The 56412-nt window shown below is 68.7% G+C and carries 53 protein-coding genes (2 of these 53 running past the window's edge); 32 read left to right on the top strand and 21 right to left on the bottom strand.

Features of this window, described 5'->3' with window-relative positions:
- The 5 genes from GZ64_RS0113835 to GZ64_RS0113810 form a co-directional block, all read left to right on the top strand.
- Positions 1–732: the 3' portion of an ABC transporter permease gene (locus tag GZ64_RS0113835; protein WP_029259561.1), read on the top strand. The gene continues 153 nt to the left of window position 1, outside the view; only the last 732 of its 885 coding nucleotides appear in the window; its start codon lies beyond the left edge, outside the window; it ends in the stop codon at positions 730–732.
- Positions 729–1604: an ABC transporter permease gene (locus GZ64_RS0113830; protein WP_021199969.1), complete on the top strand. Its 876-nt coding sequence runs from the start codon at positions 729–731 to the stop codon at positions 1602–1604. Before GZ64_RS0113835 ends, GZ64_RS0113830 begins: the two co-directional genes overlap by 4 nt.
- Before the next feature lie 2 nt (positions 1605–1606).
- Positions 1607–3271 (top strand): amidohydrolase, encoded by a 1665-nt coding sequence (locus GZ64_RS0113825; RefSeq protein ID WP_029267145.1) that lies wholly within the window; start codon positions 1607–1609, stop codon positions 3269–3271.
- 530 nt (positions 3272–3801) lie between these two features.
- On the top strand, positions 3802–4488 hold the full coding sequence (locus tag GZ64_RS0113815) for a hypothetical protein (RefSeq protein WP_051668065.1): 687 nt from the start codon (positions 3802–3804) through the stop codon (positions 4486–4488).
- A gap of 20 nt (positions 4489–4508) precedes the next feature.
- Positions 4509–4742: a hypothetical protein gene (locus GZ64_RS0113810; protein ID WP_029267141.1), complete on the top strand. Its 234-nt coding sequence runs from the start codon at positions 4509–4511 to the stop codon at positions 4740–4742.
- Between the two features lie 163 nt (positions 4743–4905).
- Here the strand turns inward: GZ64_RS0113810 and GZ64_RS0113805 are convergent, their stop codons facing one another.
- Positions 4906–6294: an aspartate aminotransferase family protein gene (locus GZ64_RS0113805; RefSeq protein ID WP_029267140.1), complete on the bottom strand. Its 1389-nt coding sequence runs from the start codon at positions 6292–6294 to the stop codon at positions 4906–4908.
- Between the two features lie 15 nt (positions 6295–6309).
- Positions 6310–7794 carry a CoA-acylating methylmalonate-semialdehyde dehydrogenase gene (locus GZ64_RS0113800; RefSeq protein WP_029267138.1) on the bottom strand — a complete coding sequence of 495 codons (1485 nt, stop codon included), beginning with the start codon at positions 7792–7794 and terminating at the stop codon, positions 6310–6312.
- Between the two features lie 101 nt (positions 7795–7895).
- Between GZ64_RS0113800 and GZ64_RS0113795 the strand changes: the two genes are divergently transcribed.
- The gene (locus GZ64_RS0113795) at positions 7896–9437 is read left to right on the top strand and encodes a PucR family transcriptional regulator (protein ID WP_231479905.1); all 1542 of its coding nucleotides are present in this window, start codon (positions 7896–7898) and stop codon (positions 9435–9437) included.
- Between the two features lie 31 nt (positions 9438–9468).
- Here the strand turns inward: GZ64_RS0113795 and GZ64_RS0113790 are convergent, their stop codons facing one another.
- From GZ64_RS0113790 to GZ64_RS0113765, 6 genes are all read right to left on the bottom strand, one after another.
- Positions 9469–10863, bottom strand: coding sequence for an aspartate aminotransferase family protein (locus GZ64_RS0113790; RefSeq protein WP_021199962.1), 1395 nt, complete (start codon positions 10861–10863; stop codon positions 9469–9471).
- A complete protein-coding gene (locus GZ64_RS0113785; RefSeq protein WP_021199961.1) occupies positions 10860–11327 on the bottom strand; it encodes an Lrp/AsnC family transcriptional regulator in 468 nt (155 codons plus the stop codon). The genes GZ64_RS0113790 and GZ64_RS0113785 overlap by 4 nt, the downstream gene beginning before the upstream one ends.
- Positions 11328–11410: 83 nt before the next feature.
- A complete protein-coding gene (locus GZ64_RS0113780) occupies positions 11411–12568 on the bottom strand; it encodes an acyl-CoA dehydrogenase family protein (RefSeq protein WP_021199960.1) in 1158 nt (385 codons plus the stop codon).
- Positions 12565–13323 carry an alpha/beta fold hydrolase gene (locus tag GZ64_RS0113775; RefSeq protein WP_029267134.1) on the bottom strand — a complete coding sequence of 253 codons (759 nt, stop codon included), beginning with the start codon at positions 13321–13323 and terminating at the stop codon, positions 12565–12567. Before GZ64_RS0113775 ends, GZ64_RS0113780 begins: the two co-directional genes overlap by 4 nt.
- Positions 13324–13376: 53 nt before the next feature.
- Positions 13377–14297 (bottom strand): sugar kinase, encoded by a 921-nt coding sequence (locus GZ64_RS0113770; protein ID WP_029267133.1) that lies wholly within the window; start codon positions 14295–14297, stop codon positions 13377–13379.
- Complete coding sequence (locus GZ64_RS0113765; protein ID WP_051668061.1) at positions 14294–15457, bottom strand: MFS transporter; 1164 nt, start codon at positions 15455–15457, stop codon at positions 14294–14296. The genes GZ64_RS0113770 and GZ64_RS0113765 overlap by 4 nt, the downstream gene beginning before the upstream one ends.
- Before the next feature lie 436 nt (positions 15458–15893).
- Between GZ64_RS0113765 and nrdH the strand changes: the two genes are divergently transcribed.
- From nrdH to nrdF, 4 genes are read left to right on the top strand one after another with little or no spacing between them, the layout of a single operon-like run.
- On the top strand, positions 15894–16127 hold the full coding sequence (gene nrdH / locus GZ64_RS0113760) for a glutaredoxin-like protein NrdH (protein WP_017828869.1): 234 nt from the start codon (positions 15894–15896) through the stop codon (positions 16125–16127).
- 6 nt (positions 16128–16133) lie between these two features.
- A complete protein-coding gene (gene nrdI / locus GZ64_RS0113755; RefSeq protein WP_021199956.1) occupies positions 16134–16568 on the top strand; it encodes a class Ib ribonucleoside-diphosphate reductase assembly flavoprotein NrdI in 435 nt (144 codons plus the stop codon).
- Positions 16565–18709 carry a class 1b ribonucleoside-diphosphate reductase subunit alpha gene (gene nrdE, locus GZ64_RS0113750; RefSeq protein WP_021199955.1) on the top strand — a complete coding sequence of 715 codons (2145 nt, stop codon included), beginning with the start codon at positions 16565–16567 and terminating at the stop codon, positions 18707–18709. The genes nrdI and nrdE overlap by 4 nt, the downstream gene beginning before the upstream one ends.
- 54 nt (positions 18710–18763) lie before the next feature.
- Positions 18764–19741 (top strand): class 1b ribonucleoside-diphosphate reductase subunit beta, encoded by a 978-nt coding sequence (gene nrdF, locus GZ64_RS0113745; RefSeq protein ID WP_017828866.1) that lies wholly within the window; start codon positions 18764–18766, stop codon positions 19739–19741.
- 66 nt (positions 19742–19807) lie between these two features.
- Here the strand turns inward: nrdF and GZ64_RS0113740 are convergent, their stop codons facing one another.
- On the bottom strand, positions 19808–20818 hold the full coding sequence (locus tag GZ64_RS0113740; RefSeq protein ID WP_029267126.1) for a hypothetical protein: 1011 nt from the start codon (positions 20816–20818) through the stop codon (positions 19808–19810).
- Positions 20819–20945: 127 nt separating this feature from the next.
- Between GZ64_RS0113740 and GZ64_RS0113735 the strand changes: the two genes are divergently transcribed.
- From GZ64_RS0113735 to GZ64_RS0113725, 3 genes are read left to right on the top strand one after another with little or no spacing between them, the layout of a single operon-like run.
- A complete protein-coding gene (locus tag GZ64_RS0113735) occupies positions 20946–22688 on the top strand; it encodes a DUF4304 domain-containing protein (protein WP_029267125.1) in 1743 nt (580 codons plus the stop codon).
- Between the two features lie 10 nt (positions 22689–22698).
- Positions 22699–23739, top strand: a complete 1041-nt coding sequence (locus GZ64_RS0113730) for a hypothetical protein (protein WP_029267123.1) — start codon at positions 22699–22701, stop codon at positions 23737–23739.
- Between the two features lie 33 nt (positions 23740–23772).
- Positions 23773–24273: a GNAT family N-acetyltransferase gene (locus tag GZ64_RS0113725; protein ID WP_029267122.1), complete on the top strand. Its 501-nt coding sequence runs from the start codon at positions 23773–23775 to the stop codon at positions 24271–24273.
- Between the two features lie 6 nt (positions 24274–24279).
- On the opposite strand, the gene GZ64_RS0113720 is transcribed toward GZ64_RS0113725, so the two are convergent.
- Complete coding sequence (locus tag GZ64_RS0113720) at positions 24280–24891, bottom strand: flavodoxin family protein (protein WP_029259577.1); 612 nt, start codon at positions 24889–24891, stop codon at positions 24280–24282.
- Positions 24892–24981: 90 nt separating this feature from the next.
- On the opposite strand from GZ64_RS0113720, the gene GZ64_RS0113715 reads away from it, so the two are divergent.
- Complete coding sequence (locus GZ64_RS0113715) at positions 24982–25185, top strand: hypothetical protein (RefSeq protein WP_021199948.1); 204 nt, start codon at positions 24982–24984, stop codon at positions 25183–25185.
- A 56-nt stretch (positions 25186–25241) separates the two neighbouring features.
- Here GZ64_RS0113715 and GZ64_RS0113710 read toward each other — a convergent pair whose 3' ends face one another.
- Genes GZ64_RS0113710 through GZ64_RS0113700 form a run of 3 tightly spaced genes read right to left on the bottom strand, consistent with a single transcriptional unit; the run spans position 25242 to position 26662 of the window.
- Positions 25242–25844 (bottom strand): GNAT family N-acetyltransferase, encoded by a 603-nt coding sequence (locus GZ64_RS0113710; RefSeq protein ID WP_029267121.1) that lies wholly within the window; start codon positions 25842–25844, stop codon positions 25242–25244.
- An 8-nt stretch (positions 25845–25852) separates the two neighbouring features.
- Positions 25853–26263 (bottom strand): zinc metallopeptidase, encoded by a 411-nt coding sequence (locus GZ64_RS0113705; RefSeq protein WP_269320248.1) that lies wholly within the window; start codon positions 26261–26263, stop codon positions 25853–25855.
- 24 nt (positions 26264–26287) lie between these two features.
- Positions 26288–26662: a helix-turn-helix domain-containing protein gene (locus tag GZ64_RS0113700; RefSeq protein WP_231479904.1), complete on the bottom strand. Its 375-nt coding sequence runs from the start codon at positions 26660–26662 to the stop codon at positions 26288–26290.
- A gap of 115 nt (positions 26663–26777) precedes the next feature.
- Here GZ64_RS0113700 and GZ64_RS0113695 point away from each other — a divergent pair, with 115 nt between their 5' ends.
- From GZ64_RS0113695 to GZ64_RS0113685, 3 genes are read left to right on the top strand one after another with little or no spacing between them, the layout of a single operon-like run.
- Positions 26778–26987, top strand: coding sequence for a helix-turn-helix domain-containing protein (locus GZ64_RS0113695; RefSeq protein ID WP_021199944.1), 210 nt, complete (start codon positions 26778–26780; stop codon positions 26985–26987).
- Positions 26988–27019: 32 nt separating this feature from the next.
- Positions 27020–27949, top strand: coding sequence for an aldo/keto reductase (locus tag GZ64_RS0113690; RefSeq protein ID WP_081859765.1), 930 nt, complete (start codon positions 27020–27022; stop codon positions 27947–27949).
- 38 nt (positions 27950–27987) lie between these two features.
- Positions 27988–28377 (top strand): PLDc N-terminal domain-containing protein, encoded by a 390-nt coding sequence (locus tag GZ64_RS0113685; RefSeq protein ID WP_029259580.1) that lies wholly within the window; start codon positions 27988–27990, stop codon positions 28375–28377.
- Here the strand turns inward: GZ64_RS0113685 and GZ64_RS0113680 are convergent.
- From GZ64_RS0113680 to GZ64_RS0113670, 3 genes are read right to left on the bottom strand one after another with little or no spacing between them, the layout of a single operon-like run.
- Positions 28374–29342 carry an epimerase gene (locus GZ64_RS0113680; protein ID WP_029267117.1) on the bottom strand — a complete coding sequence of 323 codons (969 nt, stop codon included), beginning with the start codon at positions 29340–29342 and terminating at the stop codon, positions 28374–28376. The genes GZ64_RS0113685 and GZ64_RS0113680 overlap by 4 nt on opposite strands.
- Positions 29339–29971: a DUF4166 domain-containing protein gene (locus GZ64_RS0113675; RefSeq protein WP_029267115.1), complete on the bottom strand. Its 633-nt coding sequence runs from the start codon at positions 29969–29971 to the stop codon at positions 29339–29341. Before GZ64_RS0113675 ends, GZ64_RS0113680 begins: the two co-directional genes overlap by 4 nt.
- Positions 29972–30021: 50 nt before the next feature.
- The gene (locus tag GZ64_RS0113670) at positions 30022–30639 is read right to left on the bottom strand and encodes a TetR/AcrR family transcriptional regulator (protein WP_021199939.1); all 618 of its coding nucleotides are present in this window, start codon (positions 30637–30639) and stop codon (positions 30022–30024) included.
- 108 nt (positions 30640–30747) lie between these two features.
- Between GZ64_RS0113670 and GZ64_RS0113665 the strand changes: the two genes are divergently transcribed.
- Together GZ64_RS0113665 and GZ64_RS0113660 are read left to right on the top strand one after the other, a co-directional pair.
- Positions 30748–31554: a sugar phosphate isomerase/epimerase family protein gene (locus tag GZ64_RS0113665; RefSeq protein ID WP_021199938.1), complete on the top strand. Its 807-nt coding sequence runs from the start codon at positions 30748–30750 to the stop codon at positions 31552–31554.
- Positions 31554–32708, top strand: coding sequence for a Gfo/Idh/MocA family protein (locus GZ64_RS0113660; RefSeq protein ID WP_029267113.1), 1155 nt, complete (start codon positions 31554–31556; stop codon positions 32706–32708). Before GZ64_RS0113665 ends, GZ64_RS0113660 begins: the two co-directional genes overlap by 1 nt.
- Before the next feature lie 114 nt (positions 32709–32822).
- On the opposite strand, the gene GZ64_RS0113655 is transcribed toward GZ64_RS0113660, so the two are convergent.
- Both GZ64_RS0113655 and GZ64_RS0113650 read right to left on the bottom strand, forming a co-directional pair.
- Positions 32823–33794, bottom strand: a complete 972-nt coding sequence (locus tag GZ64_RS0113655) for an NYN domain-containing protein (RefSeq protein ID WP_029267112.1) — start codon at positions 33792–33794, stop codon at positions 32823–32825.
- Positions 33795–33796: 2 nt separating this feature from the next.
- The gene (locus tag GZ64_RS0113650) at positions 33797–34783 is read right to left on the bottom strand and encodes a Gfo/Idh/MocA family protein (RefSeq protein WP_029267111.1); all 987 of its coding nucleotides are present in this window, start codon (positions 34781–34783) and stop codon (positions 33797–33799) included.
- 105 nt (positions 34784–34888) lie between these two features.
- Between GZ64_RS0113650 and GZ64_RS0113645 the strand changes: the two genes are divergently transcribed.
- The 8 genes from GZ64_RS0113645 to GZ64_RS0113610 all read left to right on the top strand — a co-directional run bounded on the left by GZ64_RS0113645 (position 34889) and on the right by GZ64_RS0113610 (position 43862).
- Complete coding sequence (locus GZ64_RS0113645; RefSeq protein WP_029267109.1) at positions 34889–36301, top strand: NtaA/DmoA family FMN-dependent monooxygenase; 1413 nt, start codon at positions 34889–34891, stop codon at positions 36299–36301.
- A gap of 143 nt (positions 36302–36444) precedes the next feature.
- On the top strand, positions 36445–38079 hold the full coding sequence (locus GZ64_RS0113640; protein ID WP_029267108.1) for a TIGR04028 family ABC transporter substrate-binding protein: 1635 nt from the start codon (positions 36445–36447) through the stop codon (positions 38077–38079).
- A gap of 16 nt (positions 38080–38095) precedes the next feature.
- A complete protein-coding gene (locus tag GZ64_RS0113635) occupies positions 38096–39085 on the top strand; it encodes an ABC transporter permease (RefSeq protein ID WP_029267107.1) in 990 nt (329 codons plus the stop codon).
- The gene (locus GZ64_RS0113630; RefSeq protein ID WP_029267106.1) at positions 39082–39978 is read left to right on the top strand and encodes an ABC transporter permease; all 897 of its coding nucleotides are present in this window, start codon (positions 39082–39084) and stop codon (positions 39976–39978) included. Before GZ64_RS0113635 ends, GZ64_RS0113630 begins: the two co-directional genes overlap by 4 nt.
- Complete coding sequence (locus GZ64_RS0113625; RefSeq protein WP_029267105.1) at positions 39975–41591, top strand: dipeptide ABC transporter ATP-binding protein; 1617 nt, start codon at positions 39975–39977, stop codon at positions 41589–41591. Before GZ64_RS0113630 ends, GZ64_RS0113625 begins: the two co-directional genes overlap by 4 nt.
- Positions 41588–42628 (top strand): putative FMN-dependent luciferase-like monooxygenase, encoded by a 1041-nt coding sequence (locus GZ64_RS0113620; protein WP_029267103.1) that lies wholly within the window; start codon positions 41588–41590, stop codon positions 42626–42628. The genes GZ64_RS0113625 and GZ64_RS0113620 overlap by 4 nt, the downstream gene beginning before the upstream one ends.
- Entirely contained in the window at positions 42625–43257 is a 633-nt protein-coding gene (locus GZ64_RS0113615; RefSeq protein WP_029267101.1) for a CMD domain protein, read from the top strand. Before GZ64_RS0113620 ends, GZ64_RS0113615 begins: the two co-directional genes overlap by 4 nt.
- Complete coding sequence (locus GZ64_RS0113610; RefSeq protein ID WP_029267100.1) at positions 43254–43862, top strand: alkylhydroperoxidase domain protein; 609 nt, start codon at positions 43254–43256, stop codon at positions 43860–43862. The genes GZ64_RS0113615 and GZ64_RS0113610 overlap by 4 nt, the downstream gene beginning before the upstream one ends.
- A gap of 14 nt (positions 43863–43876) precedes the next feature.
- Here GZ64_RS0113610 and GZ64_RS0113605 read toward each other — a convergent pair whose 3' ends face one another.
- Both GZ64_RS0113605 and hrpA read right to left on the bottom strand, forming a co-directional pair.
- Entirely contained in the window at positions 43877–44821 is a 945-nt protein-coding gene (locus GZ64_RS0113605) for a quinone oxidoreductase family protein (RefSeq protein WP_029267098.1), read from the bottom strand.
- A gap of 38 nt (positions 44822–44859) precedes the next feature.
- Positions 44860–48810: an ATP-dependent RNA helicase HrpA gene (gene hrpA / locus GZ64_RS0113600; protein WP_029267096.1), complete on the bottom strand. Its 3951-nt coding sequence runs from the start codon at positions 48808–48810 to the stop codon at positions 44860–44862.
- Positions 48811–48874: 64 nt separating this feature from the next.
- Here hrpA and GZ64_RS0113595 point away from each other — a divergent pair, with 64 nt between their 5' ends.
- Complete coding sequence (locus GZ64_RS0113595; RefSeq protein ID WP_231479903.1) at positions 48875–50077, top strand: heparan-alpha-glucosaminide N-acetyltransferase domain-containing protein; 1203 nt, start codon at positions 48875–48877, stop codon at positions 50075–50077.
- 264 nt (positions 50078–50341) lie between these two features.
- On the top strand, positions 50342–53599 hold the full coding sequence (locus GZ64_RS0113590; RefSeq protein ID WP_231479902.1) for a LamG-like jellyroll fold domain-containing protein: 3258 nt from the start codon (positions 50342–50344) through the stop codon (positions 53597–53599).
- Positions 53600–53656: 57 nt separating this feature from the next.
- On the opposite strand, the gene GZ64_RS0113585 is transcribed toward GZ64_RS0113590, so the two are convergent.
- Positions 53657–54442, bottom strand: a complete 786-nt coding sequence (locus GZ64_RS0113585; protein ID WP_029267090.1) for an SDR family NAD(P)-dependent oxidoreductase — start codon at positions 54440–54442, stop codon at positions 53657–53659.
- Between the two features lie 150 nt (positions 54443–54592).
- Between GZ64_RS0113585 and GZ64_RS0113580 the strand changes: the two genes are divergently transcribed.
- The 3 genes from GZ64_RS0113580 to msuE all read left to right on the top strand — a co-directional run.
- Positions 54593–55201, top strand: a complete 609-nt coding sequence (locus GZ64_RS0113580) for a TetR/AcrR family transcriptional regulator (RefSeq protein ID WP_231479901.1) — start codon at positions 54593–54595, stop codon at positions 55199–55201.
- A gap of 54 nt (positions 55202–55255) precedes the next feature.
- Entirely contained in the window at positions 55256–56092 is an 837-nt protein-coding gene (locus tag GZ64_RS0113575; RefSeq protein ID WP_029267081.1) for an aldo/keto reductase, read from the top strand.
- A 90-nt stretch (positions 56093–56182) separates the two neighbouring features.
- On the top strand, positions 56183–56412 hold the 5' end (the start) of the coding sequence (gene msuE, locus GZ64_RS0113570; RefSeq protein ID WP_029259601.1) for an FMN reductase. The gene runs 340 nt beyond the window's last position; the window shows 230 of its 570 coding nt (coding positions 1–230); it begins with the start codon at positions 56183–56185; the stop codon falls past the right edge of the window.

The raw sequence follows: 56412 nt of genomic DNA, 5'->3' as shown, positions 1-56412 counted from the left end.
TACCTCGAGGCGCTCTCGCCGACCTTCTTCAGCACGTTCCTGAACACGCTGTGGATCGGCATCCTGGGCACGGCCCTGTGCCTCGTGATCGGCGGGCCGGTCGCCTACTGGATCGCGGTGAAGGCACCGCCCTCGAAGCGGGGGTTGCTTCTCGCGCTGGTGATGGTGCCGTTCTGGACCAACTTCCTGGTGCGTACCATCGGCTGGCAGGTGATCCTCGCGCCCGAGGGCTGGCTCTCGCAGCTGCTGCAGGGGATCGGGGTCATCCCCGGTCCGCTCGACCTGCTGTACTCGCGCGGCGCCGTGCTCCTCGGCGTCGTATACAACTACCTGCCGCTGATGATCCTGCCGCTGTTCGTCGCCTTCGACCGGGTGTCGGGACCGCTGCGCGAGGCGAGCAAGGATCTGGGTGCGAACAGCGTGACGACGTTCCTCCGGGTGACGGTGCCGCTGGCCCGACCCGGCATCATCGCCGGCGTGCTCCTGGTGTACATCCCGTTGATGGGCGACTACATCACCGCCACCGTGCTGGGCGGAGCGAAGGGCAACATGATCGGGCAGGTGGTGGCGAGCCAGTTCCAGACCGCGCAGAACTGGGCATTGGGCTCGGCGATGGCCGTGCTGCTGATCATCGTCATCATGCTCTCGATCGCGGTCGCGGCCGGACTCCTCTGGCTCCTGACCCTGCCGCTCAGACAACGCAACCGACTCGTCCTGGGGGAGGGATCATGACCGATACGAAGACCGCCATGACGGCACCGCGCGTGCGCCGGGGAGCCGGACGCTTCGTGCTGCCGATCTGGGCGGCGCTGGTGTTCCTGTTCCTGTTCCTGCCGATTCTCGTGATCATCGCGTACTCGTTCAACGTCGGGCGCCTGCTGGTGTCCTGGGACCACTTCGGCTTCGACTCGTTCCTCGCGATCGTGAACAAGCCCGCGATCCGCGATGCCGTGCTCGTGTCGGTGCGCACCGGTCTGCTCGCGGCTCTGCTCGCCACGGCGCTCGGCACACTGGCGGGCATCGCGATGGCACGCAATCCCGGCAGGTGGGTGTGGTGGTTCCTCGGGCTTCTGCTGCTCGTGTCGGTCACGCCTGAGATCGTCGACGCGGTCGCGCTGCTGCCGTGGCTGGTGTTCCTCGGGCAGGATGCCGGGATAGGCATCTTCAACGACGGCACGATGAGACTCGTGGTGGGGCAGTCGCTGTTCTCGATCGCCATCGTGTCGTACATCGTGCGGGCGCGGCTGGTCGGGCTCGACGCCCGCCTGGAGGAGGCATCGGCCGACCTCTACGCGCCGCCCGTGCGCACGTTCCTCAAGATCACGCTGCCGCTCGCGATGCCGGCCGTGCTCGCCGGGTTCCTGCTCTCGTTCACGCTGAGCCTCGACAACACGGTCGTGTCGGCGTTCGTGCAGGTGTCGGGAACGACGCCGTGGCCCGTCTACGTGCTCAGCGCGCTGCGCAGCGGCTTGCGTCCGGAGATCGCCGCGGTGTCGACGATCATGCTCGTGCTCACGCTGTTGGCGCTCGCGCTGGTGGCCGTGGTTCTGAAGAGGGCGGGGGACTCGGCGACCGAGATCGCCCGCACGATGGCAGGGGGTTGAGCGTGGGATACGCAGATCTGGTCTTCACGGGTGGCGTGCGCGGAGGGCGGGTGTTCCTCGCCGATGCCGCGCGCACCACGGCGCACGCGGTCGCCGTGACGGACGGGTTCATCAGCGCGGTGGGGCACGACGTCGCGGCGCTGATCGGGCCGGAGACCGAGGTGATCGACCTCGCCGGCGGACTGCTGGTGCCCGGTTTCCAGGACGCGCACGTGCACCCGGTGTGGGGCGGGTTGGACATGCTCCGCTGCGATCTGTCCGCTCTGGCCACCCGCGAGGAGTACCTCGACCGGATCGCCCGGTATGCGGCCGCGCACCCGGACGACGAGTGGATCCTCGGGGGCGGATGGCAGATGTCGGCGTTCCCCGGAGGCACACCGACGGCAGAGGACCTCGACTCCGTCGTGCCCGATCGCCCGGCGTTCCTGCCGAACCGTGACGGACACGGTGCCTGGGTCAACTCCCGTGCGCTCGCGCTCGCCGGCATCACCCGCGAGACGGCCGACCCCGCGGACGGGCGGATCGAGCGCGATGCGACTGGTGCCCCCAGCGGCACGCTGCACGAGGGCGCGATGGGCCTGGTCAACCGGCTCCTGCCGACCGAGGCGCCCGAGCGACTCGTCGAGGCGCTCCTGCAGGGGCAGCGCCACCTGCACTCCTACGGGGTGACGGCCTGGCAGGACGCGATCGTCGGCACCGAGTACGGCGATGCGGGCGATCCGCTCCCGGCCTATCGGACCGCCGCCGCATCCGGGGCGCTCACCGGTCGCGTCGTCGGCTCCCTGTGGTGGGATCGATCACGGGGCCTGGAACAGATCGACGACATCGTGCGCCGTCGGGACGAGAGCACGGTCGGCCGCTTCCGGGCGCGCAGCGTGAAGATCATGCAGGACGGCGTCGCCGAGAACTTCACGGCCGCGATGCTGGAACCGTACTGCGACGGCCACGGGCACCCGCGCGAGGATTCGGGGATCTCCTTCGTCGAACCGGAGCTGCTCAAAGAAGCCGCGACCCGGCTCGACGCCCTCGGCTTCACGCTGCACTTCCACGCGATCGGCGACCGCGCCGTGCGCGAGTGCCTCGATGCGGTCGAGGCTGCCCTCGTGCAGAACGGTCCGCGCGGCAACCGACACCACATCTCCCACATCCAGGTCGTGCACCCCGACGACATCCCACGGTTCCGGGCCCTCGACGTCACCGCCAACATGCAGATGCTGTGGGCGACGCTCGAGCCGCAGATGGTCGACCTCACCATCCCGTTCCTCGGAGCGCAGCGCAGCGCGTGGCAGTACCCGTTCGGCGACCTGGTGCGTTCCGGTGCCGCGCTCGCGGCGGGCAGCGACTGGTCGGTCAGCACGCCGAACCCGATGGCGGCGATCCACGTGGCCGTCAACCGCCGTTCCGCGCCGACCGAGTGGGAGGGCGACTACGAACCGTTCCTCCCGGAGCAGGCGATCGACCTCGCCACGGCCCTCGTCGCCTACACGGCGGGATCGGCGCGGGTGAACCACCTCGACGACACCGGGACGATCGCGGTGGGGATGCGGGCCGACCTCGCCCTGCTCGACCGGGATCCGTTCGAGCATCCGGCGGAGGAGATCGGTCTGACCGAGGTGCGCGGCACCTGGGTCGAGGGAGTGCGGGTGTTCGACTCCGCGGGCGACTGAATGACACCACACCGACAATTACGCCGAGGGAAATCGGGGGGAGTAGCTCAGGGCCCCTCGGTCGCTAACCGCCCCCAGACCTGGTGCGTTGCGATCTCGTCGGCGGCCGCCGGACGCACAACTATCTGCGTGCGAAAGGTGGGGCCGGCGTAGACCTCGGGAAGCCACCAGTCGAACACATCGACGTGAGAGCGGAGTTTGCCGCCTAATCGTATATCGGTCGCTCTTCGCGATGTGGCGCGGGTTTCGCTGGTCCGTCCCCCGAATGGTGGACAGACAGGTTCTGCTGGAGTGCGGGATGCTTGTGCGCGCGGCGGGTCGAGTGAGGGAGAAACACAGTGAGATATCGAACAAAGGTTTCGGCTGGGGCGGTGGTGGCCTCCCTGGCTCTGATCTGTACGTGGGTGGGTCCGGCATATGCGTCCGAGGATGTTGACACGGTTTCGGTGGCAGACGTTGAGCGGGCTCTTGCCGGAGTGAGGGCAGGTTTGGTTGAGGATGCGGCGGCGTCTTCGCGTACAGATGATGCGGTGGCGGTGCTCGATGTCGGGGGAAGCACGGCTACCGTGCCGCGGGATGCGTCCGAGGGAGTGAAGCTCGCCGTCGGGGATGCTGTGGTGGGCATCAGCCTTCCTGCGGCGGAAGGGGGTGAAGCGGGCGTCTCATTGGAATCGGGGGCTGTCGCATACCCCTCGGATAACGGTGTGGCTAACACGGTCGTGCCATTTTCAGATGGTGTGCAGATGCTCACCACGATCGCTTCATCGAAAGCTCCCGAGCGCTTCGCCTACGGAATCGACGTTCCTGTCGGCGGTTCGGTGATGTTGGTCGAGGACGGATCAGCGGTGGTTGCGGATCGAGATGGCATCACGGTGCTCACAACGAATGTGCCATGGGCGGTCGATGCGAACGGCGCTGCAGTTCCGACTCGATACGAAGTTGATGGCACTCAGCTCGTGCAGGTCGTTGAACACACTGCCCGCGATGTGGCCTATCCGGTCGTCGCCGATCCGACCTATTGGTGGGGAGGGAAAACGTGGATCCCCGCGAACAAGGTCTCGATCAGTCAAACTGCGTCCATCCTGTACGCACTGATTCCAGGATTTGTTGGCCCGGTAGCTCTCTACAACGTGGGGCTGGGGCTTTGCAACCAGGCCGGTAAGGGCATCTGGGTGTACTGGACCTGGGCGGGTGACATCTGGTGTACAGGACCGTAAGGAGATAAGGAGCTTCAACCATGGTCTCTCTCAATGAACTTGGCCCTATGGCGAAACGGAAGCGCAGTCTTCTCATCATCAGCTGCGTGGCGCCTGTCCTCGCGCTGGTCGCAGCTATCGTTTTCTGGAATGACCCTCCAATGCTGAGCGCGATCGCTGCAGCGATCTTGCTGCTCATGATGACGGCGCTCTATCTTGTAGAAAGAAGATTCTCCAGAGCCCTTATCGCGGCTCTGAGGCGTCAACAAACATGAAGTGACGAACGAGAAGGGGTGAGAGCGGCTGCGCTCACCCCTCCGCTGTTCCGGACTAGCGGCTAGTGCCCTCGTTGAGGTTCGCGTGGGTCGTAGCGAGGGCTGTAGTCGGGCTCGTAGTACGAGGGTCGAAGGTCGTCATCTGAAAACCCGTGTTCTCGCGTCAGCCTGCGGCGGCCTCGTCGGCCACGGAGAGCGCTTCGTCGAGCACGGTGAGTCCGCGCACCAGGTCTTCTTCGCTGATCACCAGCGGCGGGGCCACGTGCATGCGGTTGAAATGCGTGAACGGCCAGACACCGGCCTTCTTGGCGGCAGCGGCGAAGGCGCCCATCGGAGCGGCATCCGCGCCGGAGGCGTTGAACGGCACGAGGGGCTCGCGCGTCTCCTGGTCACGGACCAGCTCGACCGCCCAGAACAGTCCGAGACCGCGCACATCCCCGACGCTCGGGTGCTTCTCGGCCCAGGAGCGCACAGTCGGACCGACCACGCGTTCGCCGAGGTCGCGCACGCGCTCGAGGATGCCGTCGCGACGGAACACCTCGAACGTCGCGACGCCCGCCGCACAGGCCAACGGGTGCCCCGAGTAGGTCAGCCCGCCGGCGAAGGGCATCGTGTCGAAGGCGCTGGCGATGCGGTCGGAGATCACCACGCCGCCGAGGGGCACGTAGCCCGAGTTCACGCCCTTCGCGAAGGTGATCAGGTCGGGGCTGGCGTCGAACGCGTCGATGCCGAACCATTCGCCCAGTCGCCCGAATCCCACCATGACCTCGTCGGCGATGTAGACGATGCCGTAGCGGTCGCACAGCTCGCGCACGCCCTGCAGATATCCGGGCGGCGGCACCAGCACGCCGTTGGTGCCGACGACCGTCTCGATGATGATCGCCGCGATCGTCTGCGGTCCCTCGAGCTGGATCGTCTGCTCGAGATGCGCGAGTGCTCGTTCGGGCTCCTGCTCCGGGGTCTCGGCGTGGAACGGCGAGCGGTACAGGTACGGTCCGAAGAAGCGCACGGCGCCGGAGTCGACGGTGTCGTTCGCCCAACGCCGCGGGTCGCCGGTGAGCGAGATCGCGGTCGATGTGGAGCCGTGGTAGCTGCGGTACATCGACAGCACCTTGCGACGGCCGGTGAACTGGCGGGCCATGCGCACCGCATACTCGTTGGCCTCGGCGCCGCCGTTGGTGAAGAACACCTTCTCAAGACCTTCCGGCGCGACCTCGGCGATCAGACGCGCGAGTTCCCCGCGCACGTCGTTGGCGATCGCGGGCTGGATCGTCGCGAGACGCCCGGCCTGCTGTTGGATCGCCGCGACCAAGTCGGGATGCTGGTGCCCCAGGTTCAGGTTCACGAGCTGGCTCGAGAAGTCGAGGTACGCGTTGCCCTGGTAGTCCCAGAACGTCGAGCCCTCGCCCGCGGCGACGGGAAGCGGATCGATCAGGCCCTGCGCGCTCCAGGAGTGGAACACGTGGCCGCGGTCGTCCGCACGCACCTGCGCTTCGGCCTCGGGCGCGGGGAGCGGGTGCGAGACGCCGTGGCGGTCGGTGAAGTTCGTCATCGTGGTCGCTCCTCGTCAGTGGTTGCTCGGGAAGCCCAGGTCGACCTGGGAGGGCGTGTGGTCGGGCCACCGGGTGGTGACGACCTTGGAGCGTGTGTAGAAGTGCACCGACTCGGGACCGTAGATGTGGGAGTCTCCGAACAGCGAGTCCTTCCATCCGCCGAACGAGTAGGCGCCGATCGGCACCGGGATCGGCACGTTGACGCCGACCATCCCGACCTCGATGTCGAACTCGTACTGCCGGGCCGTGCCGCCGTCGCGCGTGAAGATCGCGGTGCCGTTGCCGTAGGCGTTGGCGTTGACCAGCTCGACCGCCTCGGCGTAGGTCTCGACGCGCACGACCGACAGCACCGGGCCGAAGATCTCGTCGTCGTAGACCTTCATCCCCGGGGCGACCTCGTCGATCAGGCTGACGCCCAGGAAGAAGCCCTCGGAGTCGAACTGCTTCTGCGTGCCGTCGACGACGATCTTCGCGCCCTCGCCCTCAGCCCCCGTCACGTACGAGGCGACCTTGTCGCGGTGCTCGCGGGTGATGAGCGGACCCATCTCGCTCGCGGCATCCGTGCCGGCACCGATCGTGAGGCCGCCGATGCGGTCGGCGATCGCGGTGACGAGGTCGTCGGCGATGTCGCCGACGGCGACCAGCACCGAGACGGCCATGCAACGCTCGCCGGCGGAGCCGTAGGCGGCGGAGACAGCAGCGTCGGCAGCCGCATCGATGTCGGCATCGGGCATCACCACCATGTGGTTCTTCGCGCCGCCGAGCGCCTGCACCCGCTTGCCGGCGGCGGAGGCGCGCTGGTAGATCGAGCGGGCGATCGGGGTCGAGCCGACGAAGCTCACGGCGTTCACCCGCGGCGACTCCAGGATCGTGTCGACGGCCTCCTTGTCGCCGTGGACCACGTTGAGCACGCCGTCGGGCAGCCCGGCCTCGGCGAAGAGCTTCGCGAGCCACACGGAAGCCGACGGATCCTTCTCGCTCGGCTTGAGCACGACCGTGTTGCCGCAGGCGATCGCCGAGGCGACCATCCACAACGGCACCATGACCGGGAAGTTGAACGGGGTGATCGCCGCGACGACGCCGACCGGCTGCTTGACCGAGTGCACGTCGACACCGCGTGACACCTGCTCGCTGCGTTCACCCTTGAGCAGATGCACGAGTCCCGCCGCGAACTCGACGTTCTCGATGCCGCGCGACACCTCGCCGGCAGCGTCCGAGAGCACCTTGCCGTGCTCGGAGGTGACGATCGCGGCGAGTTCGGGTGTGCGCTCCTTGAGCAGCTGCCGCAAGCGGAAGAAGACGTCGGCGCGCTTGATCAGGCTCGTCTCGCGCCAGGCGGGGAGCGCGGCCGCCGCCGCGGCGATGGCGGAGTCGACCTCGGCGGTCGAGGCGAATGCGACCTGCTTCGACACCTGGCCGGTGGCGGGGTCGAAGACCTGGCCGGTGCGGGCCGCTTCTGCGGCCTCCACTCCGTTGATGACGTGACGGACGATGTCCACGATGTTCCTCCGAGGCTGAAGAATACGGATTCGAACACTCTGACTGAACGTTCGATACGCTGATGTTCCTCAATGATCACAGAGCGGAAGAGCGTCGAGTGGTGTCAGAACGTCAGGACTTGAGCCCGCATCGGACAGATCGTCCGAGTCGGGCAGGGGGTGTGCTCACGGTGGCCGACGTTCTCGCCGATCCGGTGCTGCAGGCGGGCGCACCGGACGTGGTCGTGGGCGGCGCCGCTCTCGATGCCGACGTGCGCTGGGTGCATGTCTCCGACAGCGCAGGAGTCGCCCGACTGCTCGACGGCGGCGAGCTGCTGCTCAGCACCGGGGCGGGATGGCCGACGGCTCCGGACGAGCTGCGCGACTTCGCGAGAGCCCTGCACCGTGCGGGGATCGCGGGCATCGTCGTGGAGCTCGGGTCCGGCCAATCGCAGATCCCCGATGCCGTGACCGAGGTGTGCCGGGACGTCGGTCTCGCCCTGATCGCCCTGACCAGCGAGATCAAGTTCGTCGCGGTGACGGAGTCGGTGCACAGATCGCTCATCGCCGCTCAGACGGATGCGCTGCACGAACGCCAGCGCCTGCACGAGCTCTTCACTGCGCTGAGCCTGCAGGGCGCTCCGGCCGACGTCGTCGTCGCCGAGACCGCGAGAGCGCTCGGCGCGCCCGTCGTGTTGGAGAACCTCGCGCACGAGGTGATCGCGCTCGAGACCCTGCGGATGCCGGTCGCGCAGGCGCTCGGACAGCTCGACGCGGCCGATCGCATCCCGGTGCAGGCGCGGGGGGTGCGGTGGGGAACCCTGCTCGCCCTTCCGGGCCCCGTGCACCCGGCGGGCCGGCACACGGTGCTCGAACAGGGGGCGACGGCACTGGCCTTCGGCTGCCTGGCGGACGGGGGCGACACCGAGTGGTCGCTGCTCGCGCAGCGGGGCATCATCGACGATCTGCTCGGCGCGCGGTTCGCGAACCCGGCCGACATCGCCGCCCGTCTGGCTTCGGGCGGGTTCGCTCTTTCGGGTCGGCATTGCCACGGCATCGTCGCCCGCGGGGCGGAGTCGGCGGCCGAGCTCGCCTACCGGGCTCGGCAGGCCGGGGCCGCCGTGGTCGCCGCACGCGTGGGAGAGGACGACGTCGCCCTGCTGTCGCTCCCTGAGTCCGCCCCGCTCACCGATGCTCTCGCCGTGCGCATCGCGGGGCCCGCGCGCACGGTCTTCGTCGGCCCTCCCGCCGAAGATGTCCTGGGGCTGCTCGCTTCGTTGCGCGCGGCGAGAGACCTCGCGGCGAGCGACCGCTCCGAATCCGGCCCGCGCGTGCGACGCGTCGACGACCGTCCGCTGGAACGCTTCGTCGCCTCGCTGCGCGACGATCAGCGGCTGCTCGCACACAGCGAGCGGATGCTCGCCCCGGTCGTGGCGTACGACCGCGAGCGGCGCGGAGACCTGCTCGACGTGCTCGCGGCGCTCGTCACCCACCCCGGGAATCGCTCCGCGGCGGCGGCCGCGAGCCACCTCTCGAGATCCGTCTTCTACCAGCGGCTCACCCTGATCGGTGATCTGCTCGACGTCGACCTCGACGACGGGGAGACGCTCGCCGCGCTCCACCTCGCGCTGCTGGCGAAGCGGAGCGCGGTGCCGGTGGCCTGACCCGTATCCGCCCGATCGGTGCGCGCGAGGGTCAGAGCACCGACTGCGCGCGTGTCAGCACGTCGCGCAGGATCTGCTCGATCTCGCGGAATTCCGAAGGCCCGACGGTGAGCGGCGGCGCGAGCTGGATCACGGGGTCGCCGCGGTCGTCGGCGCGGCAATACAGACCGGCCTCGAACAGGGCGGGGGAGAGGAAGCCGCGCAGCAGCCGCTCGGACTCGTCGTCGTCGAAGGTCTCCTTGGTCGACTTGTCCTTCACGAGCTCGATGCCGAAGAAGTAGCCGTCGCCCCGCACGTCGCCCACCAGCGGCAGGTCGAGCAGCTTCTCGAGCTCGGTGCGGAACAGCGGGGAATTCTCGCGCACGTGCGCGTTCAGCCCCTCCTCGTCGAAGATCGCCAGGTTCTCCAGAGCGACAGCGGCCGACACCGGGTGCCCGCCGAACGTGTAGCCGTGCGGGAAGGACAGATCGCCCTTCGAGAAGGGCTCGTAGATACGGTCGCTGACGATGGTCGCGCCGATGGGGGAGTAGCCGCTCGTCATGCCCTTGGCGCACGTGATCATGTCGGGCACGTAGCCCAGGCCCGTGCACGCGAAGGTGTGACCGAGGCGGCCGAAGGCGCAGATGACCTCGTCCGAGACGAGCAGCACGTCGTGGCGGTCGCAGATCTCGCGGACGCGGGCGAAGTAGCCGGGAGGGGGCGGGAAGCATCCGCCGGAGTTCTGCACCGGCTCGAGGAACACGGCGGCCACGGTGTCAGCGCCTTCGAAGAGGATCATCTCCTCGATGCGGTCGGCCGCCCAGCGTCCGAATGCCTCGAGGTCGTCGGCGGGTCCACCCATCTCGGCCGCGCGGTAGAAGTTGGTGTTGGGCACGCGGAAGCCGCCGGGGGTGACGGGCTCGAACATCGACTTCATCGCCGGGATGCCCGTGATCGCCAGCGCGCCCTGCGGGGTGCCGTGATACGCGACGGCGCGAGAGATCACCTTGTGCTTGGCGGGCTTGCCCTGCAGCTTCCAGTAGTGCTTCGCGAGCTTGAACGCGGTCTCGACCGCCTCGCCGCCCCCGGTGGAGAAGAAGACCTTGTTGAGGTCGCCCGGCGCCTCGTCGGCGAGACGGTCGGCCAGCTCGATCGCTGCCGGGTGCGCATACGACCAGAGGGGGAAGAAAGCCAGCTCGGAGGCCTGCGCCGCCGCGGCCTCGGCCAGCCGACGCCGACCGTGGCCGGCGTTCACGACGAAGAGTCCGGCCAGGCCGTCGAAGTATTCCTTGCCCTTGGCATCCCAGATACGATGCCCGTCTCCCTTGACGATGATGGGCACACCCGACTCCGCCATCGTCGACTGCCGGGTGAAGTGCATCCAGAGATGGTCCTTCGCCATCGTCTGCAGTGCGGACTCGGAAGGGATGGTGCGTGCGGTGCTCATCTGGTCCCCCAGTTGTAGAGCTGCTTCTGCAGCTTGGCGTAGATGAAGGTTTCGGTGGAGAGGACGCCATCGATCGGGCGGATGACGTCGTTGATCAGCGCGAGCAGGTCGTCGTCGTCCTCGCAGACGACCTCGGCGAGGACGTCGAACGAGCCGACCGTGATGACCACGTAGTCGACGGACTCGATCGCGGCGATGGCCTCGGCGACACGGCGCGCGTCGCCGGACACGCGGACGCCGATCATGGCCTGGCGGTGGAAGCCCAGCTGCATCGGGTCGGTGACGGCGACGATCTGCATCACACCCGACTCGGTGAGCCGCTGCACCCTCTGGCGCACCGCGGCTTCGCTCATCCCGACGGTGCGGCCGATCTCCGAATACGAACGACGGCCGTCCTCTTGGAGCAGCTCGACGATCGTCTTCGAGACCGCATCGAGGGAAGGGTGCTTCTTCGCCGGACTCATGGTGCGATCTTCGCACTCCGCAATGCGCTCGGCAACCGATTTCGCAGAATCTGGCGATTCGTCCAGCGGAATCGGCAGGAAATTTAGCTCTCGAGCGGACCCAGCCAGGCGTTCGCCGCCGTCGAATGCGCGGATTCGGGGTCGGAGGGGTGGAACGCCCCGGCCAGCACGTCGCGGTAGAGACGCGAGAGCTCGTTGGCGGAGAAGTACGACCCGCCGCCGGCCACGAGCATCGCCTCGTCGACCACGTGCTTGGCCATCGTGATCGCCCGGTGCTTGACGCCGGAGAGCTGCGGGAACCAGCGCGCGCCGTGATCGACGCCGTCGTCCACATCACGGGCGAGGGAGGCGATCTGCGGCGGCAGAGCGTCGTAGGCGATGGCCATGTCGGCGATGCGCCAGCGGATGTCGGGGTCCTGGCTGTAGGCGAGGCCGGTCTTCTTCGAGTGCCGCTTCTGCGCCGTCGTCACGGCGAGCTCGAGCGCTCGCCGGGCGATGCCGGTGTAGACGGAGGCGAGCAGGATCTCGAACACCGAGAAGATGCCGAACACGATCGGATCGGGGCTGGGCCCGGGGTCGATGCGCCGCACCACGTGCGCGGCATCGGCCACGGCGCCGTTCAGCCGGGTGGTGCGGCTCTGCGTGCCCCGCATGCCGAGGGTGTCCCAGTCGTCGGACGTCGTGACGGCGTGCGTCCGCTCCACGAAGGCGAACACGAGCTTCGGCCCATCGGGGCTGGTGGTGTCGAGGCCGTGCAGCCCCAGCCGCGTCCAGACCGGAGCGAGGGAGGTGAAGATCTTGGTCCCGGTGAACGCGTAGCCGCCGTCGCCGTCGGGCACGGCCGCGGTGTCGCTGCCGAACAGCACCAGGTCGTTGCCGCCCTCGCTGATGCCGAAGGCGAAGACCTCGCCTGCCGCAGCGCCGTCCTGCACGAACTCGAGGCCGGGGACGCCTCTGTCGGAGAAGACCTTCGCCACGCCGGTCCACACGAGATGCATGTTGATGGCCAGCGCCGTCGCCGGCGCGGCACCGGCGAGACGCTGCTGCAGGATCGCGGCCTCGGCGAGTCCGAGCCCCGCCCCTCCGCGCTCCTTCGGCACCAGGATCGACAGGTAGCCGGCCGCGCGCAACTCGTCGAGGTCCTGCTGGGGGAAGGTGTTCTCGCGGTCGTGGATCGGTGCGCGCTCGCGGATGCGCTCGAGAAGGTCGTCGGGCAGGAGCGTCGCAGGGTCGAATGTCATGCCAGAGCCTCCAGAAGCTGACGGACGGATTCCTCCGGGCGGTCGCGGTGCAGGGAGTGTCCTGCACCCTCGACGACGGAGAGGGTGATCAGGGGGTTCGCCGCGAGGACCTCGTCGGCGAGTTCTCCCGTGAAGATGCTGTAGACCGCGGGGTCGGCGCCGATCACATGCGTGGGCACGGTCAGACGCGCAGCCTCTGCCCGTACGTCCCAGGGCTGATTCTGGGCACTGGTCTGCTCCACCGCCCACGCGCTCGCACGCAGCACCGCGTCGACCTTGAGCTCCTGATCCTGCGGATGCCAGTGCGGATGCTCCGCCTGCACCACTTCGAGGCGGGTGTCGGCGAATGCGCGCTCCTGGCTCCGTCGCACGATCGCCGCATCGCGCCCGCCCACATGGATCGCGGGGTCGATCAGCACCAGCCGTCGAGTCCATTCCGGGGTCGATGCCGCCGCGACCGTGCTGGATGCGCCGCCGAGCGAATGGCCGATGACCGCGTCCCACGCGCCGCCGCCGTCCGGGAGGGTGGCGGCGAGATCGGCACCGTACGCGGCCACCGAGTAGTCGAGAGCGCGCGGTGCATCGCCGTGACCCCGCAGGTCGACGGCGGTCGCGTGCCATCCCGCTGCGGCGAGAGCGTCTCCGAGACGCCACATCAGTGCTCCTGAGGAACCGAGACCGTGGACGAGGAGGGCGCGACGGGATGCCGACGGGGAGCCCCACGAGATACGGGGCAGGGTGAGCGGGGCGGGCATGGCACCAGCCTACGACCGGTGGTGTTCAGGCGGCCGGGATCACCCGAGCCGCGTCAGGCGAGCGGCACCAGCGGTGGGAGGTCGGCGGCGATCGTCAGCACGCGCTCCGCGGCCGCGTGGCCGGCGGAGAGGCGCGCGGCGAGGTCGGCTCCGTCGAGGGTCGCCGCCAGGAAGCCGGATGCGAACGCATCTCCCGCGCCGACCGGCTCGACGACGTCGACCACGGGAGCGGGCACGAAGATCGGCTCGTCGTCGCCATGGAAGGCGGTGGCGCCGACATCGCCGTCCTTGACGACCAGCAGCGCGCAGTTCGGGAGGAAGGCGCGGATCTCGGCGGGTGTCGCGGTACCCCAGATGCGTTCAGCCTCGTCTCGGCCGACGAAGGAGATGTCCGCGGTGTCGGCCAGGCGGGCGAGCGTCTCTGCGGCCTCCTCCCTGCTCCACAGCGGACGCCGGTCGTTCACGTCGAACGACACGAGGGCTCCCGCGGTGCGGGCGTCGGAGAAGAGCTGGTCGACCGTCTCGCGGCACGACGCGGACAGCGCGGGGGTGATCCCGGTGGTGTGCACGATCCGCACCCCGTCGAGACGCCGCGCGGTCAGGAACCCCGGCTCCATGCGGGAGGCAGCGGATCCCCGACGGTAGTAGTAGACGGAGGAGGATTCGGCGCCCGGGTCCTTGAACATCACTCCGGTGGGTGCGGCATCGTCGCGCTCGACCCACAACTCCACACCCCGCCGCTCGAGCTCTGAGGCGACCCTGTCGCCGAGCGGGTCGTCGCCCAGGCGCGACGCCCAGGCGACGCGGTGTCCGGAGGAGGCGACGCCGGCGGCCACGTTGGACTCGGCGCCGGCCAGGCCGATCGACGCCTGCGCGGCGTCGGCGAGCGGGGCATCCGTCGGAGTGATCAGCGCCATCGTCTCGCCGATGCAGACGATCTCGGGGGCAGAGGTCGAAGAGATGGGGGAGCTCATGAGGGGGTGACCGCCAAGGGTTCGGTGTCGGGATGCGGACTCGCGTCGCGGTGACGCAGATCGGGGAAGGAACGGACGAAGACGACGGCCACGAGCAGTCCCACCGCGGCGAAGATCGTGGCGGCGAGGTAGGCGCCGCGCCAGTCGCCGACATCGACGAGGAAGCCGGCGACCGCGGATCCGGCGGCGGCGCCGATGAGCTGGCCGGTGCCGGCCCAGCCGAAGGCCTCAGCGGTCTCGCTGAACTTCACGCTGGCCGAGGTGATCGCGAAGAGCACGGCGAGAGCCGGAGCGATGCCGATGCCGGCGAGGATCAGGGTGCCGCCGAGCCAGAACACGTTGAGCATGACCATCGTCAGGCCGAGGCCGATCGTGACGATCAGCAGACGGCGCGCCATGGCCCATGGCCCGATGGGGATGTGACCGAAGGCCAGACCGCCGGCGAGGCTTCCCGCCGAGAATACGGCGAGCACGAGACCGGCCGCGAGGCTTCCGTGCTCGAACGTCGCGACGACTCCCACCTCCACAGCCGCACAGGCTCCGATCAGGAGGAAACCGATCACGGTCGCCAGCAGTACAGGCGGCTTGAGTACGACCTTGCCCAGAGCGTTGCGGCTCCGGGGGATGCGGACCCGTCCGACCTCGGGGGAGAGGATGAACCAGGCGCCGCCGCCGACGAGGATGATCGCCACCAGCAGCAGGCCCTCCGGCGTGCCGATCTGGGTCGAGACGAGCGTGATCACGACGGGGGCCAGCACCCAGATGATCTCCTGCAGCGAGGCGTCGAGGGAGAACAGCGGCGTGAGGTTCGAGGAGTTGACGAGCTTCGGGTAGATGGTGCGCACCGCGGCCTGGACGGGCGGGGTGGAGAGTCCGGCGACCATGCCGAGAGCCATGTAGCCCGGTACCTCGAGCGGCAGCAGTGCGAGGCACAGCACCGCCACGACGCACACCGACAGTGTGAGCGTGAGCACGCGTCGCATGCCCCAGACGCCCATCCAGCGGCTGGTGATGGGACCGGCGATCGCCTGGCCCACACTGGTCGCGGCGAGGACCAGGCCTGCCGATCCGTACGACCCGGTCTGCTGCTCGACGTGCAGCAGGATCGCCAGCGACATCATTCCATTGGGGAAGCGCGCGGTCAGCTGAGCAGCGATCATGCGCGCCACTCCCGGCGTGCGAAGAAGATCCCGATATCCCGCCACCAGACCACGGTACCGGGCCGCGGGGTCGGCCGCGGAAGAGGTCGATCCGCGACACGCCCGCGACACGCCGAAGGACGATTTCCACAGGAATCCGAATGTCCGCGGGGCGTCGTATCGTCCCCCCTGTGGATGGATCGCTCACAGCGGCTTCCCAGCCGCGATTTCACGCGGTTCGAGTGCCTCCGGACGAGGGCTCAGCCTGTGGAAGAAACGGTGGAGAACCTGTGTTGTATCTGTAGAGAACGGTGGATAACTACACGGATGTAACTACTACCCCTTGTGGTCGCCCCCAATGTCGGTCCCCATATGTAGTATTGAAGTCCCGGCAGGGGGTCTACCGGGAAACAGCCTGATGAGAAGCAGGCCAGAGATTTGAGGGGTTACGAAAAAGATGTCGATCACGGTCTACACAAAGCCTTCCTGCGTTCAGTGCAACGCCACCTACCGTGCCCTCGATGCCAAGGGCATCGAGTACGAGATCCTCGACCTGTCGGAAGACCCGACGGCACTCGAGCAGGTCAAGGCGCTCGGCTACATGCAGGCACCCGTCGTCGTCACCGACGAGGGTCACTGGTCGGGTTTCCGTCCCGACAAGATCGACGAACTCGCCTCCCGTCTGGCGTGACGCCGCATGAGCGCCGTCGCGACCGCAGCGCCGCTCCTGATCTACTTCTCGAGCGTCTCGGGTAACACCGCGCGGTTCATCGAGAAGCTCGGACTCCCGTCCCGACGCATCCCCCTCCACCGACACGAAGAAGACCTCGTCATCGACGAGCCCTTCGTGCTGGTCACCCCCACCTACGGCGGGGGAGCGGGACGCGGCGTCGAGAAAGGCGCAGTTCCGAAACAGGTGATCCGGTTCCTCAACGATGAGCGCAACCGGCGCCACATCCGCGGCGTGATCTCCGCGGGCAACACCAACTTCGGCGACGCCTTCTGCCTCGCCGGTGACATCATCAGCCGCAAGTGCAACGTGCCTCACTTGTATCGGCTCGAGATCTTCGGCACACAAGACGATGTGGATCGCGTGAGCGACGGATTGGAACGACGGTGGCAGCTTCAGTGACCGAGACAGTGGCATTCAAGGCGAACCCCTCTTACGAGGGTCTCGACTATCACGCCCTCAACGCGATGCTCAACCTGTACGACGCGAACGGGAAGATCCAGTTCGACGCCGACAAGCGCGCCGCGCGGGAGTACTTCCTGCAGCACGTGAACCAGAACACGGTGTTCTTCCACTCGCTCAAGGAGCGTCTGGACTACCTCGTGGAGAAGGAGTACTACGAAGGCGCCGTCATCGAGAAGTACTCGATGGAGTTCATCCAGAAGCTCAACGACCTCGCCTACGGCAAGAAGTTCCGTTTCGAGACGTTCCTCGGCGCGTTCAAGTACTACACGAGCTACACGCTGAAGACGTTCGACGGCAAGCGCTACCTCGAGCGCTTCGAGGACCGCGTCGTGATGACCGCCCTCGGCCTCGCCGACGGCGATGAGAAGCTCGCGGTCGCGCTCGTCGAAGAGATCATCTCCGGTCGCTTCCAGCCGGCCACCCCGACATTCCTCAACGCCGGCAAGGCGCAGCGCGGCGAACTCGTCAGCTGCTTCCTGCTGCGCATCGAAGACAACATGGAGTCGATCGCCCGCGGCATCAACTCGGCTCTGCAGCTCTCCAAGCGCGGCGGCGGCGTCGCCCTGCTGCTGTCGAACATCCGCGAGTCGGGTGCGCCGATCAAGCAGATCGAGAACCAGTCCTCCGGCATCATCCCCGTGATGAAGCTCCTCGAAGACAGCTTCAGCTACGCCAACCAGCTCGGTGCGCGTCAGGGCGCCGGTGCGGTGTACCTCAACGCCCACCACCCCGACATCATGCGCTTCCTCGACACCAAGCGCGAGAACGCCGATGAGAAGATCCGCATCAAGACGCTGTCGCTGGGCGTCGTGGTTCCGGACATCACGTTCGAACTCGCCAAGAACGACGAGGACATGTACCTGTTCTCGCCGTACGACGTCGAGAAGGTCTACGGCGTTCCGTTCGGCGACATCTCGGTCACCGAGAAGTACCGCGAGATGGTCGACGACCCGCGCATCAAGAAGACCAAGATCAACGCGCGCGAGTTCTTCCAGACCGTCGCCGAGATCCAGTTCGAGTCCGGCTACCCGTACGTCATGTTCGAAGACACGGTGAACAAGGCCAACCCGATCAAGGGTCGGATCAACATGTCCAACCTCTGCAGCGAGATCCTGCAGGTGAACACGCCGACCACGTACAACGACGACCTGTCGTACGACAACATCGGCAAGGACATCTCCTGCAACCTCGGCTCGATGAACATCGCGCTGTCGATGGATGCCGACGACCTGGGGCAGACCGTCGAGACGGCGATCCGCGCCCTCACCGCGGTGAGCGACCAGAGCCACATCGGCTCGGTGCGGTCGATCGAGGACGGCAACGACCGCTCGCACGCGATCGGCCTCGGCCAGATGAACCTGCACGGATACCTTGCCCGCGAGCATGTGTACTACGGCTCCGAAGAGGGCATCGACTTCACGAACATCTACTTCTACACGGTGCTGTTCCACGCCCTGCGGGCGTCCAACAACCTCGCGATCGAGCGGGGCACGACGTTCGACGGGTTCGAGGACTCGAAGTATGCGTCGGGGGAGTTCTTCGACAAGTACATCGACCAGGCGTGGGTTCCCGCGACCGAGAAGGTCAAGGAGCTCTTCGCCGGCAAGCACATCCCGACCCAGGACGACTGGGCCGAGCTGAAGGCGTCGATCCAGAAGCACGGCATCTACAACCAGAACCTGCAGGCCGTCCCGCCGACCGGGTCGATCTCGTACATCAACAACTCCACGTCGTCGATCCACCCGATCGCGTCGAAGATCGAGATCCGCAAGGAAGGCAAGCTCGGTCGCGTCTACTACCCGGCGGCGTTCATGACGAACGACAACCTGGAGTACTACCAGGACGCGTACGAGATCGGCTACGAGAAGGTCATCGACACCTATGCGGCCGCCACGCAGCACGTCGACCAGGGTCTGTCTCTGACCCTGTTCTTCAAGGACACCGCCACCACGCGTGACATCAACAAGGCGCAGATCTACGCATGGCGCAAGGGCATCAAGACGATCTACTACATCCGTCTGCGTCAGCTGGCGCTCGAGGGCACCGACATGGCCGAGTGCGTCTCGTGCATGCTCTGACCTGACAACCTGTCGACCCGAGAACGCGGCTGAAACCCGAGAAACGACGAAGAAATGACTCCTGAAAGACTCAAGCTGGTCTCCAGCGTGCAGGCGATCAACTGGAACCGCATCCAGGACGACAAGGACCTCGAGGTCTGGAACCGTCTGGTGAACAACTTCTGGCTGCCCGAGAAGGTGCCGCTGTCGAACGACGTGCAGTCGTGGAACACGCTCACCCCCGACGAGCAGCTGCTCACCATGCGGGTGTTCACCGGTCTCACGTTGCTCGACACGATCCAGGGCACCGTGGGCGCGGTGTCGCTGATCCCCGACGCGATCACCCCTCACGAAGAGGCCGTGTACACGAACATCGCGTTCATGGAGTCGGTGCACGCGAAGAGCTACTCCTCGATCTTCTCGACCCTCGCGTCGACGAAGGAGATCGACGAGGCGTTCCGCTGGTCCACCGAGAACCCGAACCTTCAGAAGAAGGCTCAGATCATCATGGACTACTACCAGGGCGACGACCCGCTCAAGCGCAAGGTGGCCTCCACCCTTCTGGAGTCGTTCCTCTTCTACTCGGGCTTCTACCTGCCGATCTATTGGTCCTCGAAGGCGAAGCTGACGAACACGGCCGACCTGATCCGCCTCATCATCCGCGACGAGGCCGTGCACGGGTACTACATCGGCTACAAGTTCCAGAAGGGCCTCGAGAACGAGACCCAGGAGCGCCGCGATGAGCTCAAGGACTACACGTTCTCGCTCATGTACGAGCTCTACGACAACGAGGTGCAGTACACGCAGGACCTCTACGACGGTGTCGGTCTGACCGAAGACGTGAAGAAGTTCCTGCACTACAACGCCAACAAGGCCCTCATGAACCTGGGCTACGAGGCGATGTTCCCCTCCAGCGTCACGAACGTGAACCCGGCGATCCTGTCGGCACTCTCGCCGAACGCCGACGAGAACCACGACTTCTTCTCGGGGTCGGGCTCGTCGTACGTCATCGGCAAGGCCGAGGCCACCGAAGACGACGACTGGGACTTCTGAGAAGTCTTGGAGACTCTCTGAACTTCGTGCACCAGCGAAGGTCTACCGGGTGGAAGAGCCGCGGAATCACTCGATTCCGCGGCTCTTCTCGTGGGCCAAGCGGGCTCGTCGCTCCTCCTCGCGCTTCGAGTACGTGGCGGCGCGGATCGCATCGTCGGATTCCAACCCCGTCCCCAAAGCTCCGCCGAGTGTCGCGGCCGACGCGACGAACCAGGTGAGCACGAACAGATCCTCGACGCCGACGGCACGGCCGAGGGCATCGCTCATCACCGTCGTGTCGAGGACGAACAGCGCCCAGGCCAGGTTCACGACGTACAACGCCAGATAGCAGATGATGATGCCGATGGTCAGAGTCAGCAGCGTCGAAGTGTTGTAGAGACGGGATCTCTCTCGCGCCTGTGGCGAGTCGTTGTCGGGGCGGTCCCAGAGCCTGCCGTCGATCACGATCCAGGCGATGATGATCGTGATGGAGGCCAGCGTCGCCGCAGTCAGTCGCCAGCCGGACAGCGAGATGGCGAGCGACCACACCGTGGGCTCGATGGTCGCCACCGCCCCGGTAGCCAGGGCCGCCACCAGGGCGGACTTGAGCCCAGCGGCGAGCAGCCACGGACGGTTCGCCAACACCATGCCCAGAAGTACGCGTCCCCGGGCGCTGATGCGGGGAAGCGGCAGACGCTGTTCCCGGGGCGAGGCGGGTTCCGCCATGCCGCTGACGAGTCCTCGCACCGCGTGGCGGGCGCGGGCCTGCACGCGGTAGCCGCCCAGAGCGGGCAGTGACAGCACCGCGGACTGGCGTCGCGGATCGATCGCCGCCAGCAGGTAACGGCCGTCGTCATCACGAAGAGGAAGCTCGGTGACGCCGACGACGAGGTCCCACCGGTTCTGCTCGGCGTGCGCGCGAAGGCGTTCGAGGGCGGTGTCCACGTCTTCAGAACCGACGGTGAACGGCTCGCTCACGAGTTCGACGATCCAGCCCCCGGCCTCAGACGAGACCGGGGGTGTGAGGTCGGTCATCCGACGCGCGACGGCCGTGGGCGAAGCCGGGTCAGCCACGAGACCCACTCGGATCGGCTCCATCTCCGCAACCTACACCCGCCTCGAGACGACCGCATCGGCAACTGCGGCTCCTGAGGTGATCGGCGTCTGTCATGGGCCACCCATAGAATTCGGGAATGCGCACGCACAGAAGCCGCCTTGCAGAGCCATGCCCCTGACGCGCGAGATGCTCCTCCACGAGATGGAGGCGACCCTCGACCGCATCGGTGTCGGCATGAACGACTGGCCCGAGCGGGTCGACGTCGCGACGCTGTCACCACGTGGTCAGCTCGTGGCGCTGCTGCTCGTCATGGACGTGAGCCCCAGACGTGTGAACGGCTGGCGATTCCGGTCCGCTGAAGACGACATCGTGCGCTTCCTGCCGCGGAAGACCCTGCCCTGGGACTCCGACACGGCCGTGTTCGCGCTGCAGGCCGCATTGAAGGTCGATTGCATGAATTACATCTGCGGACCGGCTCTGCGGGGCGCGGAGAAGGCGATGGCTGACGGTTACGTCGATACCGCCTTGTACGAGGCACTCGACGCCTGCGCGATCCACCTTGCCGGCCTGATGCACGGGCGGATCGCGACCCGTTGGAACGTCGACAAAGACCTCAAGACGGCCAACCGGCTGCTGGCCTCTTTCCTCCCACCCGGAGTCCTCGACCTGACGGCCGTCCACGACGGTGACGAGTGGGCGGAGCGAGCCCGGCAGCTGGCCCGCGCGCACCCGGTCGACGATGTCGAGCCCCTGATCCGCCACCTCGCGGTGCTCGGTCACAAGACCCCGTCCCAGACCTGGCAGCGACAGCTGCAGGAGGTGCTGCGTCCCGACGCTGCTCGCGCTCTCGTCGGGGAATGGGTTCGTGCGGCACGGGAGACGGAAGTCGCCGAAGACGGTCATCTCTACGCGCCCTCTAACGAAGACCTGGTGCGGGCCGCCGTCATCGCCGCAAGCTCGATGGACGTGACCGAGGTGCCCGCAGCGGTGCTGGGTGCCCTGGTGCGGCAGGGCGCCGAGACCCGCCCTCCTTCCACGGAGTCTCTGGCGCTCCGTGTGGCCAGCGCTGCCGTCGACACGCTCGCGCAGCGCTCCGCCGACGGCGACCTGGCCGAACTGGAGGCCCTTCTCGACGACATCTCCCGCCGCGACCTTCTGAAGCGGATCGGTGCCGCACTGGGGCCGGAGGCCGTTGCGCGCGCGGGGAAGCGCGACGCCGAGCTCAAGAAGGAGAAGGCCGCCGCCGTGCGGGCGAAGGCGAGTCCCATCCCGAAGCTCCTGCGCGGAGAGGTCGACCGCATGCTGGAAGAGCACGTGAACGGCACTATGCGCGAGCTGGGCTTCCGTAAATCGGGCCGCACCTGGCGCCGGTGGGTGGATGCACGCGTGGAGGTCGTCGATTTCTACTCCAGCGACCTGTACATGAGCGTGCAGTACGGGGTGCTGTTCGAAGGGCTGCATCCCGAAGGCGGCCCGGCGACGCAGCGGGACCCGAAGCGGGTGAAGCCCTTCGAGCTCGACCTGCTCGTGTCCGACACCGGATGGTTCGCTGACGACGACGTGCTCGACCTGCTCGCCGAGCGCGTGCGCACGGAGATCATCCCGTTCCTCCAGCGCTGCGGCGACCGCACCGCGCTCTTCGAGCTGCTGCTGCACGGGGTGGGTCTGCCGCCGGTCGTCGACCGCGGGGATCCGAGGTTCCGCGACACGGACTACTCCGTGTCCTTGCGCAGGAGGCCCGCGCAATCGGGTGTTCTGCTCGGAGCGCTCGCCTGCATCGACGGGGACCGTGCCGCAGCGGAGAGCTGGCTCGGCGCGGCCGACCGGCAGGTCGATCCCCTCAGTCACCATGCCACGAAATCCGAGATCGACTACTGGCGGACGCGCGTCGCCGCCCTCCCTGCGTCGTAGCATCATCTCGATGCCCGAGGAGACCGCCGCCGAAGCGCGCGTGCGTGTGAAGGTGACACGCACGCTCGTGCGCAATCCCCTCGTCGTGGGCGCCGTGCTGCTTCTCGCGGCCATCGCATTCACGCTGCTGGGCGATGACCTGAGCTTCTTACCGTTCCTGCTCATGCTGGTCGGCGGCTGGTGCTTCGGCTTCGCGTTCGTGAATGCGACGCAGGGAATCGTGCCGGCGCGCAACGGGGCGGTGCTGCATCTCGGCGTCGCCGTCGTCCTCGGTGCGCTCGTCGCGTTCGTGGTGGAGTTCGGGGGAGACCTGCTCGATCCGTTCCCCGAGGCGGTGCGCGGGATCGCCGTGGTCCTGCAGCTTGCAGCGATACCGGCCACCGGGTGGATCTGGCTCGCACTCATCGGCCGTGTCACCGACTTCTTCGCGCGCCGTGACACGAAGAAGAAGCCGCCGCCGGTGACACCGGACTGGGAACGGGAGGAGAGTGGCGACGGGTCGATCGTGCGATTCCCCGCCATCGAGCTCCGGATGCGTGCGCTCACCCAGGCGATCGTGGCGATCGTCGTGGTCGCCGGACTGTTCGGTGTCGCACTCCTGATCGCACTCGACGACATCGTGATGCGGATGGGGCCTCGGATCGCGATCGTCCTCATGGGAATCGTGGTCGGACTTCCGGTGTACCTCGTGTTCACCGCGATCCTGCGCCGACGCACTGCGCAGTGCACGGTCGCCTTCGGGAACGACGAGCTACGTGTGCAGGTGGACGATGAACTCCACACGATCCCGTTCCGGAACCTCGAGTTCCTGCGCTGGCGGTGCCGCAGCGATTACGCGCGCATCGAGGTGCGCGGCTCCGGTGCCGATCTGTCGTTGTTCGCCGGGCTCGCCACACCGCCGCGAGGCTTCTCCGCCGAACTCCCCGCCCTGCCGCGACGGGTGTATCGACGACTCGAGCTGGCAGGACTCACCGTCGAGAAGGCCCGCCGGGGCGAGGTCATCACGTTCCGCGCGCCGTCGGAGCCGTCGTCGCGCGCACCGGCGCACTGAGCGCATGTCCGTGACCCGTGCCAGGATCCGAGCATGGAGAATCTCCGCCTCCGGATCTGGTCCGAGAACGACCTCGAGCTGCTGCGCGCGGCCAACACCCCGGAGATGACCGCGCATCTCAACGGCCCGGAGACCGAAGACGAGATCGTGGAACGGCACGCCCGCTACCTGCGTCTGGTCGCCTCCGGTGAGGCGCGGATGTTCGTCATCGAAGACGGTGAGGGACGCTCTCTCGGATCGATCGGCCATTGGCACGTCGTCTGGCGGGAAGAGCCTGCGCTCGAGACGGGATGGTTCGTTCGGCCTGAGGCGCAGGGGCACGGTGTGGCGTCCGCCGCCCTTGCTCTCCTCATCGACGAAGCCCGTGCGCATCGCGAGGGCCGACGTTTCCTGACCGCATTTCCCGGGGTCGAGAACCCGGCATCGAACGGGGTGTGTCGACGCAACGGATTCACCCTGGCGGGGAGCTTCACGGAGGAGTTCCGCGGTGCCGAGCTGACCGTGAACGAATGGGCACTCGACCTCACGGAGTGACCGAGATCACTCCGCGGGATACTCCTGGGCCTTGAGCAGTCGGGCCAGGTGTGCGGCGTTCCTCGTCGCCGTCCCGATGGCCGACGCGACCTTCTCGGGTGTCTCATCGAGATCCTTGTAGTCGACGGTGTGCATCGCCTCGCCGTTCCAATAGACCGAGCCCTGTGCGGCGACCGTGTATCCCACGTCGTTCAGTGACTGGAAGAGGATCGCCGCGATGTGGTGCGCGCCGTCTTCATTCCCGACGACGCCCGCGATGGCCACCTTGTCGAACAGGGTGGGGCGGCCGCGGGCGTCCGTCTCGCCGAGCTCCGCATCGAGGCGTTCGAGCACGCGCTGTGCGACGCTCGAATGCTGCCCCATCCACGTGGGGGTGACGAGGACGAGGATGTCGGCGTCCAGCACTCGCCGACGGATCTGGGGCCATTCGTCGTCGCCACCCATGTCCTTCTCGACACCGGGGCTGAGGGAGAGGTCGACGGCGCGGACCACGTCACCGGTGACGCCGTGGTCGGCGAGGCCGTCGAGCAGCTGCGTCGCGAGGAGATCGGAGCTGGAGGGCGCGGGCGACGGCTTGAGTGTGCAGGAGATGGCGACGGCGGTCAGTGGTGTCTTCATGCTCCGAGCAGACCAGACGAGGAAGAACATGCACAGGGGGTTTCCGAGTCCGGGCTATCCTGGTAGACGGCACCGACGACAGGAGATCCCGTGATCCTCAGCTTCCTCTTCTTCATGATCCTCTTCATCGGAGGGATCCTGCTGATGGGCATCTCGTTCGGGCTGCCGGCGTTCCAGGCTCTCGCCTTCTGCGGTGGGCTCCTGCTGGTGACCCTGGCCATGGCCTTCCTCTTCCGCCAGGGCGGCTCGGCCACCCGCCGGTCGAACAACTGGTCGGGCAACGCCACCGAGTGACTCCCCGCGGTCCGCGGGTCGTCAGGCGTGGCGGCTGACCGCCGACGGTCGACGGTTCACCGTCGTCTGGCGAGCCTCGCTTCGAGGTTCGCCCTGACAGCGGGCCACTCCGGCTCGATGATGGAATACTCCACGCTGTCGCGCAACGCGCCGTTGCGGTAGCGGCTCATGGCCCGCATGATGCCGTCCTGCTTGGCGCCGAGCCGCTCGATCGCCGTGCGCGACTGGAAGTTCACCCATTGCGTGGTCAGGCCCACGCGGAAGACTCCCAGCGTCTCGAACGCGTGCCGGAGCAGCAGCAGCTTGGACTCGGCATTCGTGCCCGTGCCGTGTGCCGACGGTCGGTTCCACGTGAAGCCGATGTGCAGCCGGGGAACGTCGGCGACGATGTCGTAGTACGACGTGAGTCCCAGGATGCGACCAGTGGCGTCGAACGTCGTGTAAGGGACCATCTCGCCCTTCTCGACGAGCCCGAGCCGGCGCTCGACCTCCGCGGCGACACCATCGGGTGCGGGTACCGAGGTGTACCAGGCCGTCTTCCACAGGTCGCCCTCCTCCACGGCCTCGATCAGTCCATCGACGTGGGCGCGTTCGAGGGGACGGAGTTCGACGAGTTCGCCGGTCAGGGTGACAGGGGAGGGCGTGACGAGGAAGGGCATGACGATATTCAACCAGCGACGAGGATCGTCTGACGCAGCAGCCGCTGGTAGGCCGTGACGAGCTCGATCGTGACCTCCAGCTCGAAGGCCAAGCTCGCGAGATGCGGACCTCGAACCGCTTCTGCTTCCGCGTAGGCGCGCGGCGTGATGAGCTGCGACGCCGCCCATTCATCCGCCTGGCGCTCCTGCTGGGCGCGGATGGCGGGGGCCGGGGCGGGAACGTGGCCGAGAGCGGCGTGTCCGAGCTCGTGCGCGAGCACGCTGCGAGTGGTGCGGACGCTCATGCCGGGGCTGAGGCGGATCGTGCGAGTCGCGGGGTCGTAGCCCCCGCGCGTTCGACCGGTCCGCTCGACGACGCGAACCCGCTGTTCATCGGCGAGCCGGAGAAGGTGGTGCATGGTCACTCCTCCCGTGCCGATCTCGCGCCGGGAGCGGTGCCCGGCCTATTCGTAGAGGTCGTCGGTGTCGGCGTCGTGGCGGACACCGGATTCGAAGGCGACCTCTCGGGTATCTTCGCGCGGGCCGGCGACATCGGGCGCGCGTCGGATCGGCGTGATGCGCGCGACGGCCTCTCCGTCGGCGCGGAGACGTTCTTCCGCGCGTGCCAGCAGCACGTGGGGTTCGACACCGAGATCGGCGCACACCGCGTAGACGACGGGGACCGGGATCGCACGCTTGCCCGTCACGTAGTTGTCCAGTGCGCTGCGCGCGATCCCGATGGTGCGCGCCATGGCGGCGATGCTGCTGCGCGACGCGGCGATCTCGGCACGCATCTGGCGCCCGACAGCGTCGTTGAAATCCTCGGCAGGTGTCTTCACCCGGCTCACCATAGCAGCGAGACGACGCCAAAATGCTGCCATTCTGGTCCATTCGACCGCCATGCGGGTTCGCTCGTGGCGGTAGTGTAGGCGTATGGGGACAGAATTGCGTCATTTGCTGGCATCCGAAGTCGACGGGGCCCGGTTCCACGCCGGAGTGTCCTTCTCCGAGCTCTCCGCGCGCTCGGGCATCGACCCCGATGCCCTGGGGAATCTGCTCGACGGCATGGAGGACTTCACGGTGGTCGACCTCGCGCGCATCGCCGGAGTCCTCGGCGTTCCGGTCACGGCACTGATTCCCGGCGCCGCGACCGAAGATTCCTGACGACGTCGGTGCGGGGCGGTAGCGTGATGCGCATGAAGACAGTGCCGTTCGGATCAGCCACCGCCCCCGCCGTGATCGCCGGCATGATGCGCATCGACGACAAGGACGACGCTCACATCCGCACGCTGTACGGCACCGCGCGGACGGCGGGCATCGACTTCTTCGACCACGCCGACATCTACGGCGGCAGCATGCACCATTGCGAGGCGCGGTTCGCCGACGCGTTGCAGCTCACCCCGTCCGAGCGTGACGAGATCGTGCTGCAGACGAAGTGCGGCATCGTGCCCTCGCAGGGGATGTTCGACTTCTCGTACGCGCACATCCTGGCGCAGGTGGAGAGTTCGCTCGCGGCGCTGCGCACGGACCGCCTCGACGTGCTCCTGCTCCACCGCCCCGACGCGCTCGTCGAGCCCGACGAGGTGGCGCGCGCGTTCGACGACCTGGAGCGCGCGGGCAAGGTCAGGGCGTTCGGCGTCTCGAACCACACGCCTCGCCAGATCGACCTCCTCCGCACGGCGGTCCGGCAGCCGCTGGTCGCGAATCAGCTGCAGCTGTCGATCACGCACGCGCCGATCATCGCGCAGCCGGTCGCAGCCAACATGGCCGGACAGGAGCAGAGCGTGGTGCGCGACGGCGGTGGCATCGTGGAGTACTGCCGCATCAACGACATCACGATCCAGGCCTGGTCGCCGTTCCAGGACGGGTTCTCCCACGGGGTGTTCCTCGGCAACCCCGAGTACGCGGAACTGAACGCCGTGATCGATCGCCTCGCAGCGGCGTACGACGTCGCGCCGATCGCCATCGCGACCGCGTGGATCACTCGCCACCCCGCCGGTATGCAGGTCGTGCTCGGTACCACCACACCCCAGCGGGTGCAGGACGCGGCGGCCGGAGCCGACATCACGCTCACGCGGCCCGAGTGGTACGAACTGTTCCGCGCCGGCGGGCATCTGCTGCCGTAGCCCGAGCGGCACGGCGCGGCGTCGTCTACCCTGAACTCATGTCGTTCTTGTTCTCGCTCCTCGTCATCGCGCTGATGATCGGTGCACTGATCGACATCATCACGCGGGACAGCTCGCTGGTGAAGTTCCTGCCGAAGCTGGCGTGGATCATCGTCGTGATCCTGCTGCCGTTGATCGGTGGCCTGCTGTGGTTCGGGCTCGGGCGTGACTACGGCGAGTCCGGCATCCAGATGCCGCGGATGCGGAGAGCCGAGCGACCCGCGACGCCGACCGATGTGCGTCCGGCGCCACCCAGGGAGACCCGCACGACGGAGCAGCAGATCGCCGACCTCGACCGTGAGATCGAGGAGTGGCGATTGCGCCAGGAGATCGAGAAGAAGCGCGGCACCGACGGCGAGGGGCCCGCCGGGGCGGCGAACGCCGGCTAAGCAGCGGGTTCGCGGTCGAACGACTCGCGGATCGCCTCTTCGAGGGTCGGGTATCGGAGCTCGAATCCGGCCGTGGTGAGCTTCTCCGGCAACACCCACCGACTCTTCAAGATCAGCTCGGTCTCGGTGCGCATGCCGATCGCTCCGAGTTCCAGCATCCACCGCGGCATCGGCACACCGATGCGCGCGCCCAGCACCCGACGCACCGTCGCCATGAATTCGACGTTGTCGACCGGGTGCGGAGATGCGGCGTTGACGGGCCCTTCGAGGGAAGGCGTCTGCTCGAGGAACTCGATGATGCGGGCCACGTCTTCGATGTGCACCCAGCTGAAGCGCTGGCGGCCGCGACGGGCGCCGGGGAAGTGGCCGGTGCCTGCGGCCCGACGCGCAGCGCTGACCGGCCATCGTCCGTCGTACTGGGGTCCGCCGAGCCCGAGCCGGGCGAGGTCTTTCACCGGACCGAGGACACCGCCGTGGCCGAGGACGATGGCGCTGCGCAGCGCGACGCGTCGCGTGGAGGGGAGGTCGTCGGCGAACAGGGCCTTCTCCCAGGCCTTGGCGACCTCGACCGAGAACCCGGTGCCGATCTCGCCGGTCGACTCGGTCATGGCACGGTCTTCCGCATGACGGTAGATGGTCGCGGTCGAGGAGTTCACCCAGAGCGCCGGCGGCGTCGAGGCGCGGGCGATCGCGGTGCGCAAGGATGTCGTCGTGTCGAGGCGTGAGCGGAAGATCTCCGCGCGATTCTCCGGTGTGTAACGACAGTTCACGCTCTTGCCGGCCAGGCCGACCACGAGGGCCGCGCCATCGACGGCGCGGTCGATCTCGACCTGGTCGCCCCAGCGGATGTCGGCGCCCGAACGGGAGATCGTGACGACTTCACGGCCCTCGGCGCGGAACCGCGGCAGCAGGAATCTGCCCATGAAACCCGTGGACCCGCCGACCACGACCCGTCCTGCGCTCATGCCATCTGCTCCGTCTCGGAATGGTGGATGCGATAAGTGAAGTCGCCTCGATACTCGTACACGCGGCCCAGCAGCGGCGCGTCGACGGTCAGCGACATGCGCTGACGGTCGAGGGCGTCGTCGAAGCGTTCGGTGAGGCGGATCACGGGGGTGACCGCACGGGGGAGGCGCACCCGAAGGCGTCCGAGACGCAGGCCGACCGCGCGACTGGTGAGGTGCAGGGCCCCGTGGTGGACGTCCACATCGAAGCAGGCGGCGAGGAGGGCGGGCTCTCCGAGCTCGTCGACCACGCGACTGTGTCGCGTGAGTGCGGCCGCGTCGCGCATGGTCCACGCGCCGTGACGAAACTGGAAGGTGCGCTCTCCGATGGCCCTCGACGCGATGGTCCGATTCTCCACGCGGAACGGCACATCGCGCTCCCATCCTGCGGCGACCACCCCGCGGCGCTCGAGCAGCCGGAGCAACGGCCACAGCCATCGCCGCGGGGTGCCGACGCGCCCGAACACCCCTTCGCCGATGCCGACGGCGCCGTCGGGGATCGCCTCGAAGTACGTGCGAAGCCGGGGATGCAGCTCATCGATGCGCTCGCCGAGCGCCCGGGCGTAGGGAGACTGCGGCACGGGCGTCACGTTTCGAGCCTAGCCCGGTCGTCGGGGTCCCGATCCGCGCCCCGTCCTGTTCAGGATGCGGGTCTCAGCAGTCGATCGAGGAGCGCGAGCGCTTCGTGCTGCGGTGCGGTCTCATCGAGCAGCCACTGCGTCTGCAAGCCGTCGGACGCCGCGACGACGAGGGCGGCGACCGCATCCGGGTCGATGTCGTCGCGGATCCGGCCGTCCTCCTGCTGGCGTCGGACGACGTCGGCGAGTCGGGCGCGGAGGCGGCTGAAGCGACCGGTGGCGAACGTGCGGGCCGCCGGGTGTCCCTCTTCGAGAGCGGTGGCGACGAGGGTCGAGTAGAGCTGGACGAGGCCGGGGATCGCGCGGTTGGTCCGCGCGGATTCGATCATCATCTCGACCGGTGTCGCATCCTCCGGGGGAGAGCCGGACTGCCGGGACGGGGCCGTGCTCTCCTCGTAGACGGCGACGAGGAGCTCTTCCAGCGAGCCGAAGTAGTGCGTGAGCGCCGCATGGGTGACCCCGACCTCGCGAGCGATCGCCCGCAGGCTCGTGCGGTCGGCGCCGCGCTCGGCGAAGACCTCGATCGCGCGATCGAGGATCTCCTGTCGTCGAGCGATCCCCTTGGCGTACGCGCCGCGTGGGCGGGGAGGATCGGCGTGATCGGACGTGTCGGGGGGCATGTGGCGAGTCTAGTCAATCAAAACTTCCGCATGGAGGTATTTGGTGATAGCGTGCCTGCACGGGACAGCGGTCCCGCCACGTCACCGATGACCGAAGGAGCACGACCGATGACGATTCGGACTTCCCTGCAGCTGTTCACGATCAAGGACGAGCTGGAGGCCGACCTCGAATCCTCCCTGGCGGCGGTCGCCGCCCGCGGATTCACCGCCGTGGAGCCCTATGACTTCGTCCGCCGCGCCGAGCCCCTCGCTGCCGCACTGTCCACCGCCGGGTTGGTCGCCCCGTCCGGCCACGCCTTCCTGGCGTCGGAGTCGTTCGTGAACCCCGACGGCAGCGGCACCACGGTGCCGGTGCCGTCGCCCGCAGAGGTCTTCGCCGCAGCGAAGGTGCTCGGCATGGACACGGTCATCGATCCGTACACCGAGCCCGCGCGCTGGGAGTCGGTCGAGCAGATCGAGCAGACCGCGCGACTGCTGAACGAGGCGGCGGAGATCGGTGCGACCGTGGGCGTGCGCGTCGGATACCACAACCACGCACACGAGCTGGAGGCCGTGTTCGACGGCGTCACCGGATTGGAGGTCCTCGCGGGCCTCCTCGACGAGCGCGTCGTGCTCGAGGTCGACCTGTACTGGGTCGCCCGCGGCGGCGTCGACCCCGTCGCGCTGCTCGAGCGTCTGGGCAGCCGCGTCGTGGCCGTGCACGCCAAGGACGGCACGCTCGACCCCGCGCTCGCCGGCGCCTACCCGCCCGCCGACCAGGTGGCCGCGGGCGAAGGATCCGTTCCGCTCGTCGAGGCCATCGCCGCGGCTCCGGCCCTCGAGCTCGCGATCGTGGAGTTCGACCACTACGAGGGCGACCTGTTCGACGCCATCGAGCGCAGCCGGGTGTACCTCGACGAGAAGGTCGCCGGCTGATGGTGGGCGCCACCCGTTCGTTCGAGGACGGCCCCGTCGGCGTCGGCATCATCGGCGCCGGGAACATCAGCGATCAGTACCTGTCGAACCTCACGACGTTCCCGGATGTGCGCGTCCTCGCGATCGGCGACCTGCTCGAGGACCGCGCGCAGGCGCAAGCCGAGAAATACGGCGTCCCGCGCTCCGGAGGCGTCGACGCGGTGCTCGCCGATCCGGAGATCGACATCGTCGTGAACCTCACGATCCCTGCCGTGCACGTCGAGGTGTCCGAGGCGATCATCGCGGCGGGCAAGCATGTCTGGACCGAGAAGCCGATCGGCGTGAGCCGTGAGGAGTCCCGCCGACTGCTGGAGAAGGCGGATGCGGCCGGTCTCCGCATCGGAGTCGCCCCCGATACCGTGCTCGGACCGGGTGTGCAGACGGCGAAGCGGGCGATCGCGCGCGGCGACATCGGCCGTCCGCTGTTCGCGCAGACCACGTTCCAGTGGTCGGGGCCGGAGATCTTCCACCCGAACCCCGCATTCCTGTACGCCAAGGGCGCGGGCCCGCTGCTCGACATGGGCCCCTACTATGTATCGGCCCTCGTGCACGTCTTCGGCCCGGTCGCCTCGGTCGCGGCACTCGGGCTGCAGGGGACGCGGACGCGGCGTGTGCAGGTCGGCGAGTTGGCCGGTCAGGAGTTCCCGGTCGAGATCCCGTCGACCCTGAGCGTGCTGATGGACTTCGAGCAGGGAAGCCAGGCGCAGAGCGTCTACAGCACCGACTCGCCCGTCATCCGGCAGGGGATCGTCGAGATCACCGGCACCGAGGGCACCATCGTGATCCCCGACCCGAACACCTTCGGCGGCGCGATCTCGATCACCCGACCGCTCACGCGTCTGTTCATCCCACCGGAGCCCGTCCAGCAGGACATCATCGACGTCGAGCAGGAGGGTGTGCTCTCCGGCCGCGGCGTGGGGCTGCTCGACATGGCACGCTCGATCGCCGCCGGTCGCCCGCACGTGGCGACGGGGGAGTTCGGCTACCACGTGCTCGACACGCTCCTGTCGATCGAGGAGGCCGCCGAATCGCGCAGCTTCGTCGAGGTCGAGAGCACGCTCGATCAGGTCGGTTCGATCGCCTCTGACTTCGACCCGTTCGAAGCGACGCTCTGATCGCAGCCGGTGGCGGCGCCGGTGGCGGCGGCGGAGGTTCGGATCACCGAGCCTTCGTCGCCACCGACCGGATCAGGGGGCAGGTTCGCGCGTGCTGATCAGGCAGCGCGTCGATCAGGCGGCGGGCTCGCGCAGACGGACGAGTCGCTCGTGCCCGGTCTCCTCCAGTTCGGCGATGTCGTCGCGCGACTTCAGGAAATCGGAGAACGAGCGGTAGCCGAGGGCCTTCTCGCTGAAGGACGGATCCATGCGGCGCATGTGCGTCTTGACCGCTGAGCTGTGCAGCCACTCGTCGGCGTCGGCCTTGTCGTGGCCGAGACGCAGCGCGCGTTCGAGCAGTTGGGTCGCCTCGCCCTGCTCGTCGAGCTTGGGCTCCTCGACCTTGGGTGCGGCCGCCTTCGACTTCGCCCGGCGCGGGGACTTCGTCTTGACCGCGTCCGCGACATCGGGCACAGCCTCGGGCGCGGGCTCCGCGACGGCCTCGGCCTTCGCGGCGACGGCGGGCGCCGCCTTCACGGGGCGGACCACACCGGGAAGCGAGTCGTAGGATTCGAACTCGTCGCACGCGGCGGCCAGCGACTTGGCTGTGGAGCCTGACACTCCGACGCCGATCACGTAGCGTCCGAGACGCTTGCACCGCTGAGCCAGCGGCACGTAGTCGCTGTCGCCCGCCACGATCACGACGTGCGTGAGGTCGGGCAACCGGAACATGTCCTCGACCGCATCGACGGCGAGGCGGATGTCGGCGCCGTTCTTGGCGTAGGCGGCTGCCGGGAACAGCTGCACGAGGTCGACGGCGCGCGCCACGAGCTGCGAACGGTACTCGGCGTTCACGGGAGACGACCAGTCGGCGTAGGCCCTCGTGAGCACCAGGGTGCCGAACGAGGCCGCGTAGTCGATGATGGCGCCGACCTCGATCATCGCGCGACTCAGTCGGTCGGTGACCTCGGGATCGTTCGGGTTCTCGCTGATCCGCTGACGGTCCTTGCCGTAGGCGTTGCGTCCGTGCACGCGGTCGTACCAGGAGATGACGATGTTGTCGAAGTCGAGGTAGACGGCCACGCGGGCATCGGTGGTCTCGGCCATGATCAGACCTCCTCACGGGGATAGCGGACGCCGATCTGCGCTCTGATCTCGTCGAGAGCGCCCATGATGGCGACGCTCTCGGCGATGGGCAGGATGTCGCCCTCGAGGATGCCGTCGCGGACGAGCCGCTCGGCGGCGAGTGCCTGGTACTGCATCCCGCGGCCCTCGACCTCGGACGTGTAGGTCTCGTGAACGGAGCCGTCGGGGAGGACGACCCGGAACGTGGTCGGGCTGTACCAGACCGCATCGATGTCGATGCGGGCGGCCGTGCCGATGATGCTCGCGACGTTGGGTCCGGCGGCGCGCGACGACGACAGACTGGTCGAGATCGCTCCGCCCTCGTGCGTCATGACGGTCGCGACCTCGGAGTCGGCTCCGGTCTCCACGAGCCGGCCGACGGCGTGGAGCGTGGTCGGTGCGCCGAGGATGTCCCAGATGAAGGAGATCGGGTAGATCCCGAGGTCGAGGAGCGCGCCGCCGCCGAGCTCGAGGGCATTGAGGCGGTGGGTGGGGTCGGAGGGCAGCAGTTGCGTGTGGTCGGCGTTCACTGCGCGGATCTCGCCGAGGACGCCGTCGGCGATGAGCTCGCGGATGCGGACCATGTGCGGCAGGTAGCGGGTCCACATCGCCTCCATGACGAGCAGGCCGCGTTCGGCCGCAAGCGCCTGCAGATCCTCCGCCTCCGCGCGGTTCAGCGTGAACGCCTTCTCGGCGAGCACGTGCTTGCCGTTCTCGAGCGCGAGCCGGGCGTTCTCGTGATGCATGGGGTGCGGCGTCGACACGTAGATGATGTCGACGTCGGGATCGGACACGAGCGCCTCGTACGAGGGGTGCGCGCGGGGGATGTCGAAGCGGGCGGCGAACGCGTCCGCCGACTCCTGCGAGCGGGACCCGACGGCCACGAGGTCGAGCCCCGCGGTTCTCAGATCGGACGCGAATGCGCCGGCGATACCGCCGGTCGCGAGGATTCCCCACCGAAGACCTGTCATGGTCTCAGCGTAGGGGGTGTGCCGGCTGTGACGGACTGTTACATCCCGTGACGCCCGGCATCGGCGCCCTGGCAGCGGAGGCTCGACGGCTCCTACCGTGACGCCATGACCGAACCCCTCATCATCGGCGCCATGGTGCGCACCCTGGGCGCGTACCCCTCGGGCTGGCGGCAGCCCGGCGCGCATCGTGATCCCGCGTCCGACGCCGACATCCTGCGGCACATCGCGCGGGAGGGGGAGGACGCCGGCCTCGACTACCTCTTCTTCGGGGACTGGCTCGCCACCGGCCCGGATCTGGAGTTCCGCGACCCATACCTGCTGGCCCGCATCGATCCCGTGAGCGCCGTGCTCTTCCTCGCGGGGGTGACCTCGCGGATCGGCCTGATCGCCACGGTCAACACCACGTACGCCGACCCGTACACGACGGCACGCTCGCTGGCGTCCCTCGACGTGCTCACCCGAGGCCGTGCCGGGATCAACCTCGTCACCGGCGCCGAGCCGCGTGCAGCGGGCAACCACGGCCGCGAGGAGCACGCCGACAACGAGTCCCGCTACGACCGGGCGGAGGAGTTCGTCGAGGCACTGCGCCGACTGTGGGACTCGTGGGGCGAGGACGCCTGGATCGCCGACGCCGACCGCGGGGTGCTGATCGACCCGGAGGCACTCCGCGCCGCCGACCTGCGGGGAACGCAGGTGCGCGTCACGGGACCGCTCAACGTCGCCCGCCCGCCGCAGGGACAGATCCCGATCGTGCACGCGGGGACGTCGCCGCGCTCGAGGGCGCTCGCGGCCACCGAAGCCGATCTCGCGCTGACGGCCGCGCCCACGCTGGCCGATGCGATCGCGACCCGTCGACTGCTGCGTGACATCGCGGCGGAATCCGGACGATCGCCGGATGCGCTGAAGGTGATCGCCCCGGTGCTTCCCGTCGTCGCGGACACGGATGCCGACGCGCGACGCATCGTGGAGCGGCTGCTCGCCCTGGTGCCGCTGGCCGAGGGGCACCAGGCGGCCAGAACGGCGTTCCCGTCGAATCGCACCGTCGCCGCGCTCGCCGATGCATTCGACGTCCCGCTCGACGACCCGCTGCGCACCTCGACCTTCGACGCGCCCGTGACCTCTGCGGAGGCCCTGCGGCTGGGAGAGCGCGGCGCCGCGCTGATCGAGCGCCTCGGCATCATCGCCGGGCTGCGCGTCTCCGCATCGAAGGTCTCGGGATCGGGCATCGGGAACGGCGATCCGCTCACATGGCGGCACCTGGTCGCCGCGCATGCGGTGCCGGCGGCGTTCGTCGTGGGAGACGCGGCGACGATCGCCGACCATTTCGAGACCTGGCGTGAGGAGGGCGCCGCGGACGGGTTCAACGTGCTGTCGGCGTTCCAGCCCGCGCAGTTCGAGGCTTTCACGCGACAGGCGGCTCCCGAGCTGCGCCGTCGCGGCCTGCTGCGAGACGCGCAGGAGAGCACCCGAGCGACCCTCCGCGACCGTCTGCGCATTTCCTCGTATGTCGACGCGTGACCACGCGTGTCGCCACGCGACATCCGGAGTCGGCCACCTCGCGCCGGAGGAACCGCGATTCCTACGGTGAAGTCACCTCACCACAGCACCCGAAGCACCGCACAGCACCCGAAGCACCGCACCCGAATCCTGGAGGCCCACCCATGAACCGTCGTCTCATCCGCGCCGCGGCCATCGCGCTGCCGCTCGTCCTCGCGGGCAGCCTCGCCGCCTGCGCGTCGACGCCCGCACCGGCGAACTCGCCTGCCGAAGGCGGCGACCCCGTCACGGGAGGAACGCTCACCTACCTCGAGCACCAGGCGTACACGAACCTCTACCCGCCGCAGGCCGGCTTCTACCCGAACGGCGGCATCGTGAACAACATCGCGGCCCGTCTCACCTGGCAGAATCCGGAAACGCTCGAGATCGAGCCCTGGATCGCCTCCGACTGGACCGTGAACGACGACGCCACCGAGTACACGTTCAACCTGAACCCCGACGTCACGTTCTCGGACGGCACGGTGCTCGACGCCGCGGCCGTGAAGAAGAACTTCGACACCTACGGGCTGGGCGATGCCGAGCGGGGACTCACTGTCTCCGAGGCGATCAACAACTACGCCAGCAGTGAGGTGGTCGACGAGGACACCGTCACATTCCATTTCTCGGCGCCGTCGCCCGGGTTCCTGCAGGCGACCTCGACGATCAACTCGGGCCTCCTGTCGCCTACGACCCTCGACGGCACGATCGAGGACTTCGGTGCGGGCAACGCGGCCGAGATCATCGGCTCGGGGCCGTTCACCGTCACGGGAGAGAAGCTCGGCACCGAGTACACGCTCACCGCCCGCGACGACTACGACTGGGGCCCCGACAGCGTCGACAACGACGGCCGCCCCTACCTGGATGCCGTGCACGTGCTGATCACGCCGGAGGACTCGGTGCGCATCGGCTCGCTGCTCGCCGGCCAGGCCGACTACGTCCGCTACGTGCAGGCGTTCGACGAGGACCGCGTCGAGGCGGCCGGCTTCACGCTCTACGCCCCGCAGACCCGCGGGGTGAACAACTCGATCGCCCTCCGCCCCGAGAACCCGCTGCTCTCCGACATCCGCGTCCGGCAGGCGATCATCTCCGCCGTGGATGCGCAGGAGGTCGTGGACACGCTCTTCACCGAGAACTACCCGGTGGCGACCTCGGTGCTGTCCTCTCAGGCCCTCGGCTACAAGGACGAATCAGAGCACTACGGGTACGACCCGAAGAAGGCCGAGAAGCTGCTCGACGAGGCCGGATGGAAGCCCGGTGCCGACGGCATCCGCGAGAAGGACGGAGAGCGTCTCGCGATCACGGTCTACGAGGCGAAGCCCCAGCCCCTGTCGAAGCAGACCCTCGAACTCGTCGCGCAGCAGCTGGCGAAGGTGGGTGTCGAGCTCTCGGTCAAGCCCGGCGACGCCGGCAGCTACGCCGAAGACACCCGTGACCCGCTGAAGACCGGCTTCTACCACTCGATGGTCGGCCGGGCGGATCTCGACGTGATCAAGAGCCAGTACTTCACGAAGAACCGCGACGTGCTCATCTCGAAGGATGCGAAGCTCGACGAGCTGCTCCTCGCGGTGGCCTCCGAGCCCGACGCCGACAAGCGCGTCGCTGCGTCGCAGGCCGTGCAGGACTACATCGCCGAGCAGGCCTACGTCATCCCGCTGTTCGAGGAGCCGCAGGTGTACGGCACGGCGACATATGTGCACGGCGTCGCGTTCGAGTCGGTGGGGCGCCCGACGTTCTCCGGCGTCTGGCTCTCCGAGCACTGATCGGCATGGTGCGTCGATGAATTTCGTCCTCCGACGAGCCGGGCAGGCCGCGATCGTTCTGATCGCGGCCTTCACGGCCACCTTCTTCCTGCTGCAGCTGTTGCCGGGCGATGCGATCCTGATCAAGTTCTCCGACCCCAGCCTCGGGCTGTCGCCGGATCAGCTCGACAGCATCCGCGCCACGTACGGTGCCGACCTGCCCTGGTGGCAGCAGTACGTGCACGCAGGGCTCGGCTTCCTCGCCGGGGACTTCGGATTCTCGACGCAGTTCGGCACGCCGGTGCTGGCGATGCTCGCCGAGGCGCTGCCGGCGACACTGCTGCTCGCGTCGCTCGGACTCCTCGTCGCGCTGCTGCTGGCGGTCCTGATCGCGGGGCTCTCGTCCCTCGCGCCGTTCGCCTGGCTGCGTGATGGTCTGCGCCAGATCCCCGGACTCTTCGTCGCCGTGCCGGTGTTCTGGCTGGGCATCCTGCTCATCCAGGTGTTCTCTTTCGGACTCGGCTGGGTGCCGATCGTCGGGGCCGACCCGGCGAGCGGGCTCATCCTCCCCGTGCTGACCCTCGCGGTGCCGATCTCGGCGCCCTTGGCGCAGGTGCTGGTCCGGGCGATCGATCAGGTGCAGGCGCAGCCGTTCGTCACGGTGGTGCGCGCGAAGGGCGCGCCGCCGCTCTGGGTGCTCACGCGTTCGGTCGCCCGCAACGCCGCGGTGCCGACGTTGACCATCGCCGGCGTGCTGTTCGGAGAGCTCGTCGGGGGAGCGGTCGTGACCGAGACCGTGTTCGGTCGCACGGGAGTGGGCAGGCTCACGGAGCAGGCCGTCGCGAACCAGGACATCCCGGTGCTGCAGGGCGTCGTGCTGCTCTCGGCTCTCGGTTTCGTGGTCATCAGCTTCGCGGTCGACCTCGTCACCCCGCTCATCGACCCGCGCCAGCGGACGCTCACGCGCTCCCGCCCATCCGCCGCGTTCGCCCCCTCGAAGCCCGCACCCCAGGAGGTGTCAGCATGACCGCTCCCGTGATCGCCGAGACGAGCGTCGAGCCCGGAGCCGTGCCGGCACCGACCCCTCAGGAGCAAGCGCCGGCACCTCGGCGGCGTGGTCGTCTGCACGGCCGCGCCTGGGGCCTGTATCTGGCGCTCGCCGTCGTGGCGCTCGCCGTGCTCTGGGCAGTCGTCCCCGGGGTGTTCGCCCCCGGCGACCCGCTCACCGGCGTACCGGCCGACAAGCTGCTGCCGCCGAGCGCCGCCCACTGGTTCGGAACCGACACCCTCGGACGCGACCTGTTCGGACGCGTCGTCCATGGCGCGGTGCATTCGCTCTCCGGCGCGCTGATCGCGGTCACGGTCGGCCTCGCGCTCGGCACGGTGCTGGGCGCGATCGCCGGGGCCGTGGGCGGTGTGGTCGATGACGTGCTCATGCGCGTCGTCGACGTGCTCCTCGCGATCCCCGGGCTCCTGCTGTCGCTGTCGGTCATCATCCTGCTCGGATTCGGCACCGTCAATGCCGCCATCGCGGTCGGTCTCGGCAGCGTCGCCGCCTTCGCCCGGCTGATGCGCGCCGAGGTCGCCCGCGTGCGGCGCACCGAGTACGTCGAGGCGGCCTTCGGCAGCGGCGCCACCTTCTTCGCGGTGCTGCGTCGGCATGTGCTGCCCAATTCGCTCACACCCATCGTGGCGCTCGCTGCGCTGCAGTTCGGCACCGCGATCCTGGCGATCTCGACTCTCGGTTTCCTCGGCTACGGCGCCCCGCCGCCCACCCCGGAATGGGGGCTGCTGATCGCCGAAGGACGCAACTACGTGGGGACCGCCTGGTGGCTCACGGCACTTCCCGGTCTCGTCGTCGTCGCGGTCGTTCTCAGCGCCAACCGCATCAGCCACCGCATCGGAGGGGGGACGCGATGAGCGTTCTGGCTGCGACGGATCTGCGGATCTCCTACGGGGGTCGCGAAGTCGTGCACGGCATCTCGTTCGAGATCGAGGAGGGCGAGACCCTCGCGCTCGTCGGCGAGTCGGGATCGGGCAAGTCCACGACCGCTCATGCGCTCCTCGGTCTGCTTCCGGCCGGCGGGAAGGTCGATGGCGGGACCGTGGCACTCGGAGACCTCGACATCTCCGGATGGACCGATCGCGCGCTGCGGGGCATCCGCGGCGCGGAGATCGGCCTCGTGCCGCAGGACCCCACGACCTCGCTCGATCCGGTGCGTCCGATCGGCGCGCAGGTCGAGGAGATCCTGCGCCTGCACGGACACCGGGACCGGCGTTCGCGTCGCGCGCGTGCGATCGAGCTGCTCGACCGCGTCGGCATCGACGATCCGGACCTGCGGGCGCGCCAGTACCCGCACGAGCTCTCCGGCGGTATGCGGCAGCGCGTGCTGATCGCGACCGCGATCGCCCTGCAGCCGCGCCTGCTGATCGCGGACGAACCGACCAGCGCCCTCGATGCCACCGTGCAGCGCAAGGTGCTCGACCTGCTCGACGAGCTGCAACGTGAGGAGGGCACCAGCATCCTGCTCGTGACCCACGACCTCGGTGTGGCCGCCGATCGCGCGGAAAGGCTGGTCGTGCTCAAAGACGGCCGGATCGTGGAGCAGGGCCCGAGCGCAGTGGTGCTCGCTGCGCCGTCCGACCCGTACACGCGGCAGCTGCTCGCCGATGCTCCTGCATTCACGACCGGATTCCGCCGCCCGGAGGCGCCGCCGTTCCTGCGGGACGCGGCGGCCGTCGCCGCGGAGAACCCCTATGCGATCGTGGCCGAGGGGCTCGTGAAGGAGTTCCGCGTCGCGGGGCGCGAGCGCTTCCGCGCGGTCGACGACGTCTCGTTCCGTGTGCGTCGGGGCACCACTCACGCTCTCGTCGGGGAGTCCGGGTCAGGCAAGACGACCACGGCGCGGCTGGTCACGCGCTTCCATCAGCCCGACGCCGGCACGATCGAGGTCGACGGCGAAGACGTGACCCACGCGAAGCGCGAACAGCTGCGCGCGCTGCGCCGACGCGTGCAACTCGTCTACCAGAACCCGTTCGCCTCGTTGGATCCTCGTCAGCACATCATCGACATCGTGGCGGAGCCGCTGCAGAACTTCCGCGTCGGATCGAGCGCCGAGCGCCGAGAGCGGGCGCTGGCCCTCCTCGACCGGGTCTCGCTCCCGGCCGACGTCGCGAGGCGCACTCCGCGCGAGCTCTCGGGTGGCCAGCGACAGCGCGTCGCGATCGCCAGGGCGCTCGCGATCGATCCGGAGGTCGTGGTGCTCGACGAGGCGGTGTCGGCACTGGACGTGACCGTGCAGGCGCGCATCCTCGAGCTGCTCACCTCGCTGCAGTCCGAGCTCGGGCTCACGTACCTGTTCATCTCGCACGACCTCGCGGTGGTGCGCAGGATCAGCCACACGGTCTCGGTGATGCGTCGTGGCCGGATCGTCGAGGAAGGACAGACGGAGGAACTCTTCCGCGACCCGCAGCACGACTACACCCGGGAGCTGCTCGCCGCTGTCCCCGGACGAACGGAGACCGTCGTATGACCACCGCACCCACCGTCGCCTTCTTCACCCGCCTGCTCGACGACGCTGCACCTGTCGAGAGGTATGCGCTCGCGACCGCGCAGATCCAGCAGGCCGAGCGGCACGGGATCGGGCGGGCCTGGGTCGCCCAACACCACTTCCACGCGGCCGAGGGCGGGCTGCCGTCCCCTCTGGTGTTCCTCGCCCACGTGGCCGCCGTGACCCGCGGCATCCGGCTCGGAACCGGGGTCATCACCCTGCCGCTGGAGGATCCGGTGCGGGTGGCCGAAGATGCCGTGGTCGCTGATCTGCTCTCCGGGGGGCGCGTGGATCTGGGACTCGGCAGCGGGGGGACACCGTCGTCGTTCGTGCCCTTCGGGGAGGACGTACGCGACAAGGCACCGACCTACGACCGCAAGCTGCGCACGCTGCTCGACGGGCTGGCGGGTCGCGACATCGGGGCGGGCAACACGCTCTACCCGGATGCCGGAGATCTCGCCGACCGCATCTGGCAGGCCACCTTCTCGGCGCCCGGTGGGCACCGCGCCGGGGTGCACGGGCACGGACTGCTGCTCTCGCGCACGCAGCCTCGCCGCGCCGACCGGCTGCACGCACCGCTCTCCGAACTGCAGGATCCGATCATCGACGCGTACCTCGAGTCGCTTCCGGCCGGGGTGGAGCCGAGGATCACCGCGTCGCGGACGGTGTTCGTCGCGGACGACCGCGCCGATGCACTGCGGTTCGCCGAGGTCGGGCTGCGCCGGGCGGCGGAGGGCTTCCGCCGACAGGGGCAGACCATCCCCGGAGACAGCATCGACGAGTTGATCGCCGCTCTCGACACGCACCTGGGCACGCCCGAGGAGGTGGCGGAGTCGCTCGCCGCCGACACCACCCTCGCCCGCGCGACCGAGGTGGCCTTCCAGGTGCACTCGGTCGACGCCCCGCACGAGCACGTGCTGCGATCCATCGCCCTCTTCGCCGATGAGGTCGCGCCGGCCCTCGGCTACGCACTCAGCCCTTCCGCCCCAGACACCCTCACCATCAAGGAGAACGCATGACCGACGACATCGTGGACCGGATCGTGGAGGTGACGCCGGAGGTGGATGCGCTGCGCCGTCGCCGGCCGGTCACCCGAGAGCAGTTGCAGGCGAGCTTCGACGCACTCTTCCGACCGGTCACGGTCGAACACGTCTCGCAGGCGGAGCGCGAGCTCGTCGCCGCCTTCGCGACGGGGCTCGCCGGAGCGGATGACGCGACCGCGGTGTTCTATGCCGACCGCGCACAGGACGCGGATCCGGAGACCGCGAGCGTCGTGCTCACCGAGGCCGACGGCGCGGCCGTCAGCGGACCCTTCGGCGTGTACACCGAACTGGGTCTGCAGGAGGAGAACACGGAGGGGGAGCGGTACGTCCCCTCCGACGCGGTCACCGCGGTCATCGGTGAGCGCCTCGCCGCCGCCCTCGCACACACGCACTTGCTCGTGTTCCGGCCCCGCGAGGCCTCGGGAGCCGACCTCGGGCGGCTGCTCGACGCCGGGTGGTCGACCGACGGGATCGTGACGCTGTCGCAGCTGGTGTCGTTCCTCGCCTTCCAGCAGCGCGTCGTCACCGGACTCCGCGTGCTCGGGGCCGCGGGGCTGGCGACCGCTCCCGATACCGCCGTCTCCGAGGAAGAGGAAGCCGCATGACCATCGAACAGACCGTGCTCCGGCACGACGACGCTCCGCACCCGCACGCCTTCACCCGCGGGGAGGTCGGCTGGGTCCCGCACCTGGACCCCCTCGCGGAAGACGAGCTGACTGAGCGGCACTACGAGGGTCTCGTCGACGCCGCACGGGCGAAGAACGACTACTTCCGACTGCTCGCCCGCGACCCCGAGGTGCTCAGGGCGCGGACCCTCGTCGACAAGGACATCTTCTACAACGCGGCCGAGGGGCTCCCGCGTGCCGACCGCGAGCTGGCGGCCACTGCGGCATCCCGCCGCAACGGCTGCGTGTTCTGCGCGTCGGTGCACTCGCGGTTCGCCGCACACCACAGCAAGCGCGTCGACGACGTCGACCTGCTGCTCGACGAGGGCGTCGATGCGGACCTGGGCGAGCGGTGGAACGCGATCGTCGCGGTATCCGTCGCGCTCACCGATACCCCCAGCGCATTCGGCGAGGAGGGGATCGGGCGGCTGCGCGCGGCAGGGCTCGACGATCTGGAGGTCGCCGACGTGATCCACGGTGCCGCGTTCTTCAACTGGGCGAACCGGCTGATGCTGTCGATCGGACGGCCGGTGGCGCCGGCCTGACCCGGAGCCCTGCGCTATGGCAGCAGGATGATCTTGCCCGAGGCGGCGCCGGATTCCATGAGCTCATGGGCCTGCGCCGCTTCGGCGAGCGGCAGCTGCGGTCCGAGCTCGATCGTGAAGTCGCCGGTGTCCAGGAGTGCGATCGTCTCGGACAGCGCCTCGGCGCGCCAGGCGAGTTCCTGGTCGGTCAGCGGCACCGGCGATCCACCGGAGAAGGCGCGGATGCCGAAGGACGCAGCATCCGGACCCCGCACGATCGTGGCGATGCGGTTGCGGTCGGACACCAGCGCGAGCGAGGTCTCGATCGCCTCGTCGGTGCCCGCGCAATCGAGCACCACCGTGACGGCGGACGGAGCCGCCTCGCGGACCCGGTCGAGCAGGCCGTCGCCGTAGGCCACCGGGATGGCGCCGAGCTCGCGCAGCTGGTCGTGACGGGCGGGGCTTCCGGTCGCGATCACGGTCGCGCCCCAGGCGACGGCGAACTGCACGGCTGCCTGTCCGACGGCCCCGGAGCCTCCGTGCACGAGCAGCACGTCGCCCTCGGTCACCCCGAGCGAGCGCAGCGCCTGGTAGGCGGTTCCGGCGGGGATGCCGATGCCCGCGCCCTCTGCGGTGGTCACGGAGTCGGGGAGCTTCGCGAGGTTCTCGGTCGGGACGGCGAGCGCCGAAGCGTAGGTGCCGTGCCCATCGCGGATCGCCACCCGGTCGCCGACCGCGAAGTCGTCGACGCCTTCGCCGAGCGCTTCGACGACACCGGCACCGTCGAAGCCGACCGGACGAGGTTCGGTGATCGGCGGCGACGGGCGCTTGCCGCCGCGCAGCTTCGCATCGATCGGGTTCGCCCCCGCCGCCTCGATGCGGACGACGACCTCGCCGCGGCCCGCCACGGGGTCGGGGATCTCGATCAGATGCAGGACAGCGGGGGAGCCGATTTCGGTGTACACGATCGCGCGAGCCATGCATTCAGGCTACCCGCGCCGACACGGGCAGTCGCGGATCAGCGCCCGGACAGCACCTTCATGATGCGCTGCGGCGACACCGGCTGTGCGGTGCCCAGACGCTGCGCGAACACGCTCACGCGGTACTCCTCCAGCAGCCAGCGCACCTCGACGAGCGCGGGCGACGCGTCGGCCGAGAGCGGGATCGTGCCACCGGCGTCTTCGAAGGCCTTCGCCATCCGCTCGTACTCGGTCATGCGCGCGCGGTCCTTGCCGGGCTCGCTGGACAGGGTCTTCAACCGGTCGAGCATCCCCTCCAGGTACCGGGGGAAGTGCGTGAGGCGGTCGACACCGGCGGTGGAGACGAACCCCGGATGCAGCAGTCCGCTCAGCTGGGTGCGGATGTCGTTGAGCGGTCCGAGCAGGGCGAGGGAGTTCTGCGACTTGATGCCGCGCTCCACGTCGCGTGACTTCGTGAGGATGCGTGCGACCAGGGAGACGCAGGCGAACAGCTCGTCGACGAGGACGGCGGAGACCGCATCGCGCACCCGGGCGAAGCCCGCTTCGTCGCGCACGATCCCGTCGGGCACGATGCCTTCGATGACTGTGCGGGCGACCGCCGCACGCGCGTCCTCGATGAGGGCGGCGGCCGACGGATAGGGCGAGGCGGCGAGTGCGAGCTTCTCCTGGCTGGTCAGGTGCTCCTGCACGTACGAGGAGGGCGAGGGCACACCCAGCAGCACGAGACGCAGCACGCCGTCGCGGGTGGCGGCCGCCGCGGCATCCGGGGTCGATTCGACGCGCACCGACACGCTCTTGCCCTGGTCGACGATGGCCGGGTACCCGCGCACGACCCCGCCGGCGACGCGGGTGTCGAGCACCTCGGGCAGTTCTCCGAACGTCCACGCCGTGAGGCCGGTCTGCTCGAGGGGCGCGGACGCGATGCGTTCGATCCCCCCGCGTTCGGTGCCGCGTCTCGCTCCCGTCCCCCCGGAGCGGGGAGGAGCTGCGATCGAGCGGGCGACGCTGCTGCGGGCGCGGTCCGAGAGCTGGGTCTGCAGCGCCCGCAGGTCGCGTCCGGAGCCGACGATCCTGCCGCGTTCGTCCACGGCGCGGAAGTTCATGCGCAGGTGCGGGGGCACGCGCTCGTCGTCGAAGTCGGCGGCGGAGACCAGCTGGTTCGCGAGCGGCTGGATGCGGCGGGCGAGCGCCTCCTTGAGCGTGCGCGGAGGCAGGCCGCCGTGCGACTCCGGCCCCTCCTCGACGAGCTCGGCACCGAACTTCTCGGCCCAGTCTGCGGCGGGGACCACGTGGCGACGGATCGCCTTGGGGAGGGCGCGCAGCAGGCCCGTCACCAGTTCGGCACGCAGGCCGGGAACCTGCCAGTCGAAGCCGCGGTCCTCGATCTGCGCGAGGAGCGGTAGCGGCACGACCACGCTCACGCCGTCGTCGTCGGCGCCCGGCTCGAACCGATACGCGAGGCCGAGCACCTGGTCGCCCTGGGTCCACCGGGTCGGGAACTCGCGCTGATCCGCACGCTCCTCGTCGTCGATCAGGTCGCTCTCGCGCATCACGAGCAGCTTCGGCGTCGTCGCCATGGCCTCTCGCCACCAGCTCTCGAACGACCGCACGTCGAACACCTCGGCGGGGATGCGCTCGTCGTAGAAGCGGAACACGGCTTCGTCGCCGGCGAGGATGTCGCGGCGACGCTCGCGCTCCTCGAGCTTCTCGAGGCGCTTGCGCAGTTCGGCGTTGCTGCGCCAGAACGCGCTCACCCGCTTGTCGAGCCGTGTCGGATCCCACTCGCCCTCGACGAGAGCGTGCCGCACGAACAGCTCGCGTGAGGCAGCGCGGTCGATGCGGGCGAACTGCACGCGCCGACGCGGGATGATCTCGAGGCCGAACAGGGTCACCTTCTCGAAGGCGACCGCAGCACCGGCATCCTTCGACCAGTGCGGCTCGGTGACCTGACGCTTGGCGAGGTCGCCGGCGAGGGGCTCGGCCCAGGCGGGGTTGATCGCGGCGACCGTGCGGGCGAACGTGCGGGAGGTCTCGACGATCTCGGCGGCGATCACCGCCCGCGGACTCTTCTTGCGCAGACCGGAGCCGGGGAAGATCGAGAAGCGGATGCCGCGCGCCCCGCGGTACTCGGCGATGCGACGGCCTTTCGGTTCCTTCGCAGGGGAGTGCGCCTTGCCTGCGGGGGCGGTGCGCTCGTCGAGGATGCCGATCTGCGAGAGCAGGCCCGACAGCAGTGCGCGGTGGATGGCATCAGGATCGCTCGTCCCGCCGTCGTCGCCCGCTCTCCGGTCGTCACGGGCGCGGTCGGGCGTCTTCACGAGCGTGCGCAGCTGGCGATGCACGTCGAACCACTCGCGCACCCGCACGTAGTTGAGGTGCTCGGAACGGCACAGCCGGCGGAACGCGCTCGAGCCGAGCTCGCGCTGCTGCTCACGCAGGTGGTTCCAGAGGTTCAGCAGGGTGAGGAAGTCGCTGGTCGGGTCGACGAAACGCGCGTGCAGGCGGTCGGCCTCGTCCCGGCGCTCCTCCGGTCGCTCCCGCACGTCCTGGATCGTCATGCCGGAGACGATCGCGAGCACGTCACGCGTCACGGTGCCGCCGGAGTCCGCCTTCCCGGCCTCGATCAACATGCGTGCGAACCGGGGATCGATCGGCATGCGCGAGATGTCGCGACCCGTGCGGGTGAGGTGCGGAGCGCCGTCGCGGCGGGACGGCTCGACCGCGCCGAGCTCGGTGAGCAGGTCGAACGCGGCCTTCACACCCCGGGAGTCGGGCGGGGTGAGGAAGGGGAACGCCGTGATGTCGCCGAATCCGAGCGACAGCATCTGCAGGATGACCGAGGCCAGCGAGGTGCGCAGGATCTCGGGCTCGGTGTACTCCGGGCGCTTGTCGTAGTCCTCCTCCGAGTAGAGGCGGATCGCGATGCCGTCGCTGGTGCGGCCCGCACGGCCGGAACGCTGATTCGCCGACGCCTGGGAGACGGCCTCGATGGGCAGGCGCTGCACCTTGGAGCGGTTGCTGTACCGGGAGATGCGGGCGGTGCCGGTGTCGATGACGTACTTGATGCCGGGAACCGTGAGGCTGGTCTCGGCGACGTTCGTGGCGAGGATCACCCGGCGGCGCACACCGGCCACCCGGCTGCGCTCGAACACCCGATGCTGGTCGGCGGCGGAGAGGCGTCCGAACAGGGGCAGCACCTCGGTGGGGGCGCGGTCGTTCGCGTAGGCGCCGCGCACGGCATCGGCGGCGTCGCGGATCTCGGCCTCGCCGGGGAGGAAGACGAGCACATCGCCCGGTGCTTCGCGGTCGAGCTCGCGCAGGGCCGTGACGATCGCCGAGACCTCGTCCTCCGGCTCGGACGGCGCGTCCTGCTCGTCCGTATCCTCGACCGGCCCGCGGTAGCGGATCTCCACCGGATAGGTGCGTCCGGAGACCTCGATGATCGGCGCCGGGGTGCCATCCGGCGCGGCGAAGTGCTTCGCGAAGCTCTCCGGATCGATCGTCGCCGAGGTGATGATCACCTTCAGGTCGGGGCGCTCCGGGAGGATGCGGGCGAGGTAGCCGAGCAGGAAGTCGACATTGAGGGAGCGCTCGTGCGCCTCGTCGATGATGATCGTGTCGTAGCGGGTGAGCAACCGGTCGCGGTGGATCTCGTTGAGCAGGATGCCGTCGGTCATCAAGGCGATGCGCGTGGCGTCCGACACCTTGTCGGTGAACCGCACCTTGTATCCGACGAGCGTGCCCAGCTCGACGTGGAGCTCTTCGGCGACGCGCTCGGCGATCGTGCGGGCGGCGAGGCGTCGCGGTTGCGTGTGGGCGATGCGCTCCCGACCGAGTTCCAGGGCGATCTTCGGCAGCTGGGTGGTCTTTCCCGATCCGGTCGCACCGGCGACGATCACGACCTGGTGGTCGCGGATGGCGTCGGCGATCTCAGCCCTGGCGGCGCTGACCGGCAGCTCCGGGGGATAGGAGATCACGGGGGAAGACATAGCCCTCCATCGTATGCCGGGATCGGTCATCCACGCACCGATGCCGGCCTCTACGATCAGGGGGGTGATCACTGCTCTCGCCCCCGTCCGGTGGTTCCACGAGTTCGGACGACCTCCGCGCATCCTCGGGCTCGACGTCGCCCGAGGACTGGCGATCCTCGGCATGGCCGGAGCGCACATCGGCGAGACCGAGCCGTTCGACTGGTTCGACCCGTCGACGTGGACCGACCTGGTGCATGGACGCTCGTCGATCCTGTTCGCGGTGCTCGCGGGCATCTCGATCGCCCTCATGACGGGACGCAGCGAGCTGCCCGAACGTGAGCGCATCCCCGGCATCCGCCTGAACCTCATCGGCCGGGGCGCGGTGATCTTCGTGATCGGCCTGGCCCTCGAGATGTTGAACACCCCGATCGCAGTGATCCTCACGCTCTACGGTCTGCTCTACGTCGCGGTCATCCCGTTCCTGCGCTGGAGGCCCTGGCAGTTGCTGACGGGGGCGGCGGTGCTCGCACTCCTCGGTCCGGCGCTGCTCGCGTTCCTGAACGCGGTGATGCTGAACCCCTACGGTTCCGGCATCGGGTTCGTGCTGTACGGCACGTACCCCATCACGGTCTGGATGTCACTGGTGCTGGCCGGCATGGCCCTCGGACGCCTGCGCGTCGAGCGGATGCGCACCGCGGCGGTCGCGCTCGGCGTCGGATTCGCGCTCGTGGTGGTCGGGTACGGTCTGGGCGGGGTCGGCCACGCCGCCGGTCTCGCCGGCGACGTCGGGAACGGCTCATCGGGGACGGAGGTCTCGTCGGGCAGCTCGATCGTCGACCCCGGCTTCGTCGACATGGGCACGGCTCCCACCGGGTGGAAGGCCTACGCGCAGGCGCTCGCCGAGACCGACCCGCTCCGTGCCGTGCTCACGGCGGTCTTCGCCGTCGACCCGCACAGTGGAGGTACGGCCGAGATCCTCGGGTCCGGCGGGTTCGCCCTCGTCGTCATCGCCCTGTGCCTGCTGCTGAGCACACCTCTGCGCTGGGCGCTGCTCCCGCTGGGTGCGCTCGGTTCCATGCCGCTCTCGGCATACAGTGCGCATGTGCTCTCGATCATGCTGGTCGGTGGACCGGGGTCGTTCTTCACCAGCAACACGTTCTGGGCCGCGACTGCGATCGGTCTGCTCCTGCTGACCACGCTCTGGTCGATGTTCTTCGGCCGCGGACCGCTCGAACGCCTGGTCGGTCGGGGAGCGACGGCGATGGCGTCGGTGCCCCGGAGCTGACTCTGTCGATGCCGACCACGTCGCCGACCATAGGGCCGACCACCTCGCCGACCACGACGAGGGCCGAGAAGACGATGTGCTAGCGTGGAACGGCGACGCTTTTCTGGCGTTCGCGACCGACCCCGATCTCGGGTCGGACTGGGGAGTTTCGAACTGGGGAGTTCACACCACCGCGTTGCGGCGATCCATTCGCCGTCTCGATGTCGTCGAGTGCGCGGGGGATGACGCCTGCGCGTTCGGAACGGCATCGACTGGGGAGTCACGGTGGGGAACACGAGTTTCGGGCGACGGGCACGCGGTGCCGTCGCATCAATGCTGACGGCCGGCCTGCTGATCGCGGGTCTGTCCGGTGTGGGAGCGACGGCGGCTGCTGCAGCCGACGTGCCGCCGACGACGCCTCCGCAGCTGCAGCGCGATGAGAACGTGGTGACGTCGGATCCGATTCCGACCGTCCAGATCGACAACGGATACGTGTGGGCGCAGACCACGATCGGCACCACCGTGTACGCGGTCGGCAAGTTCGACAACGCGCGTGAGCCGAAGGCCGCGCCCGGCACGGCCCTCACCGCACGCTCGAATGTGCTGGCGTACGACATCGTCTCCGGCGCGCTGTCGTCGTTCGCCCCGAAGGTCAACGGCGTGATCAAGGCCGTCGCGGCATCGCCCGACGGCACGCGCATCTACATCGGCGGATCCTTCAACAGTGTGAACGGCAAGGACCGGTGGAACTTCGCGGCGCTCGATGCGAAGACCGGCGAGCTGGTCCCGCAGTTCGCGCCGTCGATCGGTGGCAGTGGCGTGTACGCGATCACCACCGACGGATCGAACATCTACCTCGGGGGTCTGTTCACTCAGGCCAACGGCGTCGCCCGGAAGAACCTCGCCGCCTTCGACCAGAAGAACGGTGCGCTGCTGAGCTGGGCTCCCCAGGCCGACCGCCAGGTCGATGCCCTGGTGATGGATCCGGCCGGCACGAACGTCATCGTCGGAGGGCGCTTCTCGACGGTCAACGGCAGCAGTCTCCGTGGCTCGGCCGCTGTGGACAAATCCACCGGTGCAGCGGACACCTCCTGGGGCATCTCCCAGGTCGTGAAGAACAGCGGGAGCAGCAGCAACTCCGGTATCTTCGCCCTCGCCACCGACGCGAACTCGGTCTACGGCACCGGGTGGAGCTGGGCCGGCGGGGGCAACCTCGAGGGCACGTTCGCCGCAGAGGCGGGAACCGGAGCGGTGCGCTGGATCGCGGATTGCCACGGCGATCACTACGGCGTGTACTCGACCGGCAAAGTTGTCTACACGACGAGCCACATGCACTCCTGCAACACGATGGGCCTGCAGCCGCAGAAGAACCCGGCGGTCTACCAGTACGCCGAGGCGTACACGGCCGATGCGCGCGGCACCCTCTCCGCGAACACCTACTCGGGGTACGCCAACTGGGCGGGAACCCCTGCGCCGTCGCCCTACCAGTGGGCACCGGACTGGTCGGTGGGCACCACCACCGGACTCGGCCAGGCGGGCCTGTCCATCACGGGCGCGGGCGACATGATCTCGATCGGCGGCGAGTTCCGATCCGTCAACGGCGGTCAGTTCGAGGGACTGGTCCGGTTCTCCACGAACCCGCCTGGCGGCGCCAAGGACGGTCCCCGTGTCGCCGCTGCGGACTGGAAGCCCACGGCGGGCACATCGCCCGTCCCCGGGCGCGCTCGCGTGACGATCCAGACGAACTGGGATCGGGATGACCTGACCCTCACCTACGAGCTGTACCGAGCCGGAACCGCTGAACCTGTGGCGAGCACGACTGCGGACGGCACCTGGTGGAAGCGCGCGACGGTCACGCTCGATGACCCGACGGCGACGCCGGGCGCGACGCAGAGCTACACCGTGGTCGCGAAGGACGCCGCCGGGAACACCGCGACCAGTGCGAGCGTGAACGCGAAGGCGAACGCGGGGACCGTCTCGGCATACACGGCCAAGGTCCTCGCGGACGGTCCCTCGCTGTACTACCCGATGGGAAACATCTCGAAGGATTGGGCGGGCGCGAACACCCCGGTGAACGGGTCGGGCGCCACGGTCTCGTCGGCCGGCATCGAGAACAGCGGCACGGGATCGACCGCCTTCAACGGCACCACGACCGGCCGGGTCTCGTCCGACGCCAAGGCGGCGGTGTCGAAGGATTTCTCCTCGGAGATCTGGTTCCAGACGACCACGAAGACCGGCGGCATGCTCATCGGCTCCGGAGCCGCCAAGACGGGAAGCTCCGCGACCGTCGACCGACAGCTCTACATGACGAACAGCGGCACTCTGACCTTCGGCGTCTTCGCCGGTCAGACGCGCGCCACGGTGGCAGGGGACAAGGCGCTGAACGACGGAACGTGGCATCACGCGGTCGTCTCGCAGAACGCGGAGGGGATGAAGCTCTACGTCGACGGTGAGCTCGTCGCCTCGGATCCCGCGGTGACGACGTCCAGGACCGACTCCGCCTACCTCCGCATCGGCGGCGATGCCCTCGCGGGCTGGCCGTCGGCTCCCTCGTCGAACTACTTCAAGGGTGCGCTGGACGAGGCCGCGGTGTACCCGTTCGCGTTGAACGCGGATCAGGTGCGGTCGCACTTCCAGCTGGGGAAGGGCATGAAGGCTCCGACGGCGGCATTCACGGCGCAGTCGACCGATCTGAGCGTGGCGGTCGACGCGTCGGGCTCGTCCGCGGACGGCGGAGCATCGATCAGTGCTTACGCCTGGGACTTCGGCGACGGTTCGACGGCCACGGGCGCGACCGCGACGCACGAATACGCGGCAGCGGGGACCTACACGGTGCGCGTGACGGTGACGGACAGTCGTGGACTGTCGGCATCGAGCGAGAAGCAGGTCGTGGTCACGGCCCCCGTCGTCGCCGATGTCGTCGTGGCATCGGACGGGTTCGATCGTGCGGTCGATTCCGGCTGGGGCACCGCTGATGTCGGTGGTCTGTGGACGCCGATGCAGGGCAAGTCGACCGCGCTCTCCGTGGCAGAGGGTGCCGGGGTGATCGACCTCGCCGCAGGGCAGACGCGCGAGATGCTGCTGGACGATGCATCGGTGCGGGATTCCGCCACGACGATGTCCTACACGCTCTCGGCCGGTCCGGAGTCCGGCACGGCGTACGTCGGTGCGGGTTCTCGTCGCGCCGGCGACAGCGGGTTCCGAGCCCTGGCCTGGCATCGCGCCGATGGGGCGGTCTGGGTGGTGATCCAGCGCAACGGGACGGCGATCGCCAGCGCGGCGGTCCCCGGTCTGACCTGGAGTGCCGGGACGATGTTCCACCTGTCGACGGAGACGTCGGGTTCACCGTCGACGACCATCCGCGCCAAGGTGTGGGCCGACGGCCAGCCCGAGCCGGCGGCGTGGCAGGTGTCCGCGACGGATACGACGTCGACGCTCCAGGGCGAGGGATCGCCGTCGGTGTTCTCGTATCGGGCCGGCAGCGCGACCGGCACGAACATCGTGCGGGTGCACGAGGTCAAGGCCATCCGCTCGGGCGAGTGAGCTCAGGAACGAGTACGCGGGTGGGGGCACCGGATCGGGTGCCCCCACCGGTGTCTCTCAGAAGTGCGTGCCGCCGTCGATGCGCACCTCGGTGCCCGTGATGAAGGCACCGTCCTCGCTCGCGAGCATCGCCACGACGCCGGCGACCGACTCCGGTCCGGCGAAACCCTGACCGATCGCGGGCGCGAGCTTCATGAACAGGCTCATGTCGGCGTCGGCGGGCAGGCCCGGACCGTTGCTCTGGTTGCTCTGGCCGGATCCGTCGGTCATGCCGGACGAGATCGACCCGGGCTGCACCGCGGTGAAGCGGATCCCGCTCTTCGCGTATTCGGCGGCGAGCGCGTGGGTCATCGACTGCACGCCGCCCTTGCTGGCCGCGTAGGCAGCCATGTAGGGGTGCGCGAAGCCGGCTGAGGTCGAGCTGAAGTTCACCACGGCGGACGACGAGCCGTCGAGCAGTGCGGGGATCGCCGCGCGGATCACGAGGAACGTGCCGACCAGGTTGATCCGGATGACCTGCTCGAACTGGTCGAGCGTCGTCTCGTGGGTGTGCGAGGAGCGCAGGATTCCGGCGGCGTTCACGAGCACGTCGAGTCCGCCCAGAGCAGCGACGGCCTCGGCGACGCCGGCAGCCACGGAGGTTTCGTCGGCGATGTTCATCGTGACGGTCGTGAGGCGTTCGGCGAGTGCGCCGGCCTGGGCGACCGTGTCTTCGAGACCCGCGGTGCTGACGTCGGCGGCGACGACGCTGCCGCCTTCGCGGAGCATGCGCAGCACGGTGGCCTGACCGATGCCCGACCCTCCGCCGGTGACGAGCGCCCGACGTCCTTCGTAGCGGTTCATGATCTTCCCTTTCGTGGTGAATGTCGTGGTGGATGCGGTGATGGTGTCGCGAGGCGACGTTCCGTTGTAGGCAGACTATGCCTGTATGGCAGAACGTGCCACATAGACCCAACCTGCCGCGGCGTTCGCCTATTCCCGTACGCTGTGACGGTGGAGACCTCGACCCTCACCGAACGCCGCCGGGCCGCGACCGAGCGGGACATCGCGGACGCCGCCGCCGCGCTGTTCGCCGAGCAGAGCGTGGCGGGGGTCACCGCCGAGCAGATCGCGGCGCGCGCGGGTGTCTCGGTGCGTACGTTCTACCGGTACTTCGCCCGGAAGGAAGACGCGATCACGCCCATCCTCAGCGTCGGCGCCCAGCGCTGGCAGGAGGCATTCGCGCAGGTGGGGGAGCTTTCGCTGCGGGAGCGGATCCCCGCCGTGATCCACGCCCAGCTCGCCGAGGACGGGTCAGGGGAGCGGTCATCCGAGGGGCTCGAACTCGACACGATGCTCGGCGTGCTCCGGGGCCTCGACGACGACACGGCGATGCGCGATGTCTGGCTGCGCGTCAACGACGACTCCGAGCGTCGACTGCGAGCGATCCTCCGGGAGCGGGGGATCGCGGTGTGGGATGCGGCTCTGCTCGCCGCTGTCGCGACGGCCTCCATCCGCGTCGGTCTCGAGCAGTGGGCGGCGGATCCCGACGGTGCTCGTCCCGCGGAGCGCGCTGTCGAGGCCTTCCAGGCCATGTCGCAGGGGCTCGACGGGCTCGACTGACTTCTTTCGTCACCGGCCGGTCCGACCTGTCATCACAGGTCATAGGCTGGAGGCATGACGATTCCTGCACTCGAACTGAACGACGGCAACTCCATCCCGCAGCTCGGCTACGGCGTCTTCAAGGTGCCGCCGGCAGAGACCGAGCGGGCGGTGAGCGAGGCGCTCGAGATCGGCTACCGCCACATCGACACCGCCGCCATCTACGGCAACGAAGAGGGCGTCGGCGCCGCCATCGCCGCCTCCGGCATCCCGCGCGACGAGCTGTTCGTCACGACGAAGCTCTGGAACGACCGTCACCACGACGACGAACCGCGCGCCGCCATCGGCGAGAGCCTCGAGAAGCTCGGACTCGACGAGGTCGACCTCTACCTCGTGCACTGGCCGACCCCGGCCAAGGACGACTATGTGCACGCGTTCGCGAAGCTCATCGAGCTCCGCGAGGCGGGTCTCACCCGCAGCATCGGCGTCTCGAACTTCCTGGTCCCGCACCTGGAGCGCACGGTCAAGGAGACCGGCGTCGTCCCGGCCGTGAACCAGATCGAGCTGCACCCGGCGTACCAGCGCCGCGAAGAGGTCGCCTGGGCCGACGCGAACGGCGTCCGCATCGAGGCGTGGGGTCCTCTCGGCCAGGGCAAGTACGACCTCTTCGGCATCCCGGCGGTGGCAGATGCCGCCGCAGCGCACGGCGTCACCCCGGCACAGGCGGTGCTCCGCTGGCACCTGCAGAAGGGCATCATCGTGTTCCCGAAGTCGGTGCGCGCCGAGCGGCTGCGTGAGAACCTCGACGTCTTCGGCTTCGAACTGACCGACGCCGAGATCGCGGCGATCGACGCCCTCGACCCGCTCGACGGCTCCGGCCGCGTCGGCTCGCACCCGGACGAGGTCAACTGACCCCGCTCCCGTGGGACGGAGCCTCGGGCTCACATGACGCCCCGTGTCGCATCGCGCGACACGGGGCGCCGTCGTGAGTACCGTCGAGGCATGACAGCTCCGTTCCGCGTCGTCGCCGTGTCGGGATCCCTGCACGAGCCCAGCAAGACGACCGCCCTCGTCCGCGCGATCACCGCCGCCATCGCCGAGCGCGCCGAGGTCGAGTCGCAGCTCATCGAACTGACGCAGATCGGTCCGGGACTGGCCGGCGCGCTGCAGCGCGATCAGCTGCCGCCGGAGGTCGAGGCGCAGCTGCAGGCGATCGAATCGGCCGACCTGCT

Origin of the sequence: Microbacterium sp. Cr-K32 (genome assembly GCF_000708345.1) — a bacterium.
Classification (GTDB): domain Bacteria; phylum Actinomycetota; class Actinomycetes; order Actinomycetales; family Microbacteriaceae; genus Microbacterium; species Microbacterium maritypicum_A.
Note: the sequence above shows the minus strand (reverse complement) of the source record. Positions and strands in the feature narration are given on the sequence as shown.

Coding starts and splice junctions, on each gene's coding strand:
- hrpA (WP_029267096.1), bottom strand. CDS start 48,810: ATGTCTTCCCCCGTGATCTCCTATCCCCCGGAGCTGCCGGTCAGCGCC.
- GZ64_RS0113645 (WP_029267109.1), top strand. CDS start 34,889: ATGACCGAACCCCTCATCATCGGCGCCATGGTGCGCACCCTGGGCGCG.
- GZ64_RS0113650 (WP_029267111.1), bottom strand. CDS start 34,783: ATGACAGGTCTTCGGTGGGGAATCCTCGCGACCGGCGGTATCGCCGGC.
- GZ64_RS0113735 (WP_029267125.1), top strand. CDS start 20,946: ATGCCCCTGACGCGCGAGATGCTCCTCCACGAGATGGAGGCGACCCTC.
- GZ64_RS0113770 (WP_029267133.1), bottom strand. CDS start 14,297: ATGAGCTCCCCCATCTCTTCGACCTCTGCCCCCGAGATCGTCTGCATC.
- GZ64_RS0113630 (WP_029267106.1), top strand. CDS start 39,082: ATGACCGCTCCCGTGATCGCCGAGACGAGCGTCGAGCCCGGAGCCGTG.
- GZ64_RS0113765 (WP_051668061.1), bottom strand. CDS start 15,457: ATGATCGCTGCTCAGCTGACCGCGCGCTTCCCCAATGGAATGATGTCG.
- GZ64_RS0113780 (WP_021199960.1), bottom strand. CDS start 12,568: ATGACATTCGACCCTGCGACGCTCCTGCCCGACGACCTTCTCGAGCGC.
- GZ64_RS0113655 (WP_029267112.1), bottom strand. CDS start 33,794: ATGGCCGAGACCACCGATGCCCGCGTGGCCGTCTACCTCGACTTCGAC.
- GZ64_RS0113710 (WP_029267121.1), bottom strand. CDS start 25,844: ATGCCCTTCCTCGTCACGCCCTCCCCTGTCACCCTGACCGGCGAACTC.
- nrdF (WP_017828866.1), top strand. CDS start 18,764: ATGACTCCTGAAAGACTCAAGCTGGTCTCCAGCGTGCAGGCGATCAAC.
- nrdH (WP_017828869.1), top strand. CDS start 15,894: ATGTCGATCACGGTCTACACAAAGCCTTCCTGCGTTCAGTGCAACGCC.
- GZ64_RS0113810 (WP_029267141.1), top strand. CDS start 4,509: ATGGTCTCTCTCAATGAACTTGGCCCTATGGCGAAACGGAAGCGCAGT.
- GZ64_RS0113685 (WP_029259580.1), top strand. CDS start 27,988: ATGTCGTTCTTGTTCTCGCTCCTCGTCATCGCGCTGATGATCGGTGCA.
- GZ64_RS0113615 (WP_029267101.1), top strand. CDS start 42,625: ATGACCGACGACATCGTGGACCGGATCGTGGAGGTGACGCCGGAGGTG.
- nrdI (WP_021199956.1), top strand. CDS start 16,134: ATGAGCGCCGTCGCGACCGCAGCGCCGCTCCTGATCTACTTCTCGAGC.
- GZ64_RS0113620 (WP_029267103.1), top strand. CDS start 41,588: ATGACCACCGCACCCACCGTCGCCTTCTTCACCCGCCTGCTCGACGAC.
- GZ64_RS0113610 (WP_029267100.1), top strand. CDS start 43,254: ATGACCATCGAACAGACCGTGCTCCGGCACGACGACGCTCCGCACCCG.
- GZ64_RS0113660 (WP_029267113.1), top strand. CDS start 31,554: ATGGTGGGCGCCACCCGTTCGTTCGAGGACGGCCCCGTCGGCGTCGGC.
- GZ64_RS0113775 (WP_029267134.1), bottom strand. CDS start 13,323: ATGCCCGCCCCGCTCACCCTGCCCCGTATCTCGTGGGGCTCCCCGTCG.
- GZ64_RS0113680 (WP_029267117.1), bottom strand. CDS start 29,342: ATGAGCGCAGGACGGGTCGTGGTCGGCGGGTCCACGGGTTTCATGGGC.
- GZ64_RS0113785 (WP_021199961.1), bottom strand. CDS start 11,327: ATGAGTCCGGCGAAGAAGCACCCTTCCCTCGATGCGGTCTCGAAGACG.
- GZ64_RS0113670 (WP_021199939.1), bottom strand. CDS start 30,639: ATGCCCCCCGACACGTCCGATCACGCCGATCCTCCCCGCCCACGCGGC.
- GZ64_RS0113665 (WP_021199938.1), top strand. CDS start 30,748: ATGACGATTCGGACTTCCCTGCAGCTGTTCACGATCAAGGACGAGCTG.
- GZ64_RS0113575 (WP_029267081.1), top strand. CDS start 55,256: ATGACGATTCCTGCACTCGAACTGAACGACGGCAACTCCATCCCGCAG.
- GZ64_RS0113640 (WP_029267108.1), top strand. CDS start 36,445: ATGAACCGTCGTCTCATCCGCGCCGCGGCCATCGCGCTGCCGCTCGTC.
- GZ64_RS0113830 (WP_021199969.1), top strand. CDS start 729: ATGACCGATACGAAGACCGCCATGACGGCACCGCGCGTGCGCCGGGGA.
- GZ64_RS0113725 (WP_029267122.1), top strand. CDS start 23,773: ATGGAGAATCTCCGCCTCCGGATCTGGTCCGAGAACGACCTCGAGCTG.
- GZ64_RS0113740 (WP_029267126.1), bottom strand. CDS start 20,818: ATGGAGCCGATCCGAGTGGGTCTCGTGGCTGACCCGGCTTCGCCCACG.
- GZ64_RS0113585 (WP_029267090.1), bottom strand. CDS start 54,442: ATGAACCGCTACGAAGGACGTCGGGCGCTCGTCACCGGCGGAGGGTCG.
- GZ64_RS0113625 (WP_029267105.1), top strand. CDS start 39,975: ATGAGCGTTCTGGCTGCGACGGATCTGCGGATCTCCTACGGGGGTCGC.
- GZ64_RS0113790 (WP_021199962.1), bottom strand. CDS start 10,863: ATGAGCACCGCACGCACCATCCCTTCCGAGTCCGCACTGCAGACGATG.
- GZ64_RS0113605 (WP_029267098.1), bottom strand. CDS start 44,821: ATGGCTCGCGCGATCGTGTACACCGAAATCGGCTCCCCCGCTGTCCTG.
- GZ64_RS0113635 (WP_029267107.1), top strand. CDS start 38,096: ATGAATTTCGTCCTCCGACGAGCCGGGCAGGCCGCGATCGTTCTGATC.
- GZ64_RS0113730 (WP_029267123.1), top strand. CDS start 22,699: ATGCCCGAGGAGACCGCCGCCGAAGCGCGCGTGCGTGTGAAGGTGACA.
- GZ64_RS0113720 (WP_029259577.1), bottom strand. CDS start 24,891: ATGAAGACACCACTGACCGCCGTCGCCATCTCCTGCACACTCAAGCCG.
- GZ64_RS0113805 (WP_029267140.1), bottom strand. CDS start 6,294: ATGACGAACTTCACCGACCGCCACGGCGTCTCGCACCCGCTCCCCGCG.
- GZ64_RS0113690 (WP_081859765.1), top strand. CDS start 27,020: ATGAAGACAGTGCCGTTCGGATCAGCCACCGCCCCCGCCGTGATCGCC.